We start from the raw sequence: 57,671 nt of genomic DNA, 5'->3' as shown, positions 1-57,671 counted from the left end.
TTTCTTCTGCTCGGCCACGAGGCGCAGCACTTCCGGCAACTGTTCTTCAGATTCCCCGATGAGGAAAAAGTCGATAAATCCGACCAATGGTTCAGGGTTATAAGCACAGGGACCTCCGGCAATGATCCAAGGATCTTCCGGGCCGCGCTCTTCTGTGCGCATGGGAATCCCCGCTAAGTCCAGCATATTCAGGATGTTGGTAAAACTCATTTCATATTGCAGGGTAAACCCGACGACATCAAAGGCTTTAAGCGGTTGAAAGGATTCTAAGGCATACAGCGGAATATCCTTCTCCCGGAGCTCTTTCTCCATATCGATCCAAGGCGCAAAAACTCTTTCACAGAGAAATTCCGGAAACGAATTCACTAGGTGGTAGAGGATTCGGGTTCCCAAATGGGACATTCCGACTTCATAGACATCTGGGAAAGCAAAGACCATTTGGACCTCGGTTTTATCCCAGTCTTTCTTGATTGCATTCCATTCGGATCCGATATAGCGGCTTGGTTTCAAGACTTTTGGTAAAAAGCGTTCGACCTGCCGGCGTATCTCCGCCGCAGTAATTTTACTCATGCTGTCAATGAGGCCTCCTTGTAACTATATAGTGAACTTATATTATATCACAGTTAACTCAAATCCCCTATATTTTTACAGAGATTGCCCTCAGATATCTCGTCTATAGTTTACCCACTGGAAAGTGAATTCCCTCCCGCAACATCCCTTCTACGATATCTGTCTCCGTAAGAATTTTATCCATCCCCATTTTTCCATTCGTTAGGCTGACCATGGCGTAACGATCCGGAGTAAATTCCTCCACGATTCGCACCAGGGGAGTATTGCTCTGTACCGTGACACAAATATTACGCATCAAACCCTTTTTCATGAGTTCTTCTTTCTTACGGGTTAATTGTCTGAGAAAGGTAATATGGGCTGTCGAGATTTCTTTACTACCTGCCAGCCAAAAGAAACCCCCTAAAATCAGAAAAAAAAGCGGTCCTTCTGTAAACTTTCCCTGAACTCCTAAGATTATGCCGTATAGGGCAAAGATGACTCCCAGCCATTTCCCAGCCCACGCCAAAAACTTCGTGGTCCGGACGAATCCAAATCCCCCTACAAAAAGAGCCCGCACGACCCGTCCACCATCCAGTGGTAAAACAGGGATTAGATTAAAGGCCCCAAGCCAGAAATTATAGCGCACAAAATCATCGGAAAATTCCCCCGTCCAGAACCCATTCCAACGCAAGACCTGGGCAGCAAATAAAAGGACGATGTTAAAGGCAGGACCAGCCAGCGCCATGATGCTCTCCTCTAATTTTCTCCCCTCAAAGAGATCATCACAGTAGGCAGCTCCTCCGAAAGGAAATAGCTCCAGCCCTACGACTTTAAAGCCGTAGGCTTTGGCCGTTAGGAGATGCGCTAATTCATGCCCCAAAACAAGAGCAAAGACGAGAAGAGCCTGGGCAGCTAGACCCAGGACTCCGTAGAGTAACAAAACCAAAAGAAATGTGGGATGGATTCGGATGCTCACCCCGAATAGCTTCACAAGCTCCATTTCTCACCCTCCACTTTAGATTTCTAGCCTTAGATTCCTTAGACACCAACTATTTCGTGGTCTCTTTTAGCTAATTCTTGGACTCAGGAGGGATTAGATAAGGTATTGGATTGACTGGCTGGTTGTTCTTTCTCAGCTCAAAATGCAGCCAAGGCTTCTTCAAGGGTGCGGAAAGACCGACCGTTCCGACAACGTATCCCTTGGCAACTCGCTGACCCTGCTGAACGTAAATTCCGCCTAGGTTCCCTAACACCGTAGTCCAACCATCCCCAAAATCCACTTTCACGTACTTCCCTAATTGGGGATCTTCCCCCACAAAAGTTACTACCCCATCCGCGGGAGCTACGACGGAGTTTCCCAAAGCACTCCCCACATCAATTCCATTATGAACTGACCCTTCAGGATTGCTGCCTCCCTTTCCCACTTCTCCAAAGGCAGCCATCACCGGTCCAGAAATAGGAGGCAAAAATTGACCGATCATCTTAGCGTCAACGGGAGTACTCTTGACTCCGACACCCCCTAGAGACAAGGCTTCTTTAGCCATACCCGTCATGACTTGGTAGTAATTTCCTGAATCCATAGCGCTTCGGTAGGTTGAATGAATCCCTCGCGAAAAGGGGTCTGCACTATTAGCGCTAAAGAAAATTAACAGAAAAAGTAACGCTGCTAAAAGGGTTCTTTTTTGGGTTCCATTCCAATGGTTGAGGAAGTTTCCCCATCCCCTCTTCACAGGTCTTCGGAAACGTCCCGTCGTATGGTCAGGGTGTCCAGATCTACCCCGCCCTTGTTCTTTTCCCACTTCTTGGATGGCCCGTTCCCATTCCCAGTCATCCCAGCGTTCAAAAGGATTCATCCCACTCAACCCCCTTCTCGAGGTTCGATGTTCGAGGCACATGCTCGAGGTTCGATGTTCGAGGTTCGATGTTCGAATTGTGATTTCGATTCTACGAATCGAAGAACGGAATTGAACTTAGACTTGGAATTAGTCTGAAGGCTTTAAATACTATGCGAACTTTGTTCGCTTCAAGTTCGAACCTCGAACTTCGAACCTCGAACCTCGAACCTCGATTATGGCTCGTACATCCTCTAATAGTCTACGCGAAAGCAAAAGAAATAGAACTGCGATGCAGTTCTATTTCTTTTGCGAGGTTCGATATTCGAGGTTCGTGGATCGATTTTTGATTCGATTCTACGAATCGAAGAACGGAATTGAACTTTAATTGAGCATCATTGAGAACATTGGGTATTCGATGATCGAATCGAAATTCGGCTTGAAACTGCTATGTTTAAAATTGTCCTGCTAACTCTGTTCGCTTCGATTCGATCCTCGAACTTCGAACCTCGAACCTCGATTAGGCTAAAGACTTTAAATTACTGTGCGAACTTTGTTCGCTTCAAGTTCGAACCACGAACCTCGAACCTCGAACCTCGATTAAAGCCTCGAACCTCGAACCTCGATCAAAACATGCGCCTCTGGTGTCTTAAATTGACACTTAAGAGTAGGCCAATCGAAACCATATTGGCCCACAATGCACTTCCCCCCGCGCTGATCAGCGGGAGTGGAATTCCTGTGACAGGCATAATCCCGGAGGTCATACCTACATTGACTAGAATGTGAAAGGTGAACATGGAAACCACCCCCGAGACAATCAACATTCCGTACATATCCCGTGCTTTCAAAGCAATGTTGATGGCGCGCAATAAGAAGATTAGAAACAGGAAGAGGAGGGTGATCGTTCCGATAAAGCCGAACTCTTCGCCAACCACCGAGAAAATAAAGTCGGTATGGTGCTCAGGTAAGAAATTCAACTGGCCTTGTGTACCCATTCGATAGCCTTTACCCCATAACTCACCCGACCCAATCGCCCACAGGGATTGAAGAATATGAAAACCATCTCCCGACTTATCAGCTGTAGGATTTACAAAAATCGTTAAGCGCTTTAATTGATACTCTTGGAGGGGAAGAGGGAGTCCTTGAGCCCATTGTAACCACTTTGGTAAATTTGTAGCGAAGTGGAGCCAAAGCGCACCTGCCACTGTAATAACCCCTGCTACGATAAGACCCCCGAATTTCCAAGGATTTGCCCCTGCTACAAACATCATTCCGATAAATATTGCCACAAAAACCAAGGTTGTTCCTAGGTCGGGCTGCTTAAAAATCAGCAGCATGGGCATTAAAACAAACAAAAATGGCGCTATGAAATCAGTGAAATTATTGAGTCTGCCTTCTCGCCGGGCCAAAAAGTCTGCAAACGTTAAAATGATAAAAATTTTGGCAAACTCTGAGGGTTGGATTCCGATCGAAGAGGTAAAATAAATCCAACGAGTAGCCCCTTTGGCCGAGTCACCAAAAAAGATAACGCTTAAGAGCAGGGCCAGATTAAAGCCATAAATCCACCAGCGAAAAACTTGCCATTTCTGATAATCAATCACAGCCACGACCACTGCAATGACGAGACCACTCAAAATCCAGACAGTCTGAGTCTGCACATAGTGGAGAGGATTCGACTTCATCACATTGATCGAGGCGGTGCTTAAAATTACCAGACTGGCTGCCAGTAATAACAATGTAAATAGTATAAATAAGAAGTCTAAGTTTCTTAAAGCTCTTCTGTCCACGATATAATCTCCCTATGATTTTTGTGTTGACGGATACTCGTTTATTATAACATAAGGCGAGGCAAGATGCGCGATGCGCGAGGTTCGAGGTTCGAATTGTGATTTCGATTCTGCGAATCGAAGAACGGAATTGAACATAAAAACAAGGGGCGTAACAAACTTCATAGTTTTGTTACTGCCCCAGAAGAATACTTACGCGCTATAGGATGGACTCTACCTCCTTCGCGCGTGTTCCTATCGGGAAAGGCGCTCGACGATAGTCTCCAATTGGAGACTATCGTCACAGCAGCAGAGTACGGGAATCCACTCCCACTTGAAGAAGTGGGAGTCTTACGATTGGACAAAAGTAATTATCCTGCGAACTCTGTTCGCTTCAATTCGAACCTCGAACCCCTTTTTCGAGATTCGATGTTCGAGGATCGAAGTTCGAATTGTGATTTCGATTCTACGAATCGAAGAACGGACTTGCACTTAGACTTGGAATTAGGCTGAATGGCTTTAAATAACTATGCGAACTCTGTTCGCTTCGATTCGATCCTCGAACTTCGAACTTCGAACCTCGCGTAAGCGCTTCGGTTACCCTTTGGCTGCGTAGTCTCGCTTCATCTTCACGACGGGGATGTTGGCGACTAGGGCCACTTCCCGATCGTCTTGACATAGATTGAACTCGAGTGCCGCTTCATCAATCTCCATATAGTTAGAGATTACTTTGACTAGATCTTCCCTTAGTCTGTTCAGCATGGCAGGCGATATGCTAGCGCGGTCATGCACCAAGACGAGCCGAAGGCGTTCTTTTGCTACTGTCTTGCTCGAGGCGCTTTCCCTGCCAAGCATCCGGCTGATAAATTCTAACAAGGACGATTCCTCCTCTCAGTACCGAACGGTTAGCGAATCCCAACAAGTCTTTTTAGTCTATCCATGATTCCAGAGGGTACCTCAAGGTTCATAAGAGGTACGTCCTCTCCCATAATCCGCTTTGTAATGCGACGATAGGCCTCTCCTGCTTTTGACCCCTGATCCATAACTGCGGGTTCTCCGCGGTTTGTGGAGACTACGATACTCTCGTCTTCTGGAACAACTCCGATTAATTCGATTGCCAAAATATCTAAGATGTCTGAGATATCCATCATATCTCCACGTTTTACCATTTCGGGGCGGAGACGGTTGATGATTAACTTCGGATTTCTCAGTTCGGCAGCTTCTAATAAGCCGATAATGCGGTCCGCGTCGCGCACTGCACTGACTTCGGGCGTACAAACGACTACCGCACGGTCTGCGCCAGCTATCGCGTTGCGAAAGCCTTGCTCGATACCTGCCGGGCAGTCAATGATCGCATAATCAAACTCTTCTTTAAGTTCTTTGGCTAATGTCTTCATCTGTTCGGGACTAACTGCTGTTTTATCTTTAGTTTGGGCAGCTGGTAGCAAAAAGAGGTTTGTAAAACGTTTATCTTTAATGAGTGCTTGCTTAAGCCGACAATTCCCACTGGTTACATCCACTAAATCGTATACGATGCGGTTCTCAAGACCCATTACAACATCAAGGTTGCGCAAACCGATATCGGTATCGACTAGGACGACTTTATACCCATTAGCAGCTAAGCCGGTACCAATATTTGCGGATGTTGTCGTCTTACCAACGCCCCCTTTTCCGGAAGTTACAACGATTACCTCACCCATAGTTAGACCTACCTTTCCTTATCGATTTTCGATGTTCGATGTTCGATGTTCGAATCGAAGCGAACAATGTTCGCAGAAGATTTTAAGCCAAAAAGATTAATTCCGTTCTTCGATTCGCAGAATCGAATTCAAAGTTCGAACCACGAACCTCGAACATCGAACATCGCGTTATCGAGCCTTGCTTCGCCAACCATTCATACCAGCCGCTTCAACCGTTAATTGGTCATCTTTGATTTTGGCAATCTCCGGTCCTCGTCCGTCGGCTCCATCATCAGGTGCCCTGGTTACCAGGTCCGCAATCCTTAATTGGGTGGGTGCCAAATGATACGCGCTCACGGAGGCTTTTCGGTCACCGGTTGCTCCTGCGTGGGCAACTCCTCGAAGGGATCCCAGAACAACAATGTTACCCGTGGCAATGATTTCTGCGCCAGGATTAACGTCACCCATTACAACGACATGACCCTCAAATTGTACACTTTTCCCAGAACGCAGTGTTCGTTCTATAAAGAGACAGCGTCCTTCCACCATCCCTTCCTCCCAGAGACGTGCTTCCCTCTCCTGGCTTGCGTAGGACTGCGTTTTGCCAGGGACGTAGACCTCTTCCGTGGTTAACCATCCTGCAAGTTCTAATTGGTTTTGTCTTAAAATTGTTGCCAGACTTGCTTGTTCATCCTCGGAAAATTCCTTTTTCCCAGCATAGCACCGGACGTTCGCGCCTTGGAGGAATTGATCAGAGTTTTTTAAAAGATTTTCCAGTTCGTTCATTAGCAATCTAAAGTCCGCGGCAGGATCGAGGTATAGCACCAATCCTTCGCGGGTTCCTTTAAGTGCCACGTGTTCAGTCCGTGTCAACCTGCCCAATCCCCCATCGCTTTGTCATAATAAATGCTCCTCTATAAATTCTACAAGGTTGTCCCAATTCCCTTTTTACTATCTAAAAAAACGAGGATAAATTTCCTCGTTTTTTAGCCTCCATTCGCGTTCTTCCAACCAAAATACTTCATAAAGGCGGCCTTGGCGACGTAACCTGCCGTATCCCCTCCATGCCCTCCAAATTCAACGATCCCGGCAAAGGCAATTTGTGGATTATCATAAGGGGCAAACGCTACAAACACACCGTTGTATATATCTCCCGAAATCGTGTCCTTGGACCCGATCTGGGCGGTTCCAGTTTTACCTCCCCCAGTAAATTCCTGCACATCAGCGAAGAGAAAGGAGGCCGTCCCTTCCCCTGTTGTAACAGCGCTCATCCCTTTTTTGACCGCATCAAGGACCTCGGGAGAAACCGAGACGGTATTTAGAACCTTAGGTTCATATTGCTGTACCGTGTCCCCAGTAATTGGGTCCATTAGCTTATCGACAACATAAGGCCGAAAGTGTTTTCCACCATTCACCAAGGTAGCAACATAATTGGCTAATTGCAACGGAGTGTAGGAGTTATACCCTTGCCCAATAGAATTAAAGTGACTGTCATAGACCTTCCAGTCCACATGTTCACTGACCATTTGCCTGTACCATACAGCAACCTGTTTAATCTCTGATTCTTTTGCCGTTTGCAGTTTTTGCTTAGCTTTAGCGTCGGTCGCTTCAGTCAGCTTGGTGGCGTAATTACTCTCAATATCGGCCAGTTTTTTATCCCGAGACCTCTCATAGGTAGGGCCAAAATACGCTTTCTTCCATTCGGCAGAAGGTGCTATTCCTTTAGCTTCTCCGGGTAAATCAATACCGCTTTCGACGCCTAATCCGAATTCATGGGCGATCTGACCAATCGTCTCCGGATTAGCCTCAAAGGCGCGGCGGCCCATTATTTGAAAATAAATATTCGAGGATTTGGCTAGGGCTCGAGTAAGATTGATAGAACCAAAATTGTTTCCACCCCATTCAGCGGTACCTTGTTGCTGAGCAGCAAGGTTCCCTAAGGAAGACATGGCACCGTTGACCCGCTCCTCCGGCGTTGTTACTTTGAGTTGTAAAGCAGCCATGGCTGTCACCATTTTGAAGACCGAACCTGGTGCATACACCCCTGACAAGGCCCGGTTAAGTGACGCCGCTTCTGAGGCCCGTTTAGGGTCTTGAGGCCAATACTTATCTGCCATTTGGTCCGAAATTATCCCGATCAAATCATTCGGATCCATTGCAGGCCGAGAAGACATGGCTAGAATCTTGCCTGTGTTGACATCGATGACCACAGCTGCCCCGGCATGAGCCGTTGGGCTTTTTTTCTGTACGTCTTGAATGACTTCATCGAGTTTATCGTCGACGGTTTTTTGTAGGTCAGCGTCAATCGTCAGTTGGACGGTTTTCCCTGCTTGTGGTGGCTTAATAACCTGTTTGGAAATAGGACGGGCTCGATTATCCACTTCAACTTGTTGGATTCCTTCTTGACCCCGCAACCAGAAATCATAGGATTTTTCGACCCCCATCTTGCCCACGATGTCTCCCTGAGCATACTCAAATCCTACCTTTTGCGCATCTGGATTTTTATTTAACTGATCAATTTCCGGTTTTGCAATTTCACGGACATACCCCAGGAGCTGACCAAGCAGAATTTTCTGAGGGTAGTCGCGCACAGGAATTGCTTCCACACTCACTCCCGGAAGCTCCTCTTGATGCTCGGCGATGACCGCTTGGAGCTTCGGAACCACCTTATTCAAGATGATAACGGGGCGATAGCGTTCCCACTGGTGGTTTTGGATATTGGCTAAAATATCTTCCGTGATTGAATCCACCGTCTGATTAGTGTTAGGCCAGTAGGGTTTAATATAACCTGCTAATCCACGCACGACATCTTTCCAAGCACTGCCCTTTGCTTGTTGTAAATCCATCCAATCCAGGTGCAGCACAAACTCCGGAACACTCGTTACCAGGAGCTTGCCGTTTTTATCGACGATATCACCTCTCGTGGGAGGCACCTTAACCTGCTTTACGAAGTTACCCTTGGCCATTGCCGAATAGTAGGACCCTTGGGCAATCTGCAAACGCCAGAGGTTCGAGCCTAGAATTAAGAAGACTAAAAGCACTACGATGCTTAAGCCCCAAAGTCGATAAGTATAGGGTTTTCGCTCTTTGTCATCCAACTTGCAAACCTCCTCTTCGATACGTTTTGCGATGTTCGATGTTCGATGTTCGATGTTCGTGGTACGATTTGTGAATTCGATTCTGCGAATCGAAGACCGGAATTGAACAGGGATACTTAATCGTCCCGCGAACTTGTTCGCCTCCAATTCGAATTTCGAACCTCGAATATCGAACTTCGAGATATGAACGCTAGCGTTCATATCTCGGCCGATAGCGCAACCAGCCGCGAACGAAGGATTGGTGAACCCATGGGTAGGTCACGGGAACCAGGATGGCATTGTACAGGGATACTCCGATGACTAATCGCAGGATATCTGTAAAAGCCCAATGAAGTCCAGCTCCCAAACTTAAAAAAGAAACCAGTATTTGCCCCACTGCGGTTACCAGAAAGACCATAAAGGTGGTTAAGAGGAAATTTTCTCGGTACCAGCGCTCGGCTAGCCAATTGCTCAAAATAGCGACCACTACAAGTGTGAGTGTATACATACCAACGTAGCGCCCTAAATAGAAGTCTTCAAATAAACCCGCCCCAAGTCCCCAGATCCCACTGACGGACATACGATGATGCATGGCGATATAGATCGTCAGTAACATGAGCAAATCCGGTTTAATTCCTGACCAAGACCAAAAGTGGAAGAGTGTTCCCGGTAAAATCAGACTCAAGAGAAACATAACTGCGATCAAAACGTAACGCATTACTTTCCCCCCGCCATTTTAACAATATAAGCCTCTTCCAAGGCATCAAAGTCCATGAGTGGTTGAATGTAGGCCGTTTTGAGTAAGCCTGAGGGATCAAGCTGAATCTCCTTTACTTGACCGATGGGGATATCTTTAGGGTACACTCCTCCGAGCCCTGACGTTAGCACTAGATCTCCTGGATTTACACTGTCCTCTCTGCGAAAGAGCATTTGTAAATTCCCTTCCGGAGTCAGGCGCGAACCACGATTATAATTTCCTTGCACAATTCCGAAGGTACTAACACCCGTGCTTCCGTGTACCAGGGCACTTACTTGTCCTTCCCCGTCAAGGATTAGTAAGACTTCCGAGGTGGTCGGTGTGACCGACACAACCTTCCCCAAAAGCCCTAAATCTCCGATCACTGGGTCATTTGGGGCGAGCCCATCCGCGCTTCCCCGGTTTAGGGTTAAGGTTCGGTACCAATTGGTAGGATTACGATTAATTACACTCGCACCGATCTTTTCAAACTTAGCGAGGGTCGGACTGCGAAACTGACCCTCATCAAGTTCATTATAGCGCATACCGGCCAGTACTTCTGTTTTGAGTTTTAAATTATCCCCGGTTAACTGATCTACCTGCTTGAGAAGAGCCTCATTTTGGAGCTGTACCTCTCGGAAGTTCCATAAGACTCGAAAATTTTCCTTAATGCCATTCCCCAAGTTAAGAATTGGTTGTTCTAACGGGCTTAAGACGCGTTGCATAACCCCCCCAACTGGGTTGGGGAAATGACTACCCAGTCCGGTTAGACGGATGGTTATGAGTACACCTAGCATCAGAAAGAAAACGAGAACCGCAATTCCCGTTACATTTACTCTTTTCCCCACCACAATTCCCCCCCGCTATTTTTAACTCTTTTGCGAGGCGGCAATTTTCCGAAGGATCTCCGCATGTTCCAAGACATGTCCTGTGCCTATAGCGACACATGACAACGGGTCCTCCGCTAAGTGCACCGCGATGCCTGTTTGATCAGAAATCAATCGGTCCAGGTTGCGCAGTAATGAGCCGCCACCTGCCATCATAATACCACGATCCATAATATCCGACGATAATTCCGGGGGAGTTTTTTCCAAGCATGATTTTACAGCATCGACAATAGCCATCACCGGTTCTTGTAGTGCCTCTTGGATTTCCTCTGAGGAGACTTCAATGGTTTTTGGAAGACCTGTTAATAAATCTCGCCCGCGCACTGTATACATACCCTTTTCTGCCATGTACGCGTAACCGATTTCAAACTTGAGTGCTTCCGCGGTTCGATAACCAATCATCAGATTATATCGTCTTTTAATATGAGCGATGATCGCATCATCCATTTCATCACCGGCCACACGGATCGAACGACTTGTCACTATTCCACCTAAGGAAATAACCGCGACTTCCGTTGTACCCCCACCGATGTCAACGATCATGTTCCCCGTCGGTTCACTGACTGGAAGTCCAGCGCCAATAGCTGCTGCCATAGGTTCTTCTAAAATAATCGGATCTTTCGCACCGGCTGCCATAGCAGCTTCTTTCACGGCACGTTCCTCGACCGGAGTGACACCAGAAGGCACGCAAATAACCACACGAGGCCGGATAAAGGGATGTTCGGTTCCCAGGGCACGGCTAATAAAGTATTTCAGCATTTTTTGGGTAACATTAAAATCTGAGATTACCCCATCTTTTAGTGGACGTATCGCCACAATATTACTGGGGGTCCGACCGATCATTTCTTTAGCACTATCCCCTACGGCCATTGGGGTCTTTGTCGTTATATCCATTGCCACCACAGAAGGTTCCCGGACAACAATCCCTCTTCCTTTGACATGAACCACTGTATTTGCTGTACCTAAATCTATCCCTAAATCTCTGCTTAAAAAATTAAAACCAAACATTAAATTTAAACTCCTTCCAAGATCGATGTTCGATGTTCGTGGTACGTGGTTCGAATCGAAGCGAACAACCTTCGCAAATTGATATTTAAGCCAGCTTGAGAGTCTAATCCGTTCTTCGATTCGCAGAATCGAATTCACAACTCGATCCACGAACATCGAACCTCGAACCTCGCTACAGCACGCCCCGCTCTTTCAAACTGATAAACCGATTATCTCCAATAATCACATGATCTAAAACCTCAATCCCCAGAATCTTTCCCCCGTCTGCCAACCGACGCGTGACCTCAATGTCTTCCTGACTGGGAGTCGGATCCCCACTGGGATGATTGTGCAATAAAATAATGGCGTTTGAATTGCGCCGGATCGCTTCTTTAAAACACTCCCTTGGATGGACCATGGATGAATTGAGCGAACCAATCGAGACTGGGCTGATTCCCAAGACATGATTTTTCGTCGACAACGAAACAACTCGAAAATGCTCACGATCCAGGAATCTCATTTCTTCCATTACGATGTGTGCCACATCCTGAGGAGAATTAACCACGGGTCTCGACATCGGATCTACAGAGACTGAACGACGCCCTAATTCTAAGGCGGCTTTCACTTCTGCAGACTTTGCTTTTCCTAAACCGTGTATTTGGGCCAGTTCATGAACTGTTAGCTTGCCTAACCCTGAAAGTCCACCGACACTGACCAAAATCCGTTCAGCTAGCGTTAAAACATTTTCTCCTTTGCTGCCGGTACGCAAAAGAATGGCCAATATTTCCCGATTTGATAATGCTTCGGGACCTAGTTGACAAAGTCTCTCACGGGGCAAAAGTTCCTCCGGTAAATCCTTCAAACGCCGATAATCCATCATCCACCTCGCGTGAAGCGATATTTATCTGCCCAATCCCCCACGCCTTCAACTGTTCCGTAAGATATTCCATCGGTAAGCCAATGACATTTGTCAAAGATCCTTGTATAGATGTGACAAATTTCCCGGCTCCCCCCTGAATTCCATACGCCCCGGCCTTGTCCATCGGTTCTCCACTGGCTACATACGACGTAATTTCATCCGTTTCGAGTGGGCGAAAATGAACAATGGTTTTAACCACGTCCTCGACGAGCCTTCCCGATCCAGAAACTAACGAGACTCCCGTTAAAACTTCATGAGTCCTGCCACTTAGATGTTTCAGTGTTTCAACCGCTTCTTCAGTCGACGTAGGTTTCCCCAATATTCGGCCGTCTAGAACCACCATCGTGTCAGCCCCTAACACCACATCCTGCGCGTTTCCCCCTGATTCCAACCAGTGGGTTAAACCCGCTTGGGCTTTGCGTACTGCCAACTGCCTTACCCCGATTTCCGGAGTAATCTCTTCTGTCAGCACTTCTGAAACGGAAGCCTTAACCGTTTCAAAGGTATACCCTCCCTCGCGAAGCAACATCGCCCTCCGAGGAGATGAAGAAGCAAGCACGAGCATATTACACCTTCCTTGACAACAAATATCCTCCTAAGGCCCCCAAAAGCGTCGCCATAGTAATACTCAAGCGAATACCGAAGGAGAGCGAGAGGAAAAAGAAATCTAAGTAAGTATGGGAGGGTATATCGATAACGGCAGGCCTCAAAAACGGTGCAAAAATACCGTATTTTTCTAAGCCAAGTCCAACTAAAGTCCCAATGGCAGCACCAATCAAAATGAGTAAGACGGTTCTACCTGTGCTCGAAGAATTGCGCCCAACCGCCATAGTTCTTTCCCCTTCCACTAAGTAGTAATATTTTACAACAGTCAACATAGACCCTTGTTTATACTACATTTAAGTGTAGCATCTTCCCCTTTACTAAGCAAGTTCGACAAGTGTGAGAGTAACACAAGTCCTATTAAGATACGCACTGAAACAATGAAAAAAGGGGGTTCAAATCTTAATCCCCTTTTTTCATTGTTTAGTTTTACCTTAACAGCTCCGCACCCGCAATACCTGGCTTGGTCATCTCATAGGGGTTCAAGATCACATCGAGTTCTTCTTTTGTCAGAATTCCCTTTTCCAATACGATATCGCAGACTGGTCGACCACATAGGATTGCTTCTTTGGCCACGCTTGATGCTACCTCATAACCCACATGAGGATTGATGGCTGTCACTAAACCAACGCTATTTTCCACCATCGCTCTGCAACGCTCTACATTGGCTGTGATGCCTATGACACAGCGTTCTCGAAAGATACGAGTCACATTGCGCAGGATGTCTAACGATTGGAGTAAATTAAAGACCATCACTGGCTCCATGACATTAAGTTCTAGTTGGCCAGCTCCACAGGCTAAACCAATGGTAAAATCATTCCCTTGTACCTGAAAGGCCACTTGATTGACCACTTCCGCGATCACTGGATTGACTTTTCCAGGCATAATTGATGAACCTGGTTGCATAGGTGGTAGATTTAGCTCATTTAATCCCGTCCGTGGCCCTGAGGCCATCAAGCGCAAGTCATTGGCGATCTTGGAAAGGTTTACGGCAAGTGTTCTTAATGATCCTGAAACTTCCATGAAGGCATCCGTGTTTTGAGTCCCATCAACTAGATCCTCGGCTAGTCGCATGGGTAAGTGAGTCCAGTCACGCAAATACTCAGTTACTTTTTCAATATATTTAGGATCTGCATTTAATCCTGTGCCCACCGCCGTCGCGCCCATGTTCATGACTTCTAGGGATCGTATCGCTTCTTTAATTCGCTTAATATCTCGCCCTAACATGTGGGCATACGCTGCAAACTCCTGGCCTAAACGAATGGGAACGGCATCTTGCAAATGCGTTCTCCCCATTTTTATAATACCGTCAAACTCTTGAGCCTTATCTGCAAAGGCCTGGCGTAAACTGTCTAAGGATTCGAGCAAATCATTGGCTACATTCAGACAAGCAATCCGGATTGCCGTAGGGAAAACATCGTTGGTGCTTTGAGCCATGTTGACATGAGTGTTGGGATGGACTTTAAAGTATTCACCCTTTTTTCCACCAAGAATCTCAATTGCCCGATTAGCAATGACTTCATTGGCATTCATATTCATGGATGTCCCGGCACCACCCTGGATTACATCCACCACGAATTGCTCGTTAAACTGACCATTGATCAGTTCCCTAGACGCCTGCACAATTGCTTTTCCTATAGAAGGATTCAAACTTCCAATATACATATTCGCCTCAGCTGCTGCACCCTTAACCATACCTAACGCACGAATTAACTCCCCATGGGGAGGATACCCCGTAATAGGGAAGTTCTCTACCGCACGGAGTGTTTGAATCCCATAATACACATCGTCCGGAACTTCATGGACTCCTATTAGATCCTTTTCTTGCCGCATAGTACACGTCTCCCCCAAATAATATTAACTCTGTATATTGTATACATAATATATCAACTCAAGAGGTCTGTCGAGAATTTATGTTTAGAGATTTTCCATTCAGCTGAAGTTATTGTCCGGAACATTATTTACACTGGATTATTATGAATCAAACAAAGCAATTTATGCAGAGCAAGCTACCCGGGGTAGGGTCACCAACAATGTCAAATTATTATTGAAAGAACCGAGGATAAATTCCTCGGCTCTTTTCAATAATGATTTCTGCAACTGATTATATTAATCTTGTCAACGTCAATTTGATAAATTAAACGGTGAACATCTGTAATGCGACGACTCCAATATCCAGATAATTCATGTTTCAATGGTTCAGGCTTACCAATTCCTTCATTCCCATTCCTTTCAATATCTCGTATTAACTCATTGATTTTTTTTAATATTTTCTTATCTTCTGTTTGCCAATACAAGTAATGATTCCATGCAATATCTGAAAATATCTTAATCATCCAGCAATTCCCGTTTCTTTCCTTTACCACTTTTAAGCTGTTCTATGGATTTAAGGAGTTCATTATAATATTTAGGGTTCCTTCTCACGTAAATATTTTCCAGAAGGTTATTGTATTCAGCCTCCGAAATCATAACCACATTTTTTCCACGTTCGCGAGTAATAATAATAGTCTCAAAATCATTTGTAGCCTTTTCGCAATATTCTTTAAAATTTTGTCTTACAGTCGAATAACTTATTGCTATCATATAATCCACCTCGCTTTTATTGTACATTATATTGTACAATAAAGCAAGATGTGCTTGTATGTCATCTAAACAAAATAATTTACTTTTTTTAAGATTTGCGTGTTCCATTCTTTCTAAGCCCAAGAGGGTCGCGTCACACGGCGCGAACGCCTTTGCGTGAGTCGTAGCCAAACTCGGCTTTAATCCGCTTTCATAAAGCAGGGCGGAACACAGGGACGTGTTCCGCCGGCCATGCGACAAGGATGTCGCTTTGGCCGAAACACATGTGTTTCGCCCTGCCTGCTTGCATACGGCTTAAAGCCCTAGTTTGGCACGACGATCGCATGGCTGAGCAAGTGTGACGCGACCCTCCCGCCCTCTCGGCGCCTTCCTATTGATACTTCCAAATCGTCCAATTGATTGCATCAAGTAGAGCCTGAGCGCTAGCCTTGAGGATATTCTTAGAAACACCGATGGTCCCCCAAACTTCATGTTCCAGTCGAGTATCGATGATCACGCGCACAATAGCTTCTGTACCTCGCGAACCATCCAGAACCCTTACCTTGTAATTAACAAGTTGACTTTGCCCCAAAATCGGGAAGAAACTGACGAGAGCCTGTCTCAATGCTGTATCTAAGGCATTAACCGGACCGTTCCCTTCCGAAGCGATCTGTACTGTATCTTGACCCACTTTAACCTTAACGACGGCCACTGAGTCTAGTTCTCCCCGCAAAGGGTCACTCCAAACATGATAATCTAAAACTTCAAAGGCTGGTGTGGGAACCTTGCCGAGGATTTTCAGAAGTAACAGATCAAGGCTTCCTTCAGCTGCTTCGAATTGAAACCCGTTATGTTCCAATTCTTTGATTTCGATCATGGCACTCTCAACCCGTGGATCTTCTTTAGAAATAGTGGGTTCAAATCGACGTAGACGTTCCCATATATTCGCCTTTCCTGCCTGATCAGAAATTAATATCCGACGTTCATTTCCAACCCCAGCAGGATCCATGTGTTCAAAGGTTCGTTGGTTCTTCAGAATCGCATCTACGTGCATACCAGCTTTATGCGCGAAGGCACTGCGGCCCACAAACGGCTGTTTTTCATCAAAAGGCGCATTGGTAAGCTCAGCAACGTAGCGGGAAAAGGAGGTGATCTTTAACAAAGCTTCCTCGGAAACAACCGAGTAATCCCCAGTAAGCTGTAATAAGGGAATGAGAGTACTTAGATTGGCATTTCCGCACCGTTCTCCAAACCCATTCCAAGTCCCTTGAATTTGAGTGACTCCAGCTTCCACCGCAATCATTGAATTGGCGACTGCAAGACCTCTATCATTGTGGACATGGATACCAAGTTCTTGGGGATTAAATTCCTGCATGACAACTCTGACTCCTTTTGCTACTTCAGCCGGCATGCTTCCTCCATTCGTATCACACAAAATAATGGTCTTCGCCCCTCCCTCGAGAGCCGCCCCGATGCACTTCAAAGCATAATCCCGATTCTCCTTAAAACCATCAAAAAAATGCTCGGCATCAAAGAAGACTTCCCGTCCTTGTTGAAGCAAGAAAGACACTGACTCTCGTATCAAACGAAGATTTTCTTCCAGGTTTGCCCGCAAAACATCCCTAACATGCAGATCCCAGGACTTCCCGAAGATCGTAATCGTCTTCGCTCCTGATGCCAAGAGATTTAACAGAATATCGCTTTGCTCCGGAGACTCCTTGACTTTGCACGTACTGCCAAAAGCAACGATGTGCGCCAAAGGGGAATGCAAGTCGCGGGCTTGTTGGAAAAATTCCTGATCCAATGGGTTAGCACCCGGCCAGCCCGCCTCTACATAAAGACTACCCATTTCCGCAATTTTCTTAACGTAACTTAACTTATCTTGCGTTGAAAAATGGATCCCTTCCCCTTGAGCCCCATCTCGCAACGTAGTATCGTACACAGTGATTTTTTTTCCTTGGTTCTGATTCAATATTCTCCCCCTCTTCTTTCAACTCAGCCTATGCCTTCGAAGAGCAAATGCGTCCAGTTGAAGTGCGTTTTGTTCTAATAAGAGCCTGATGGCGATGTTCCAAGAACTTGCCACGGGCCTATTTTCCCACTTAGTGTAGTTGGCACCTACCAACCTGTAGCGCTTTGCCTGACCCTTCCAGCGGAAATCTAAATACAATTCTTATTGTGCTATTATACGACAGGTTCCTATTACTGTACAACAGGTCAACAATTTTTAACAATAAAACTTACCCCCGTAATGTGCCGAATCAGCGTAAAAAGCCCTATGGCAGTTCCTCCCCAAGAACTGCCACAGGGCTCTTTTTCCACACGGTGCATGCAAGTCACGAACCGTCCCGAACTTGCTCTCGTCTTGCATTCGTCTTGCACGACTCGCTACCATCGTCCCTGACATGCAGAGGGTCGCGATCACACGGCGCGAACGCCTTTGCGTGAGTCGTAGCCAAACTCGGCTTTAAGCCGCTTTCATAGCAGGGCGGAACACAAGGATGTGTTCCGCCGGCCATGCGACAGGGACATCGCTTTGGCCCGAAACACATGTGTTTCGCCTGCCTTCCATCAGGGCTTAAAGCCCTAGTTTGGCACGACGAGCGCATGGCTGAGCAAGTGTGACGCGACCCTCCCCAGAACCGTCCCCTACTTACTTACGTGCTTAATAGCACTTTTGTCCACAGACATTGAAGGTCAGCACTTCGAGGTTTACCGCTAGGTCAACGTTCCGGAGCTCGATCTCTGGTGGTACATTCAAAACGACCGGTGCAAAATTCAGGATGGCTTCCACTCCTGCTCTAATCAATTGATCAACAATTTCTTGTGCGACAGCTGCAGGCACAGCTACTATTCCGATCTGTGTTTGGTTTAGTTTCACGATATCTTCTAGTTGCTCGATGGGCAGAACTTCCACGTTACCGATCATGGTTCCCACTTTTTTAGGATCCGCGTCAAATATACTGGTAATGACAAAACCTCGTTCTCTAAAACCTTTATAGGAACTTAAAGCCAAGCCTAAGTTTCCTACTCCGACAAGGGTAACGCTCCAATTAACACTTAATCCTAGGATCCTCAGAATATGTTGACGGAGATCTTTGACATTGTACCCGACACCCCTAGTCCCAAACTCCCCAAAGTAGGCCAAGTCCTTTCGCACTTGAGCAGGACTAACGCCAACTCCATCAGCAATTTCTCCCGAGGAGGTGGTGACAATTCCTTTTCGATCAACTTCAGTCAAATGGCGCGAGTATACTGAAAGTCGAATAATGGTTGCCTCTGGAATTTTTAGCGTCTTCAATTGGTTCCCTCATTTCTTTGCTGGAATTTGCTAGCTAAGATGATATGCTAATTATAGCACTATCGATTAAAAACGCAATTTAATCCTAGCTCTAATTTCCAAAAAGTTTAAAATATGGAATAGTGCTTTTAAGTCTATTATTTACCAGAAAGAAGGTTTATAACCCTCTGTGACTCATAAAATAACGATAATCCTAAAGCTTTTTGCTCTTCTGGAGTCGTTTTGGTGCGTAGTAAATTATAATATTGATGAAGTTCTTCCAAATCTTTAGGAGGAGGATTATCTGCTTGGGCATTCCATAATTGATGTTCCTTGGCGAGAGCTTCGGCCATCATGCCCCCCTTGAGTATATTGTTAACGTTTGTTAACAGTTCTACTGTTAGTTGTGCACCATTCCCAGCGACTCGGAAGGATCGTTCCGGAAGCGTGATTTGTTTGGGAACGGTCGAAATTCCTTTTTCCGCCAAGAATGTTCGTAACCCTTTTAATTCACTTGCTGAATGCCCTAAGCCAATGCCAACCACCCAGGGATTAGAGCTGATTACTTCGGCTTTAATCCCAAGCATTTTGACTTGCTCTTTACTCATTTGCGCATTGGATTCATTTTGAAAGACGCCGACTTGACAAGTCCAGAAAGTCACTTCAGGTAGAACCAGGACGGTATTATTGTCGGGATTAGTGCCTCTTTGGTCAGTTTGGGCCCCCCGGCTTTGACCCACTAGTTCTATGTAAATTTTTCCGATTCCCCAAGTCAGTAAACCTAATGCCATCATCCCTAAAATTAAAACAACGACTACTCGAATCTGCTCCATAACTTTCATGTCTATTCCCCTTCCGCGTTGTTCTGGACAAACTTCTCTACACGGAAGATATGTTAAGAATTGCAGAAATAGACCGAGAAGACTATGTCGAAAGACCTTGATCAGACGAACAAGGTCCAAGGAAATTAGCAGATACTAAATAATGATTTTTGACAAGCCAAAATAAAAAAGCGCAGCGAGTACAGATGTTGTAGGAATAGTCACAAGCCAGGCGACGAGCATTTGTTGAGCCACTCCCCAGCGCACTGCAGAAACCCGCTTGGCGCTCCCGACCCCCATGATCGAACCTGAAACCACATGGGTAGTGGAAACGGGGAGATGGAGACCTGGAAGCGCAGTCGCTGTCCAGATTACGAGGGATGAACTTAAATCTGCGGCAAACCCATTGATGGGCTCCAGTTTGAAGATCTTCCCTCCCATGGTGCGGATGATCTTCCACCCCCCCGCAGCGGTTCCGGCAGCCATCGCCACAGCGCAGGCAACCTTTACCCATATTTGTGGGGCAAGATCGGTCTGTGATTGTAACCCCGCTGCGACAAGAGCCATGGTGATGATCCCCATGGATTTCTGAGCATCATTGGAGCCGTGGTTAAAGGCCAATAATCCCGCAGAAATGATTTGCATCTTCTTGAACCCATGATTGAGGCGCGACGGCGAAAAATTGCCGAAAGAGAAAGCTAACACCTTCATGACAATAAACCCTAGCACCATCCCTATAATCGGGGAAAGAATCAGTGCCGCAAGAATCTTGCCTAAACCTTGCCAGTGTAAAACGCTAAATCCAACTTTCGCAACAGCTGCTCCAGCCATTCCACCAATCAGGGCATGGGAGGAACTACTCGGAATCCCCACGTACCAGGTGAGAAGGTTCCAGACGATTGCACTAAGCAAAGCAGCAATTACGACCTCTTGGGTCGTAAATTTCGGCGAAACAATGTCTTTGGCGATGGTTTGGGCAACTCCGGTACTATAGAGAGCACCAAAAAGATTTAAGAAGGCTGCCAGAATCACCGCCCGTTTGGGGCTCAAGGCCCAGGTCGAAACACTGGTGGCAATCGCATTAGCCGTATCATGGAAGCCGTTGATGTAATCGAAGGCTAACGCTAAAAACACCACAATGACTAACAGCACACCTAGACTAGTCATATTTCAAGACCACACTTTTAAGCAGATCGGCAATAGCTTCACAATGATCTAAGGTTGATTCTATATGTTCCAAAATCTCTTTCCATTTAATGATTTCTATGGGGTCTTTCTCATGTTCAAACAGTCGGGCCACTTCAGAACGGTAGAGTTTATCTCCTGCACTCTCTAGGTGATAAATCTCTTCTGCTGCCGCCAAGATCATCGATTTCTTATAATGTAAATTTCCTAAGCAAGAGAAAGCTGTCTGAATTTGTTCTGCGGCCAATGTCACCAGATGAACAAGTTCTTGCGCTCCCAGTGAGGGTTTGCTGGTTCGATAGAGAAGCATGCGCTCCACTGTACCTTCCGCATAATCGACGATGTCATCCAGGACTTGGGCAAGTTTATAAATGTCTTCACGATCTAAGGGTGTGATAAACGTGCAATTTAATCGCTCCAAGATTTGATTAGTTACACTGTCAGCTTCGTTTTCGAACCGATGCATTTGAGCAGCATCTTCAGCAGAAACACTATCTTGCTGCATGATCCCATAGAGTCTTTTAAGTGACTTAGAAATAATCTCCGTACTTTCGGAAAAGAGTTGATAAAATTTGTCTTCTTTTGGAGTCAACTTAAACATACTATATCCCCCAACCCTGAACTTTCTCTGATTTTACGGATCGGAACCTCTCATTGAAACAGATTCAGCGACGATTATCTAGTCCAGCGAGTATTATATCAAATCTTGGCCGAGTTGTGTTATTTTTTTCGTTTCTGTCGATCAATGGAGGAACTTCCTAATCCTGCTTTAAATCATTGATTAAGGCTTGGCGTGCCTCTGCCAGCATGTAGATTGAACCCGTAACACAGAGCATGTCGTTTTCTCCAAGACGCTTAAGAGCAAAAACCACGGCTTCCTTGGGATTTTCGATACAGGTTACCGGACGACCATGCTGTTCAGCCAATTTCCCAAGCGCCCTCCAGTCCCCTGCTCGCGGTGAATCAGGACGGGTGATAATGAGTTCATCCGCCAAAGGCACGAGCATATTCACGACCTTTTCCCGTTCCTTATCCGTCAGCATCCCCAAACAAAGTATGAGCTTGTTACGTTTATAGAGTGGGAGTGCCTGAGCTAAGGCCTTAGCTCCATCGACATTATGCGCTCCATCCAAGAGGATCTTAGGGTTCAGGGAAAGTAGCTCTAAACGCCCGAACCACTCTACCTCACGCAATCCAGCATAGATCGCTTCTCTAGGTATTCTCACATCATATTGACTTTGCAACACTTCACAGACGGTGATTGCTGTAGCTGCGTTGCGGAGTTGGTGGAGTCCCATCAAATGCAGGCGCAACTTCAAGTAGGTTGAGTGTAAGCCTATGAGGTCAAATTCCTGTTCCAGTTCTCCACTCCATTTGCTTTCCCAGCGAACATCTTCCCCCACTAACCACAAGGGAACACCCATAGCCTTAGCTTGTTCACGCAATACTTCGATCACGTCTAAGTCTTCAGAGGCTGTCACTACCACGGACTGGGGTTTAATAATACCTGCTTTTACCTTGGCGATGGAAACCACATCAGACCCTAAATAGTCCATGTGGTCCATTCCAACATTAGTGATGACTGAAACTAGGGGGGTAACCACATTGGTCGAATCGATGGCTCCACCTAACCCGACTTCTATAACCGCATAATCGACGCTTTCCTCCGCGAAATAGAGGAACGCCAGCGCAGTGCTTACCTCAAACTCGGTGGGATGCTCATAACCTTCCGCAACCATAGCTTCTAAATGTGGGCGCACTCGTGCTATCACCTTAATGACCTTTTCTTTAGGGATCATTTGCCCGTTGATGACCATGCGTTCCCGATAATCGTGCATATGAGGCGAGGTAAAGACTCCGACCTTGTACCCCGCTTCCCGTAAGATACGAGCAATCATGACCGTTGTCGAACCCTTGCCGTTCGTACCTCCTACATGAACTACGCGCAGAACTCTTTCCGGATTTCCCAATCGTTTAAGAAGTTCTTGAATACGCCCCAGCCCAAAATTTATACCAAACGTCGTCAGGTTAGCGAGGTATTGTAAGCTCTCAGAATATTCCTTTTCAAGATCCTTTTCGGACATTCCCTTTCCCTCCTGCACGATTTACGTATACATGAAATACCTTACATTAACTCTTTTAAGCGTTCTTCTAAAGCTACTTTGCGGGCTAAGAGGCCTTCTAGTCTCTCTCTCTCTTTGGCCACGACTGCTGCAGGTGCTTTGTTGGTGAATCCCGGATTATTTAGTTTTAGGTCCAGACTTTGAATATCTTGGCTGGCTGCAATAATCTCTTTTTCGATCCGAGTTATTTCTTTATCAAAATCCATCAATCCTTTTAAGGGCAGATAAATCTCTACACCCTCAAGAACGGCACTGGCTGATTGAGCGGGCTTCTCGGCCAACCTTTCAAAGATGTCTACCCTCGCCCCTCCAGCCAATTTCAGGATATCTGGCTTGCCGTTTTCGAGCACCTTACGTTGAACCCCATCTGGGGCAAGGATTAGGATTTCGACCTTTTGTCCAGGTGAAACTTTCATCTCGGCACGAATATTGCGGATTGCTTTAATGGTGTCCATGAGTAGTGTCATATTACTCTCGGCTTCAGCGTCCTTATACTGTGGTACTTGTGGCCAGAACTGCACCATGATGCTGCCCTCCCCCTCATTCGGGAGGTTCTGCCAGATCTCTTCCGTGAGAAACGGCATGTAAGGATGTAACAGCCGCAGGGTTCCTTCGAGGACTTCAAGCAGGACGGATTGGGCAGTATGCCGAGCTACAGCATCTTCTTTGTTGTAAAGGCGTGGCTTAGTCAGCTCAATATACCAATCACAGAACTCACTCCAGATAAACTCAAAGAGTAATCGTCCACCTTCTCCAAGATCAAAGTTTTCCAGAGCTTCTGTCCCCTTCTCTACGATAGAGGCATAACGGGAGAGGATCCAGCGATCCACCAGCGTTAGTTCTCCACGAGGACCTGGCGCGTAGTCTTCTAAATTCATGATTACATACCTAGAAGCGTTCCAAATCTTATTGGAGAAATTCCGGGTTGCTTCCAGGCGTTCAGGATGAAAACGAAGATCATTGCCGGGGGTATTCCCTGTGATTAACATAAAGCGCAAGGTATCTGCTCCGTACTGCTCAATCACTTCGATGGGGTCCACGCCATTGCCTAAGGATTTACTCATTTTTCGCCCTTGGGCATCCAAGACCAGCCCGTGAATCATGACTTTCGGGAAGGGCACTTCCTTCATAGACTCCAATGACATAAATATCATGCGGGCAACCCAAAAGAAAATGATATCCCTGCCGGTCACTAAGACAGAGGTCGGGTAAAACTGTTTCAACTCAGCTGTTTTCTCCGGCCAACCCAAGGTGGAAAAAGGCCAAAGACCCGAGGAAAACCAGGTATCTAAAACATCGGGATCTTGCTTCAGGTTCTTTGCTCCGCAGCTCGGGCAGCTCAAGGGATCCTCGCCGGCACAGATCTCCTTACCGCAGGCTTCGCAATACCAAACCGGAATGCGGTGTCCCCACCAGAGTTGACGAGAAATACACCAATCCCGGATATTTTCCATCCAACCCAGATAAATCTTATCAAATCGATCCGGCACAAATTCTAAACGTCCATCCCGAACAACATCAATAGCAGGCTCGGCAAGAGGGGCCATTTTTACGAACCACTGTCGACTCACCATCGGTTCGATCACGCTGGAGCAACGATAGCATTCCCCCACCGCATGGGCATGAGCATCGATTTTGACGAGAGCCCCTGCCGCTTTTAAATCTTCCACGACTGCTTTACGCGCTTCGAAACGATCCAGGCCTTGATAGCGACCCGCATTTTCATTCATCTTAGCTTCTTTATCTAAGACCATGATCTGAGGCAATTGATGACGAAGCCCCATTTCAAAGTCATTCGGGTCGTGTGCGGGAGTGATCTTAACAGCACCCGTCCCGAACTCGCGATCGACATAGTCATCCGCTATAATCGGGATTTCTCGATCCATCAGAGGCAGAATCAAGGTTTTTCCTATTAAATGCGCATATCGCTTGTCCTCAGGATGAACCGCCACGGCAGTATCTCCGAGCATAGTTTCCGGTCGAGTCGTTGCCACAACCAGCGCTTCTTGACTGTCTTTGACTGGGTATCTTAGGTGATAAAGATTTCCGTCTCGATCATGGTGCTCTACTTCAATATCCGAAATCGTGGTATGGCATTTCGGACACCAGTTGATAATATAATTTCCGCGATAAATCAGACCTTTTTGATAGAGGTCAACGAAGGCTTCCCGAACCGCCTTCGAGCACCCTTCATCCATCGTAAAGCGCTCACGTTCCCAATCACAAGAAGCACCCAGTCTGCGCAACTGCTGAGTGATTCGCCCACCGTATTGCCGTTTCCAGTCCCAAACCCGTTCTAAGAACTTCTCTCTCCCCAGTTCCTGTCGATTTGTCCCTTCCTCAGCCAACTGCGCCTCTACTTTTGCTTGAGTCGCAATTCCGGCATGATCCGTTCCAGGTACCCAGAGGGTATTGTAGCCCTGCATCCGCTTAAAGCGCGTTAAGATATCTTGAATTGTACTGTCCATGGCATGCCCAAGATGAAGGGCCCCTGTCACGTTCGGCGGCGGCATTACAATACTAAACGCTGGTTTATCCTTTTGCACCTCTTGATGAAAAAAGCCATTTTCCTCCCAATACTGATACCATTTCCCCTCAACTAAGCTCGAATCATAAGTTTTAGCCATTTCGATTGGTTCTGTTTTATCCGATATTTCTTCCATTATATTTCGTAACTCCTTCCACTCACTAAACCAAAAAAAAGCCTTTAATCCTGGTAAAGGACGAAAAGCTTCCGTGGTACCACCTTTATTCTGAGCGACACAGGGTCTCCCAGCACTTATCATGCGCTAACGGGGATTTTCCGTCAGAGAGTACTTCATTCCCCCCTGCCCCTCCTGTACGACCTTAGCGCTTACCGAAAAGGCCTCCCAGCTTAAAGCCTTTCTCTCTGAACAGTTAACCACGCTATTCCTTACATTCTTAGGGTTTATCTCGAATATTCATTTTTTATATTATACTCGGCATGATAAATATTGTCAAAATCTTTGGGAATCCCCTTTACTTAATCTTGCCGAATATCTGCACGTCTTACGCCGGTTACCTTAGCGGTCCATTCATCCACTGCGACAAGATCGTTAGGACCAAGCTCCGACAAAGCAGTTTTCCCCATGGCACGTACTCCCTCTTCCATTTCTAAGACCATTGACTTTAAGACATTGGCTACACTTTTACTGGCCAAAGAAATATCCAGCCGTTGTTTATAGGGGGAATCGTAATACACTAATTGGGTTAACGGTTCCCAGGGGAGAATTTTATGGATTTGGTTATGGATTAATCCGAACAGAGGTACAGTTCCTAGATAGATCGCATCTGCCCCCAGAGCTATAGCTTTTAAACATTGCCCTGGTGTAGCATATCCTCCTCCGACCACCAAGCTCACTTCTTTACGGGCTCCCTGTTCGCGCAAAAAACGTTCTGCGCGCACTAAGGCTAAGAGACTTGGGATTCCCAAATCATCGCAGATCAGGGGTGTTGCCCCAGACGAACCACCTTGACACCCATCGAGCACAATGACATCAAAGTCAGCCTCCAAACAAACGGCTAAGTCCCGCTCTAAACCTCCTGTGGCCATAATTTTGATAGCAATAGGCTTCCCGGCTGCTTCAGAACGCAAATCCGCAACATACTTTGGCCAATCCCAAGGGGAATTAATTCCTGGGATGACAGCAGATGACACGACGGATTCCACAGGGGATACGCCCATGAGCTTTTGTGCTTTTCCCTTTATGGAATTAGGTTCATGTGCTCGGGACCCTACACTTGACCCTTGTCCCATCTGTACTTCCAGCATATCCGCAGTAGCAATCCCTTGAGGACTATGCCCCCAAGTGCTCCGACTAATTTGCCAGATGAATTTGTCGGCTTCATCCCGTTCGCTTTGAAGAAAGGGACCCTCACCAGAATTGGTAGCGGTTCCCATTTGTTTTGCTGCCCTAGCTAAGGCACGTTTAGCCTCTTCGCTCAGCCCGACCCCATAACCCATGCCCGAAATCATTAACGGAATATCGATCTGAAGGGGCTTTTCTGCCTTCGACCCGAGGGTTACCTTCATGTCTACTGGAATACTGACATCTTTAGGAAGACGCGCCATTTGAGCAGCGACGAACATAAGGGTATCATAATGGGGCAGTGTTTTTGGAGAGCCTAGAGGCCGATGGATCAATTTTCCTTCTTCAGCTCGTAAACTGATTTCCAGAATAGTCTGGACTGAAGTACGACGCACAGCACTCCACAATTCCGCCAGGTTTTCATGATACTTATCTTTAAGAAGCCTTTCAATCACTAAACCAAAAAGCCGTTGCACGATTGTTCGGAACAAACGTTTACCGACAATATAAAATACTAACAAAAGAATGATTCCTGCAATGAGTGTCCCCAAAACAGAAAGAGCAACTATGAGTAGGGCGGTCGTAATCAACAAGATAATCCCCCATCTTTGACTTACGCATTTTTTAATGCACAATCTTAATAGGCGTAGTCTACGCTGCTTAGTCAATAATATACAAAAAAGAGGAATTCTCATTGAACGTTTTAAAATGAGGTTCCTCTTCTTTGTATATTCAAGGATCAAATTAGAGTAAGTTCATCTAATCGTGAAACTCCCACTTCAAGTGGGAGTCTTACCCCGTACTCTGCTTTTGTGACGAAGGCCTCCTGTGGAGGGAAGCTGCAGAATAAGCATCGTGTTCGCTAGTGCGCGCAATAGGGGGCGGTTCTTGACTTGCATGCAAGTCAAGAACCGCCCCCTTCTTCCTTTTAGAACCTCACTCTTACACACGATGTCCCCTAGGCCTGACCCCATTTTCCTCCAATTCCATCCTTCAGACGGCGCACATGAAATGTGCCGTCCCCCCAGACGTTCCGCTCCCCGTTCGTTCCCCGTTCTCGGACCCAAGTCAAGGACGCAGTGTGACACGAGCGCGACGTCTTTGCGAAAGCAGAAAAGCAAACTTCCGTGTAAGCGACCCCAGATACGGGGCTGAGCACAGGACGTGCGAAGCCGCCAACTGAGCCAAGGATGGCGAATTTGGCGGGAACCCCGATCCTCATTTAGGAGCTTACACGGTTAGTTTGCTCTGCGTCGCAAGCACCGAGCGCTGTGTCACACAAGTCCTCCCCATTTTCCGTGGAAAACTATCTCTGCCATCGCCTTCCTGGGACGCGGGCGTCGTTCCTCAGCAGCATATCCTAAAGGAGTCATCGCTACTACTCGAACATTTCCGGGAACATCCAAAGCCTCTCTTACTTTCTCCTCACTAAACAGACCCTGCCAGCAGGTCCCCAACCCTTGATCTGTTGCAGCTAACACCAAATGTTCCATGGCAAGTCCTGCATCTAACATCATAAAGTCCTTGCCTTCCCATACTTCCGATTCACTAGGCACTGCACATAAAACAATGACCATAGGGGCTCCCATCAAAGCCTTCCGTCCAGGATTACTCTCACTCATACATTCAGCTAAAGCCTTACGCCCCGCTGTATCTTCGACCAAAACAAATCGCCAGCACTGTAGATTCTTCCAGGACGGAGCTAACCGGGCTGATTCTAAAATATACTCCAATTTTTCCTGTTCGATTGGTTTATCCAGATAGGTGCGCAAACTCCGCCGAGCTTGAGCCAATTCAAGAAAGTTCATTCTCAGTCCTCCAATTTCCTTTGCTTTTTTTCGTATTATGTTCTTACATATTAGTATTATTCTCTCAACCAGTTCCTTTTCCTGCTTTCGTCAACATATCACCATTAATAATCCTATTGCTCCCACCAGGGTCTCAAATCCCTATTTTTCTCCGAAGTAACTTTTCCCGTAACTGCTTTTCTCGTGCTTACCTTTTCCGTTCCCGCTAAATCTTTATCCTCTCTCCCTCTCGCCCAATCAGCAAGATCATTATCTAGCGGCTCGGATTCCCAAATCTCCGAAATTCCAGAATTTTTTGGGCTTGAGAATTTTGATTTATTATTTTTATTTTCCCTGTCCCAAGGCCATTCTATCTCTGAACCTTCATCAGAATTTTTCTTCGCCCCTTGATTCTCTGTAGAATCATCCTTTGATATAGGCTCCGTCTCCCAATCGAACTCGCTGCTGAAGTGGTCATCTGTACCATAACTGGCATACGAGGGAGTAAAAAATGAATGATTCTTTCCTGCGTTCCAAGAACTCCCAGTTTCCCGCTTTGTGCCTGCTCCGAAGGCCCCAGCGACTAAACCGATCAAGGCACCCTCGAGAAGAACTTGCATGAAGCCCCACCCTTGAATAGGAAGGAATAGAGCCAGTAATAGAGTCCCCACTGTAACATAGCCAGCTCCAGTGACCCCGCCCATTAACCAGACACCGCTTTCTTTTGCTGTTCTGTACCCTCCCACTAAACAACTCGCCAGAAGCCCAATATCCAATAACCTAGAGGTACTCAGGCCGCCTAAACCTATGGCACCCCATATAACACCAGCAAAAAGGGTCAAAACTGTAACTAGCAAAGCCGTTGTGATTCCCCTTAAAATAAATAGACCCATCTCTCTCCCGCCCCCCTTTTATATACTTATTATCGATAAGATTTTTACATATTTATCCTAATACTATTACTACGTTGAACTTGTCCAATACATTCCAACTTTATTCCATTATTACCCATTATCATGTCTTCCCCTTTGCGAATATAGTGTGCTATGTCATATGAAAAAGGAGGCGTCGTGATGGATTATGCACGATATACTGTACATGCTGGGGATACTATTTATAAAATTGCCAAGGCCTACAATGTCGAAATGGCTGAGATAATCCAACTGAATCATTTAAAACATCCTGATCGCATATATGCTGGCCAAGTTTTACTTCTCCCCGTCCAGGAATCCCGTGAACCTGCTACCCCCATGCAGATTCCCGAACCTACCCTTACATACGCCACGTGGCTCTACGAGGCTTATGCTGGTAAGGATTCCGAATTAACCGCGATCACAACCTACCTATATCAAGCCGTGCTTTTGGACCACCCAGATTTCGATGCCTTGTTACGCCCCATTGCTTACGACGAAATGCAACATCTCGAAAAATTAGCTCTTGCCTTACGTTATCTGGGGGTTGACCCGAAATACGGAGCATTAAGTAGCGGGCACTGGGTTGAATGGCGAGCGAATTTTGTCAACTATACCAGCGACCTTTGCGCTCTGTTAGACTCTAACATTGCAGACGAGGCCAGAGACCATCAGGAATATCTTGAACTCGCTCAAAAAATACCCATTCCAGAAATCCAGTGTATCCTTATGGAAATGGCCGCTGATGAAGAACGTCACTACCATTTATTCTGTCAAGCGAAGCAACAATATTGCGGCGAATTTGCCCCGTGTCCCCAACCAACGCCATGTTCTCCACCTCCAATCTATACTCCGATAATAAGCCAAGAACCTTTGCAAGAGGCACAATTGCCTATGATAGATCTTCCAGGACCACATCAGGGAGGAAGAGGTTAATAATCCCTCTTTTCAGTTGGCATTTGTTTCTGTATACTAGAAATTGCGTAATCACTGTGGCACTACAGAGGTCGGATGTCAGAGACCAAAGTTCAGAAGAGTCGCTGTCAGTAAGTCTGTTCAAGCTCAGAAAGGCCGTTGCGTAACCTGCGCAACGGCCTTTCTGAGCTTAGTCAGACTTGATAAAGAAGAGGAGGAATTGGATTGAAGTTGAGTAAAAGCCAATGGGCTGATTTTTCCTTACTTATGGTTACCCTAGTTTGGGGTTCAACCTTTGTCATCGTTAAATGGGCAATCGAGGACCTTCCCCCGTTTCCTTTTCTAGCGATTCGCTTTGCTCTGGCATTTATTAGCTTACTTCCGTTTCTCTGGTTACAGAAGGCCCATATCTCCAAAGGCACTGTGCTAAAAGGTGCGGCCTTAGGGGTTTTTCTCTTCTCCGGATACGCTTGGCAAACGGTGGGACTACAATACACCACGGCCTCCAACGCCGGGTTTATCACTGGACTTTCTGTCGTTTTTGTCCCAACCTTAGTTACTATAACAACACGGAAACTTCCAAACCCCAGCCTAATCATCGGTATATTCTGTGCCTTAGTCGGTTTAGCCTTTCTCTCCCTAAGTGATCGTTTTCAGCTTAATAAGGGTGACCTCATGATCCTTGCTTGTGCGGTATGCTTTGCCTTACATATTTTCTTAGTAGGGCGTTATGCCCCTGAGACAAATGCCACAGTTTTAGCCAGCGTGCAGATTCTTACCGTCAGCATTTTAAGCGGCCTTTTCTCCTTCCTATTGCCCCAGCCTTCCATATCCTTTAGCTCCACTGTATGGATAGCCTTATTAGTTACCGCTATTCCGGCAACTTCACTCGCCTTCTTTGTTCAGACTAAAATGCAACAATTCACCACACCGACCCATACCGCTCTCATATTTTCCATGGAACCGGTTTTCGCTGCCATCTCTGCGTTTTTCTTTGCTGGAGAAATATTAACCCAAAGAGGGCTCTTTGGGGCAGGATTGGTCTTAGCAGGTATGCTCATCGCAGAATTTACGGGATCGAAAAACGAACCACCGTCAAAATGAAAAAAAGATAGAATACTCCTCCGATTAGGAGAGTAGTAGGTAAAATAACCCCTTTGTAACGTAGTGAAAGGTAAGGAATCAACGCTGCTCCCACAGCAAGCAGCGCACTCCAGAGTGCCAAGGTATCAAGTTTCCAAGGCGTAAGAGCAATTCCGATAGCCGGTATCACAGAACTTTGAAACACCATGGCTCCGCTTAGATTACCCATAGCTAACGTATCTTTACCCCGCCGGATCCAAAGGACGCTATTAAATTTTTCCGGTAACTCGGTTGCTATTGGAGTAATTATTAAAGCTAGCACAAAGACTGGAATTCCAACGGCTACAGCGATGGGTTGTATAGCATCGACAAAACGATCCGCCCCAAATACGATCGCCACTAATGACAAGAATATTTGTACTAAAATCATGGTCATCGATGGTTGAGGATTGTGTCTGGACACATATAAGGGTGCTAACTTTTCATGTTGGCAATCATCCTTGCAGTCGCGCAGTGTTTGGTATACATAAATTCCATAAGCTGCAACTAACATTAGAGCAGAACCATTCTTAAGTGTTTGAGAGGGTAAAAAGGAAGCTAGAATGGCCATTGAATAGACAATCAGGAAAAATTTTAGATCATGGCTTACAACCTTAGCATCAATACGCAGGGGGAGATTCCTGCGCCGGAATATAAGCGCCGAAATTCCAGTGATAAAGAAAGCCACTGTCGCAAGCATAAAAGGCGCACCAAGAATCGCTCCTATCCCAATGTCTTCCCCTTCCGGCCCTACCCTTCCCCCTAAAAAGGCCATAATCGGAACCATGGTCTCGGGCAAGGCAGTCCCAACCGCTGCGAAAATACTCCCCACCGCTCCAGCCCCAAGCTTGAGCCTTTGCCCCAACCACTCAATCCCATTAGTGAACGCTTCAGCCCCAATCAAAATAATTCCCAGACTTATAATTAAAAACCCGACATCTCTCAACTATTACCCTCCCTTCTTCTTGCTCACTCCCTGAGGGTTCTAACAATGTTACCGTTAAACTCAAGTACCTAACATGGTGAATAAGTAGGGTTCTTAGGTTCTTAGGTTCTTAGGTTCTTACATCTCCTTAAGCGTCAATAATTCTCACTCTATAACTATACGAGAGTGGGGTTTTTTTATGATAAAACAATCCGCTTAAGAGTCTTCTTCGTGTACTTTCTTAAAACCAAACTGACAAATTGAACACAAAAAAGCCGGAGTCCATTATTCGGATTGAATGGAACTCAGGCTTTTCTGTGTTCATATGCTTCAGTAATTTAACTATCCTATTTCTTTATACCCGACTAACAATGCATTCCCTTGATTGTCACGAAATGTTGAAATGCTTAATAAATAGTGCTAAACTGTATATACAACTGAACTGTGAAAGGTGGTGGAAATCGCATGGCTATCGTTCAACAAATTCAAAAAAGGATGATCGTCAGCCTAGCTCAAATTGCTAAGGATCTTAATTTACATGAGGGAGACCATGTCATAATTGAGGAGAAAGACGGTGGAATTTTCTTGAGACCAGTTGACTGGGTAGATAAGAATCAAAAATACTTTTGGACTAAAGTGTGGCAAGAAAAAATGAACCTAAGCCAAGAAGCCCTGGAAAAGGGCGAATATAAAACATTTAGCAACATGGAGGAGGCTATTAAAGATCTGGAGGAGCTTGCCCATGCCAATAATAATAAGAACCAACCCATTTGATGCAGACTTTCTCTTGCTATCGCAAAAGGAGCAAAAACAGGTTTTAAAGGCACTCCACTTCCTTGCCGATAACCCAAGGCATCCATCTTTGCAAACACATAAGATCGAAGACACCGACTTTATTGAAGCTTATGCAAGTATGGATATTCGAATCATCTTTGAACGGACAAGTGATACTATTGTTTTGCGTGCCGTAGGACATCATGACATACTAAAAAGCCTCTAACCACTTAAAAAGTCAATACTAATAATGATTTTAGAATATAACAGGATAAAACCGGAGTCCATACTAATGGAACTCCGGTTTTATCATTGACCCGATCCAGACGGTGCATATGAAATGTGCCGTCTCCCCATCACTCGTTCTTCGTTCCACGACCCAAGCCAGGGACGCAGTGTGACACGAGCGCGACGTCTTTACGTAAGCAGACTAGCAAACTTCCGTTCAAGCGACCGACCCCAGATACGGGACAGTGCACAAGGATGTGCACTGCCGCCAACCGAGCCCGAAGACACTGTCTTCGCACGAATTAGGCCTTCTTGCAGGACGGCGAGTTTGGTGGGTATCCCGCTCCCCATAGTAGGCGCTTGAACGGTTAGTTTGCTCTGCGTCGTAAGACCGAGGGCTGTGTCACACAAGTCCCTCACACAAGTCCCAGTATCTCTTCCAACGCTTCATTCAATTCTTCCTTACCGACTCCAGTCTGAGCCGAAAAGGGAAGAATCAGCGAAACATCTTGAATATCTAAGGCTTTAGCGATGACTTTTAAGTGTTTCTGCCATTGTCCGCGAGCGATTTTATCAACTTTTGTTGCTACGACCATGGTTGGAACCTGCATTGTTCGTAACCACTGTTGCATTTCAATATCTTCTACACTTGGAGCATGGCGAATATCTACGATATGAATAACTGCGCGTAACGGTTCTCGCTTTTTCAGATAGGCCTCCATCATTGGACCCCATTGGGCATTAACTGTCTTAGCGACCTTTGCATAACCATAGCCCGGTAAATCTACAAGGAACCAAGCGTCATTGACCCGATAAAAATTCAGGGTTTGGGTCTTGCCAGGTGTATTCCCAGTACGCGCAAGGTTACGCCGCCCCAGAAAACTATTGATCAACGAAGACTTGCCCACATTTGACCGCCCAGCCATCGCGATCTCTGGCAACCCGCCTACTGGATACTGCTCATATTTCACAGCAGAGGCAACATATTCGGCATTTTTAATGACTATCAAGGTATCCTCTTCCTTTTCGTATATTTAGGGGAAGGAAGTGTCTTGGCACGTTCGCACATCCTACGCCAATAAGTATTTCTTTTGGGGATCGCGGCTTCGGCGATACTCTATCCTTCGCCGCGAAGTGTTCCTTTTGGGATCAGCGGCTTCGGCGATACTCTCCACCGGAGACTATCGTGATCCATTGCTATTCGCTTGTCGCTCAGGCTAAACCGCAAAACTTCTGGGCTTTCTGGTCGAATGCTATGCCGTCCATGGCGGCGCTCTAATCTCGAACGTCCTGTTCGAGTCTTGGCGCATTCGACACTTGGCACGTCCTGTGCCGGCGCATGTGAACAGTTGCGGTTCTTCACGCCTGATCGACTGCGCTCATTGACGCAATTCCACTAATCGTGCTCTCTAAGCCAAGAAACTTCCTCTGGACTTGGGTCGACGGGGGTTTAGAACGATGTCGATGTTGGGTGCGCTTTTTATGTCACCAAAGATGGAGTTAAGAATCGTCCCTCGTTCCCCGACACGACCCTCGCCTTAGCCGGTAGGTGGTCGTTCTTCTAGGCTTCGTTCTGCGGTTAAATGGAACTAAGAACTAACTCTCGTGCCCCTTCCGTCCTCCCAACCCCAGAGGGTCGCGATCACGCGGCGTGATGCCTCTGCGTGAGTCGTAGCCAAACTCAGCTATAATCCGCTTTCATAGCAGGGCGGAACACAAGGATGTGTTCCGCCGGCCATGCGACAGGGACGACGGCACAGGACGTGCCTAGTGCAGGGTGCGCCATGACTCGAACAGGATGTTCGAGATTAGAGCGCCGTGATGGCATAGCGCGCTGCGGTCGCTTTGGCCGAAACACATGTGTTTCGCCCAGCTACATGCATAACGGATTAAAGCCCTAGTTTGGCACGACGAGCGCATGGCTGAGCAAGTGTGACGCGATCCTCCCGAGAACGTGTGTCGCGAACCCTCCACTTTAGCAGGTAGGTGGCCATTCTTCTGGGCTTCGTTCTGTGCTCGGAATTCCGCTTGGAGAGTATATCGAATTTAGGGGAACATCTCCAGGCGCTTGGTCCGAATGAGCCAGCGGCAAGAGAGCGAGGGTTAGGACTTCCTCAATACGGCTGACAAAGTGAAATTCTAGTAACTTACGAATGTTTTCGGGAATTTCTTCAAGGTCCTTGCGGTTTTCTTCTGGGAGAAGCACGACTTTAATACCTGCTCGATGGGCTGCCAGGACCTTTTCTTTGACGCCTCCGATGGGTAAAACATTTCCACGTAAGGTTATTTCCCCAGTCATAGCGAGATCCGCTCTAACAGCCCGTTTCGCCAAGGCTGACGCCATTGCAGTGGCCATTGTAATACCAGCAGAGGGTCCGTCTTTAGGTGTAGCACCTTCCGGAACGTGAATATGAAGGTCTGTTCGATCATAAAAGTCTTCTTCTATGCCAAGTTGACGAGCATAAGCTCGGACAAAGGTCCAGGCCGCTTGGGCAGATTCCTTCATGACATCCCCTAATTTTCCAGTTAAGGTTAGTCTTCCTTTTCCAGGCAAGGGGGTAACTTCAATCGTTAACACAACCCCTCCGACTTCCGTGAAGGCCAGTCCTGTTACCGCTCCTATTTCAGGAGCCTTTGCCGCTACTTGGAAATGATAACGTGGTGCACCTAAGGCAGATTCCAGATCTTCCACGGTCGCGGTATGTGGTTCCCATTCTTTTTTCACCCAGCGAATAGCAATTTTCCGACAGAAATTTGCGACCTGACGTTCGAGACCCCGTACTCCAGATTCTCGTGTATACCCTTGGACTAATTTAAGCAGGACATCCTCCTCCATGGATAAAATGTCGCTGTTCAGTCCATGCGCTTCCATCTGCTTTGGCACGAGGTAGCGCTTGGCGATATTGACCTTTTCATCTTCTGTATAGCCGCTGAGGGTGATGACCTCCATGCGGTCTAAGAGTGGACGTGGAATGGTGTGCAGGGTATTAGCCGTCAGGACGAAAAGGGTTTGAGATAAGTCAAAGGGGAGTTCTAAGTAATGATCTGTGAAGGTACTGTTTTGCTCTGGATCTAGAACCTCCAAGAGAGCTGAGGCCGGGTCACCACGAAAATCCGAGGTCATTTTATCAATCTCATCAAGGAGGAAAACTGAATTACGAGTTCCAGCTGTCCGAACCCCCTGAATAATTCGTCCGGGTAATGCTCCAATATAAGTGCGTCGGTGTCCTCTAATTTCAGCCTCATCCCGCAAACCACCTAAAGACATACGTACGAATTTTCGATTTAAGGCTCTGGAAATTGATTTGGCTAACGATGTTTTTCCGACTCCCGGAGGACCTACTAAGCAGAGAATAGGACTTTTCATTTTAGGCGTTAATTTCCGAATCGCCAAGAACTCTAGAATCCGCTCCTTGATTTTCTCGAGTCCGTAGTGATCCTCATTTAAGATTTCTTCAGCTTTGACTAAATCAATCTTATCGCGAGATGTCTTAACCCAAGGAAGCGCGAGAATCCAATCGAGATAAGTACGTACCACGGTGCCCTCAGCAGAGGACGGAGGCATTTTTTCTAAGCGTTCAATTTCTTTGAGTGCTTTTTGTTCAACCTCTTTGGGACACTTAGCCTTGGCAAACTTTTCGCGGTATTCATCCGCCTCCACTTGACGCTCGTCCTTATCTCCCAGTTCCTTTTGGATGGCTTTCATCTGTTCACGCAAATAATATTCTTTTTGGGCTTTATCCATTTGCTTTCGCACACGCTGACCAATGCGTCGTTCTAATTCTAGGATCTCAATCTCGCGCATGATCAGTTCCGTTAAACGTTCTAAGCGTAATTCAACCGACATTGCTTCCAGAATTGTTTGCTTATCTGGAACTTTAAGATTGAGGTGAGACGCGACAATATCAGCTAATTGCCCCGGTTCTTCCACAGCCAATACCGTTCCTAAGGTTTCTAAGGGTACGCGTTTACCGAGTTTGGCGTATTCCTCAAACTGATGCGTCATGCTTCGAATTAATGTTTCAATTTCAGGGTTTAGGGATTTCTTTTCCTCGACCATTTCCTCGACTCTTACCTTGTAAAACAGGTCCTCCTCTAAAAATTCGAGGACACGACCTCGTGATATTCCTTCCACTAAGACACGCATGGTGCCTCCAGGAAGCTTTAAGAGTTGCTTGATTTCGGCGACGGTACCCATATCATACAAATCATCCGGATTCGGCGAATCAATCTCCGTTTCTTTCTGAGATACTAAGAGTATAATTCGATCTTCGAGCATGGCCTTCTCAATGGCCACCATAGAACGTTCCCTACCTACATCGAGGTGAATAACCATATACGGAAAAACAAGAATCCCACGTAAAGGGAGCAAGGGTAATTCGCGTTCTTTAATCATAGATATCCCCCCTGTAAAAAATATACCAGTAACGAAGTTACTCAAAATGCAGCCCAGAATGAACACTAGTACAGAAAAAGACACACTAGAGCTAGTGTGCCAAACTTATCATTATCTATTCTAACATGTTTTGCCCTGTTCAGGCAAATTGGCAACTGCCTTCGTTACCACTTTATTAACGGCAAAATCCAATCTGCTCAAGACTTCTTCAAGAGGAGGCCGCAACTCATGTTTTTCAAGTTTTATGCCTGGTACCAAGGCAATTTCTAAAACTTGAGTGAGATCTTCCACTGAAATGATTTCGATCTCACCCTGTAACTCGGCAAAGCGTTCTTGCCAATTCTCTAGAGGAATGAGCACCCTCTTGCATCCAGCTTGCTTTGCTGCTTCGATCTTTGCTGAAACACCACCAATGGGTTTGACTCGCCCACGGATGGAAAGTTCTCCCGTCATGGCTAGATAATTGTCCACCTTTTGCTGACGAATGGCCGAAATTGTGGCTGTAGCAATGGCTATCCCGGCCGAGGGGCCATCAACTGGTCCGCCGCCTGGAAAATTGACGTGAATATCAAAATTTCGGGGTTCGATGCTCATTTGCCGCCTTAAAACAGTCAGGACATTTTCTACTGAGCTTCGAGCCATGCTCTTGCGTCGATATTTCTTTCCTTCGTCCCCTTGTTCTTCTTCCTCGACAATTCCTGTTACCAAAAGTTGTCCTGTACCCGCTGCTACAGGAAGAGCCGTCACTTCTAGTTCTAAGAGCCTACCCATATTGGGTCCGTGTACAGCAAGACCGTTGACCACTCCAATGCTGGCTTCGGTGGGCACTTTTTTATCGGGGCGAGGTGCATATTGACCCGTGGTCACCACCCATTCCACGATTTCAACGTCCACCTGTGGCAACCGATCGGTTAAAGCGACCCCTGCCGCAAGCTGGACCATATTGACAGCCTCACGGCCATTGGCGGCAAATTGTTTGATAACATCAACCGCTGCTTGGGTAATTGGCATTTCCATTTTAGCTGCAGCAACCCTGGCGATTTCAGAGATTTCATCCGGAAGCAAACCCCGGAAATAAACCTCCATACATCTGGATCGAATCGCAGGGGGAATTTGTTCTGGGCTACGAGTCGTTGCTCCCACAAGGCGAAAATCTGCGGGTAGGCCGTTTTGAAAAATATCATGGATATGTTGAGGAATATTGGAGTCCTCGGAGCTATAGTAGGCACTTTCCAGCGTCACTTTGCGATCTTCTAAGACCTTTAACAGTTTGTTAATCTGAATGGGATGAAGCTCCCCAATCTCATCAATAAATAGTATCCCGCCGTGAGCTTTGGTGACTGCCCCTTGTTTAGGCTGTGGAATCCCCGCTAGTCCCATGGCTCCTGCCCCTTGGTAAATTGGATCATGTACTGAACCGATTAGAGGATCGGCGATTCCACGCTCATCAAAACGTGCCGTCGCTCCATCGATTTCTGTGAAGTGAGCATTTGATTTAAAGGGTGAAAAGGGATTTTTCTTGGCTTCCTCTAAGATCAACCTTGCTGCAGCGGTTTTCCCCACGCCAGGACTTCCATAAATCAAGACATGTTGTGGGTTGGGACCACATAAAGCAGCTCGCAGTGCTTTGATCCCCTCTTTTTGCCCGATGATCTCATCGAAGTGAACTGGACGAGTTCGTTCGGACAAGGGAGTGGTTAACGCAATCTTGCGCATTGTTTGTAATTTTTCAAGTTCTTTACGTGACTCTCGTTCAACGGAGACTTTATTTCCTTGTTGAGACTTTAGCATCCCCCAAAAATATAGCCCAATAATAACAGCAAAAACCAACTGAACAACCATAACAATTCCACTGAGTCCATTCATGCTCATATTCCCCTTCCTAGCAGTCTACTAGTTTAGTATTACCACTAAGTGGGAATTAAACCCTTTCTATAAAAAACACCGGTGCAGCTTATTTTTAAGCTACTCCGGTGTTTTATTATTGATCGATTTTAAGAAAAGCTACGTTTTGATGAAGTATGATAAAACTTCATCTTCAGAGCTCGTGTATCGTCTTCGTGTATCGAACCTTATGCCTTGAGTATAGAGCAAAGAGCCTTGCGCCTCGCCTAAGCTGACTCTTCTTTCTTGCCTTTTTTGACTTTATCCGTCATAACAAGAAGAGGTTCTTCTTTCTTTAAGACAACATCTTGGGTGACAACGCATTTCATGACATCATTGCGGGAGGGCAGATCATACATCACATTAAGCATGAGTTCCTCCACAATAGCCCTTAAGCCCCTTGCCCCGGTATTCCTCCGAATCGCTTCAGTCGCTATCGAAGATAGTGCCGCGTCTTTGAATTCAAGGGTTACCCCGTCTAGTTCCATGAGCTTTTGGTATTGCTTAACCAAAGCATTCTTAGGTTCGGTGAGTATGCGAACTAAAGCTGCTTCATCCAATGCCTCAAGGGTTACTATTACGGGTAAACGTCCTACAAACTCAGGAATTAAGCCAAACTTCTGAAGGTCTATCGGTAAAATATCCTTCAGGACTTCGCCAACATTTCTTTCAGATTTGTTCTGAATATTAGCACCAAAGCCCATAGTCTTTTGTCCAGACCTATTTTGAATAATTTTCTCAATTCCGTCAAACGCTCCGCCGACAATAAAGAGAATATTCGTGGTATCCAACTGGATGAATTCTTGGTGAGGATGTTTGCGACCACCTTGAGGAGGTACACTGGCAACCGTGCCTTCGAGGATCTTCAGCAAGGCTTGTTGAACCCCTTCTCCCGATACATCCCTTGTAATAGAAGGGTTTTCCGACTTACGGGCAATCTTATCAATTTCGTCGATGTACACAATACCTTTTTCCGCTTTCTCTACATCATAGTCAGCGGCCTGAATTAATTTGAGGAGAATATTTTCTACGTCCTCACCCACGTACCCCGCTTCAGTGAGTGAAGTGGCATCCGCGATTGCAAAAGGAACATTAAGGACCTTAGCCAGCGTCGAGGCCAGCAAAGTCTTTCCTGAACCAGTGGGTCCCAGCATAACGATGTTCGATTTTTGCAATTCAACATCATCGATTTTCATGCCTAGGTTGATCCGTTTATAATGATTATAGACTGCTACGGAAAGTGCTTTTTTGGCTTGTTCCTGACCAATAACATACTGATCGATCACTGACCGGATTTCCTTAGGTTTTAAAATATCTCCGATTTCAACGCCTAAGTCATCCGTCAACTCTTCCTCTATGATCTCATTACAGAGTTCTATGCACTCGTCACAAATGTAAACGCCTGGACCCGCAACCAATTTTTTCACTTGCTCTTGGGTTTTGCCGCAAAAAGAACACTTTAGTTGATTTTTGTCTTCGGTGTACTTTGCCATCCTCTCACCTCTATACCTCAGAATTTTCCCCCAAGGCGTAGGTCTTAGGTGTTCTGTTCTACTAAATAGCTAACTGTCTTTTCGCTGATTAAACTATTTCTGTAGAACTGAAGATCTCCACGCGCCATGAGGGCCTTTTTGAGCGCTACAGCGTCCTGTCCATGACGCTCACCAAGTTTTTTGATCTCTTCGTCTAGTTCGTCTTCAGAGACCTCAATTCCTTCTACCTTAGCAATAGTTTCTAAAACTAAATCCATTTTGACGCTTTCCGCAGCTTGAGGACGTAAACGTTCCTTCATGACTTCTTCAGTAGTGTTGGTGTACTGGTAATACTGCTCAATTGTCATGCCTTGCTGTGCAAGATTACGATTTAGGTCCTCCACCATAACCTTGATTCGCTCCGTAATCATAACTTCCGGAATTTCGACGCTGGCATTGTCTACGACCTTAGCTAGGATTTTCTTGAGATGTTCATCTTTGATTCTTAATTCGGTACTCTTCATTAATTTATTCTGTAAGTCGGTTTTCAATTCATCAAGAGTCTCAAATTCACTGACATCTTTTGCAAATTCATCATCTAGAGCAGAAAGTTCTTTACGCTGGATTTTTTTAACACTAGTTTTGAAAACAGCGGGCTTTCCAGCAAGCTCTGTACTATGATATTCAGCTGGGAAGGTAACGTTGACATCAACCGGTTGTCCGATTTCAGTTCCAATCAGGCCTTCCTCAAAGCCAGGAATAAAGGTACCTGAACCAATAACTAGCTCATAGTCCTCCGCTTTACCACCTACAAAGGGAACTTCATCAACAAAGCCTTCAAAGTCAATGCTGACGGTATCATCATTTTCTACCTTGCCCTCTTCAAGAGTAACTAGGCGGGCATGTTGTTGCTGTTTGCTTACTAACGCTTCCATGACTTGCTCTTCTGTGATGCTTGCTGCATCTTGTTCAATTTGTAACCCTGTGTAAACTCCCAGCTCAACCTCAGGCTTAACCATGACTTTAGCCTTAAAGATTAGGTCTTTCCCTTCTTCGATCTGTACTAAGTCCACTTCAGGACGATCGACAGGGTCAATTCCACTTTCCATAACGGCTGATGCATAGGCCGGTCCGATCAAATGATCCAGAGCTTCGTCGTATAGGGCTTCCTTCCCGACATGTGCCTCAACCATGCGGCGTGGAGCTTTACCTTTTCTAAACCCTGGAACATTGACTTTCTTTGCCAAATTCTTGGCTGCTTGGCTGACCGCGCTAACAAACTTTTCGGAGTCTACAGTTACTTCTAAAGCAACAAAATTCTTTTCTAGTTTCTCGACTGAGACTGACATATATTCTCCCCCTTAAAACACTAATTACTCTATGTGCAAGGCAATTGTGGGATACTTCGATAGTCTTACCGTTTTTCAAGACTACAAACCCCCGCTCAGGCCAAATACATCAAAAGAAATAAAAGTTAACCTGAAACTCTATAAATATAGCACAAAAAATTTACTAATCAATTATAACAGACTTATAACATGTAATCAAATTGCGAAAAACTAGTTCAAACGCCCTTGTGACAAAGGATCTCTGATCGGTAAATGCGCAGAAGTTAAGTAAAGAAATGTTTCCACATATGAGTTGGATGCAGAAAACCGCAAATCTAATTCTGTGAGGTGTGTACCGACAATTCTGTTTGGATAACTCTCTTCTTTCAGGGCAAAATAACTCACGTGAGTATCAAAAGTGCTTTGATCGAGTTAGTCTTTTTAATATGAAAAAGGAGATCAAGTATGATCGTAGTTGTGCTCAGAACCTTAATTCTTTACGCACTGGTCATCGTCGCCCTTCGCATGATGGGAAAACGGGAAATCGGTCAATTGCAGCCTTTTGAGCTGGTCGTTATTCTCATGATTTCCGATCTGGCTGTCGTCCCCAGTGAGAATGTGGGCATTCCACTCCTCAGCGGCATCATTCCGATCTTAGTCCTTCTCTCGGCAAGTATGACCTTGGCCTGGATTTCATTAAAAAGCGAAAGAGCTAGAGATATTATCTGCGGCAAACCTAGTATTCTCATTGAACGTGGAAAAATCCTTGAAGACGAATTGAAAAAGAATTGTTATAACCTTACTGACCTACTCGAAGAACTCCGCCTTAAAAACGTCCCCAACATTGCTGATGTGGAATATGCCATACTGGAAAACAATGGCCAAGTGAGTGTCATTCCCAAATCTCAGAAAAGGCCAGCCATTCCTGAAGACTTTCAGATCACGCCCCCATTCGAAGGGTTACCATTAGCTCTTATCTTGGACGGAAAACTCAATCAAAGGAACTTAGACAAAAGCAATAAAGACTTAGACTGGTTAAGAAGCGAACTCCAAAAACAAACGATTTTGAGAATCGAGGATGTCCTCTTAGCAAGCATTGACTCTTCTGGTAAGCTCTTCGCACAAGCTAAGCTGCGTGGTTCTAAAAACAATCACAGATAGAGAGGTGAACCCCGTGCGCACGCTCTTGCCGATTATAGTAATTACTCTATTGTTATTGGGTGGCTCATATACTTCACATCGCTTTATTCAAACCACGACCCAGATGATTGGGGATCAGCTTGATACGGTCGAAGGATCCCTTGCGCAGCAAAAATGGGAGGCAGCTAAAAATGAATTGACCACTGCTGAACAAAGTTGGGAAAAGAGTGACATCTGGTGGACTGTTCTCCTTGATCATCAAGAAATTGAAGCCATTGACCTTAGCCTGAAGCGGTTAGAAAAAAACATTGAAGCACAGGACTTTTCACATTCCATCGGAGAAGTATCGACTTTAAAACTCCGATTTAAAAGCATTTACGAATCTGTGAAGTTGACTGTGAAGAACATTTTCTGAGAAACTAAAGAAAAGATACGCTGAGACGTTGCCCCAGCGTACCTAAGTTTTCTTATTGGTGCGGGAAACAGGACTTGAACCTGCACGGTTTACCCGCTGGAACCTAAATCCAGTGCGTCTGCCAGTTCCGCCATTCCCGCAAATTGGAGTACTTGCTCCAGAAGAAATAATACCATAGTTCTAGTAATATGACAAGTGTTTGATATATTTACCAGCAATCTGGCATTGTTAGCCTACACTCTGCATTAGCCAAAAATATTCAAAGATTAAGATAAACAAATTGATGCCCACCAAAACCATTAAATTCCTTAACCAATTTACTGGGTATCTCCAATAATAAAACAGCATATTGAAGACTACTAAGAAAGCCGAACAGATACCCCAGCGCACGTAAAGTCCCGAGTCTTGTGAGATCAAATGTATAAACCATACAATGGGGATAAACAAAAATACGCCCATAAAGGTAATCATGGTGTACCCGATCATACGACGGAGATCGTCCGGATTCGGCTTAAGCTTGGACTCAGGTTTTGGTTTGTCCATTTGTCGTTTTCACCGTCTTTCTCGGTCCTCATCTAACCACTTTAGATTTAGTATACCACGTTTTATCACGAACGTGGAGAATCCAAGGCCCACTCACCTTAGTTTTACTAATCCTCATGGCAACGGGGGATGTAAGTCCTCTCTAGTTAGAAAACCCCTGTTCACGATAAAACGACTGTCTCTAGCACAGAAACAAAGCGACTCATCAATCGAGCCGCTTTGTTAATAATTATTATCTTGTGATTATAAATAACCCTTTTATTAATCCCGTTTGTCTGATTTAGCCTTTTTATCCCCGCCGTTATCCCGACTCTTTTCTTTGCTTGGTTCATCCCGTTTGGTTTGCTTCTTGTTATCTCGTACAGACGATTGATTACTCGTTGTTGATGCCTTCTCAAGTTGTGCTGGAGCGACGGTCACAGAAGTTGGCTGTCTGTTAGAAGGTTCTTGAGAAACTGGGGCAGTCTCCTCTAAAGTTATATTGTCTGTATCGTTATCCTCTGCATCATTATCCTCATCGTCTGACTGTTCAACCTCTTCTAGTTGAATAGTTCCATTTTCTTTGAGAGATTTCTTAAAATCTTTCAATACAATTTTAGCTTGCTTTTCCAAGGATTTATCCTTGGTTGCTGGCATTACTGTTGTTACCGATTCCGTCGCTGGAGCTGTCGTTGCTGGGACCGTTTCTGAAATTGTTTCTTCAGAAGGGATCGTTAGGGCGACTTTGGCCTCTTGCTTCTCTATCTTTTTGACAGCCTTCTCCATGGAGCGTACAACATTAAGTGCTAATTTTTGAGCGGCCTGCGGGGGAAGCTTTTCTAATAAATTGCTTAAAACATTAATATTGTTAGAATTAACATTTGTAAGGGCGATGTTGAGTTTTATAGCTTTTTCAGAGTCTGGATCTTCGACTTGCTCTAGGAATTCCTGGGCCTTGGTGATCTTATCGCTGTATTCGATTAATGCGATCTCTGCAGCTTCTATCTTCCCTTCTGACATTAGTTTCTGAGCTCTTGCCAACTTTGCGAGTGCTTGCCTTTCACTTAACTCACTCTTGCGCACCGGGTCAAAGGTCAGAGCGAGTTGGAGTTTTCCAATCAAATTAGTAAACCAGTTAGAAGGAGCCACTTCAGTGCCATCGGCATCGGTAACTTGCGTATCGTCTGTGGTTGTGTCGTCTGTCGTTGCATCATCTGTAGTAGTGTCATCCGTGGTTGCGTCTGTAGTAGTGTCATCCGTGGTTATACCGTCTGTCGTTGTATCATCTGTCGTTGAGCCGTCTGCTGTTGCATCGTCTGCTGTCGTGTCTGTAGTAGCAACGTCAGTGGTTGTCGTCTCCGAAGTTGTCGTGTTTGAGATAGCAACGTCAGTCGTTGTTGTCTCGGAAGTTGTTGTTGTCGTCGTCAATGGATTGTCCGTTTCAGCCAATACCATGGATGTACCAAACGGGAGTGTTAGTAATGCTACTGTCACGGCAACTGCGAGTTGTTTTTTCATCTTTTTCATTTTCTGTCCTCTTTTCTTTTGTTGTACTGGTCTAATAAGTATTGCGACCTTAATTTCTTGTTTTATGGCTTTTATGCTTGTTATGCTTAACCCTTACATAATTATTTACGAACCTAAGGCTCTATTTAGGGGGGTGAAGAAATAAGTAGGCCGAAAATCGAATTAAATTTTCGGCCTACTTATTTCTTTGTAACCTTATATAAAGCACATCGAACAAAAGAAAGACAGACTCCATGACTCATACAGGAAATTAATGAGGATACCCTGATGAAATAATTTCGAAAGTTTGGCTGAGAAAGAGCCTTCATATCTTTTCGACAGAAAAATACATCAAGGTTTATAATGATATCGGTTTAATGAACAGAAAACACCGAGAATAAATTCTCGGTGTTACTTTTGTTTTATGGGGTGGGTGATGGGGCTTGAACCCACGAATGCCGGAACCACAACCCGGTGCGTTAACCACTTCGCCACACCCACCATAAGAGTGTAATTATTGGTGCGCCTGGAGAGATTCGAACCCCCGACAACCTGCTTAGAAGGCAGATGCTCTATCCAACTGAGCTACAGGCGCATCTTAATGGGCCAACTCAAACTCCCAGGTCTACAACTTCAGCTTAACAAGCCAATCGCTTGCCAAACGGGACAATAAACCTCCGACTAAACTGCAAATTCGAACTTCGTGCCTCGAACTTCGAACCTCGATAATATGGTCGGGGCAGAGGGATTCGAACCCCCGGCCTCCTGCTCCCAAGGCAGGCGCGCTACCAAGCTGCGCTATACCCCGATTTGGTGACTTGATCAGTATAGCTCATCTTGAGCAATTCGTCAAGAACCGGAACGAACTTTTTCGATTATTTTTTTATATCTTTTTTTCTTAGATTTTTTCAGATTTCTAGCTACTAATATTTCCCCTAAGTGTTTGGAGTATCGGAATCACTTTGCGAAATGCCTGAGCTCTGTGGCTCAATTTGTTTTTCTCAGTCAACGTCAATTCTGCCATCGTTCGCGCATACTCAGGAACATAAAAGAGAGGGTCATAGCCAAATCCATCCGTACCGCGACGTTGTCTCAAAATTTGACCTTCAACACTACCCTCAGTAAGAAATTCTTCCCCTTCAGGGGTCACTACCACTAATGCACAGCGAAAACGGGCCGTCCGTTTGTCATCACTGGTGGACTCTAACTGTTGTAAAAGTTTGTCATTGTTACGTTCATCGTCTTTTGGCTCACCGGCATAACGCGCAGAATAGACTCCTGGCGCACCATTTAAAGCGTCAACTTCTAAACCAGAATCGTCCGCTAGGGCAATCAGTCCTGTTTTCTGAGCGGCAACTCTAGCTTTTAGGGCGGCATTGTCTGCAAAGGTCACCCCATTTTCCTCTACGTCTTCCCAGTCTGCAAGATCTCGTAAAGAAAGGACTTCGATCGTTTCATCCACCAGCAGTTCTTGAAGTTCTCTGATTTTCCCCTGGTTTTGAGTGGCAAGTATAATCTTCATGAGCTCGTTTCCACTGCCGACTTCTGAACATCTATCAGAGATCGGATTCCTTTTTCTGCTAGTTGTAAAAAATTATCTAGATCAGCTCGATCAAAGGGAATATCTTCTGCTGTTCCTTGAATTTCCACGAACTTTCCAGAGCCTGTCATGACCACATTCATGTCTACTTCTGCATGGGAATCTTCCTCATAAGCTAAATCCAAAACTGCATGTCCCTGAACCTTTCCCACAGAAACTGCTGCCAGAGAATCTATGATTGGGTTCGTTCTAATAAGCTTTTTTTCCATTAAAAATTGAACTGCATCAACTAAGGCTACGTAAGCACCCGTAATGGCTGCCGTTCGGGTTCCACCATCTGCTTGAAGCACATCACAGTCCAGCCAAATTGTACGTTCACCGAGCTTTTTTAAATCCACGACAGAGCGAAGCGCCCGACCAATTAAGCGTTGAATTTCCATCGTTCGACCAGTAAGTTTACCTTTGCTTGCCTCACGTTGCGTTCGAGTCTGAGTCGCCCGCGGAATCATGGCGTACTCAGCTGTGACCCATCCCTTACCTGATCCTTTTTGAAAGTAAGGCACTTTTTCCTCAACACTGGCTGTGCACAAAACTCGAGTATCTCCGATCTCGATAAGAACTGAACCCTCAGGTATGTTTGTAAACTGTCGTGAAATTTTCACGGTTCGTAATTCATCATAAGCTCGACCATTTGAACGTTGCATATAAATAACCCCTAGCCTTTCTTTGCACGAGTCAATTTCGCTGTTTGTCATTTTTTAGTTTATCAGAATAGAAAGAGAAATGCTAATCCGCTGGCCCGAAGACACTGTCTTCGCACGTATTAACCTTCTTGCAGATGGCCGAGTGTCCCTGAAGCCAAGACTCGAACAGGACGTTCGAGATTAGAGCGCCGCCATGACGATAAGCGGACGAGCTTATCGCCACACTGCAACTCATTACGCATACTCCTGCAGTGTGGATTGGCAAGGCGCCGTGATGGCAAGAAGGGACCCGGCTTGTGCGGCAGCTAAATATTGCGATTATACCCTCCGAACAAATCAACCGCTCGGGTAGGCGACGTTTCTTCTCCCACAATACCAGCAATAGTATAGAGCTGCGCGATCGGATCAAATCTGAATTCCTTCAGCAAGTGAAACCCTTTAATCTCACTGGATCGCCGAATATGAATTCGAGGACCCGTGCACGGATAAAGTATTTCTCCTACTCGAATATGACCGTCATTGGCAAAAGAAATGGGCAGATCCGCTTTGATTAAGTCCAACACACGTTGCTCTACCAAATCTAAATCAATATCTGGTTTTTCCGGCAATTCTAACACAAAGCCATGTTTGATGTCACTGTGTACTTCGGGTTTTTCCAATCCCATTTCTTCCAAGATCATCGAGGTAATGTCCTCAGCACTATGGGCCATGCGCCGATACTTGATTGAATCGAAGACAATCGATGCTATACTGTGAGGTTCTGGTCCGAACACCGTCGGCCGAGTTACAATCACTTCTTCTCCTACCCCTATCAATACTTCGGCATTAATCCCGAGCTGAGTATAGACAAGGTCGAAGTGTTCAACCACGACGCGATGCCCAGTAGAAATGGCTTTCTGAATGGCTTCAGCAATTTTCCAAGGTTGGGTAAACGCAGACTCGAAGCGAACATCTAAATGGTAGGTATGATAGCGAAAATGTCCACGGTCAGCATCCTCCATTAAGGGTAACGGTCGAATGTTAATACCGTCGTCATCATTGGTAAGTTCAAGGCCAGGAAACATTCCCCGGATCAGCAATGATTTGCCGGCACCTGCATCTCCCACAAACCCAATCAGCTTATCCTCTGGGCTTAAATATCGCTGTTGGATATTGGTTCCCAAAAAAAGAAGCCGCTTCTTTCCACGCGGAGCAAAATAAACCGCCTGCATCAAATGTTCGTGCACAAACATGGCCAAACGATAGTCCTCCATTTCATTTCCTGGCTTTTGGCTTAAATCTATTATCTCACAGGATCGCTTACAATAATACCCAAACTTCATATTATCCGAAGCGTTTTATGACGAAAAGGATGGTGAAAATTGAGAGAAGAATTAGGGGTTGATGAACTAAATAGATAGCCAAGGAATTTCGGCTCAACCAGCGAATCCGTTCAGATTTTAGCTGGAACGAAAATCTCGGGACTGATCTATGCTTATAAAAATGCCGGTAAGCCAAAATACCTAAGAGTGTCATCCCTATGTACGGAAAAAGAGGATAATAATCCATGGATCCGAAGCCTTTATTCATAAGACCGAAGGGAAGAAAGAGACTCGTCTCTAATAGCTGTTCCTTAACCCAAAAGCCGAGCAGGGCGGAAAAGGCCGAGAGAACCAAGAGTATCGGCGATGACAACTTAGATAAGAACGGGGATAAGATCATCGTCACCCCTAAAAAGTGTAAAATACCGAAGCGGACATACTGATCTTTCATGACTAAATAGGTCACGATCGTGATTCCCATTCCATACAACAAAACCTTGAAGCCACGTTTGACTGGGGATCTGCTAAACCCACTCGCAAGCCCTGCTATAAAGATAAAGAGCAGAGCGGAGGTTTTTCCGATCCAAAACCAAAATGGATCCTGATAATTAAGATTGATCCCGGCAAACTCCTTCAAGTCATAGACAAGATGAAACAAGACCATCAGCACAATCGCCAGCGCCCTAAGTAATTCGATCTCCCCATGACGCTGGTCAGAAATTCTCTCATTTGAATTCAAATTCAAATCCATTTTCATCTCCATTTCCGATTTTTCCGCCTCATTCTTCTTGCTTCTTTTTTCACTCTACCTTTTCTGTTCCTGTTTCCTTCTTTTAATTTATTGATTGATAATTTGCTGCACAAAGCACTATTACTAAAAGAGCACATCAAAGGGATTTGTCTATAACCTATAATAAGAGAAATCAATTTCCATTCAACCAACCGTGAGACTCCCACTCGATGCTCAGCTTTAGTTAAACGAGTTCACTTGTGCTAACTCGCCGACTTACTGATACCCCATCACCAAACGGCAAGACCGTGGTGGAGAAATCCGAATTCTGGCAAAGATCCTGAAGAAACTGACGCAAACCACCTACCATTCGGTCATATTTGGGCACAAAATCACTTCCCGGCACTACCCAACCCCGAAATAGCACGTTATCTACGACAAGCAAGCCCTCTGGAGCAATTAAAGGGTAAATATGACTCAAATACTCCAAATACTCTCCTTTAGCAGCGTCAATAAAGACAAAATCAAATTTAGAATCCAAGGTCGGCAGTATTTTTCGTGCATCTCCCTCTAAAGTTGTAATGCGCTCTTGCAGTCCCGCCCGTTCAAAGTATTTAATTGAGCGTCTCAGACGATCCTTGTTCAGATCGATTGTAGTGACATGCCCGCCAGTCCTTTCTGCGGCTCTCGCTAACCAAATCGTAGAATATCCAATCGCTGTCCCTATTTCCAATATTGACTGGGCCTTAGTCATATGTACTAATAAATTGAGGAAATTTCCAACTGTCGGCATCACCACTGGGATCGTTTCCTTTAGGGCCTGCTCTTCCATCTCCTGCAGTAATGGGTCCCGTTCACCCAATAAGGTTTCCAGATACCGCTCCATTTCAAAAGGGTAAAACAACTCAATCTCCCTTTCTGCTCTATCGATCGAATTAGCTGCTTATTTTCTTCCACTTTACCACAAATGATTTTGGAACGCACACAAAACAAAAGTATGCACCTTAAGTGATATTGCTTAATCGCCAAACCAAACAATCCACAGAAAGAAGCATACTTTTTTGATTTTATGACCGAGGAGCAGATACTATTGCTTGTCGATGTGCCAGCCGTCGTAATCCGAATCAAGTCAGGAACCGTCCCCGACTTACACGACTTGTATAGACGGTGCACATGAAATGTGCCGTCTCCCAAACCGTTCATTCTTTCGTTTTTTCGTTTTTTCGTTTTTTTCCGTTCTTCCGTTCCCCGACCCAAGCCCGGGACACAGTGTGACACGAGCGCGACGTCTTTACGAAAGCAGAATAGCAAACTTCCGTTCAAGCGACCGACCCCAGACACGGGGCAGTGCACAAGGTCCCTTCTCGCCATCCTTGGCTACAGGGACACTCGGCCATCCTTGGCCAGCGGATGTGCACTGCCGCCAACCGAGCCAAGGTCCCTTCTCGCCGTCCTGCAAGAAGGCTAATCCGTGCGAAGACAGTGTCTTCGGGCTACAGGGACACTTGTCCAATCCACACTGCAGGAGTATGCGTAATGAGTTGCAGTGTGGCGATAAGCTCGTCCGCTTATCGTCATGGACGGCGGATGGCGAGTTTGCACGATAGTCTCCAGTGGAGAGTATCGCCGAAGCCGCTGATCCCAAAAGGAACACTTCGCGGCGTAGGATAGATTATCGCCGTAGGCGGGTTCTTTCATACATACTATCGCCGAAGGATGTACCCCGCTCCCCATAGTAAGAGCTTAAACGGTTAGTTTGCTCTGCGTCGTAAGCACCGAGCGCTGTGTCACACAAGTCCTCTATAGGACCCTTCTTGCTAACTCCACTAAAGACCCGTCCACCATCGTGCCTGCCCCACGCTGAATCAAATTAAGAGCTTCACCTGAACCCATCGCTAGCCGATAGGGTCGATTTTCCGTGAGGGCTGCATAGATATCAGCAATCGCCATCAGCCGGGCTCCCACATCGATATCCTTCTCTGCCAGCGCGAAAGGATAACCTTTGCCATCGAGTCGCTCGTGGTGATGCGACGCCCATTCCACTATCCGAGTTGGGAAGCCCGCCTCCGTCAACAAACGGTGTGTATAATAAGTATGAGTTCGGATTACTTCAATCTCAAAAGAATCAAGTGCGCCTGGTTTATCGAGAATCTTCTTCGGTATTGCGAGCTTTCCTAGGTCATGAAGCAAACCAGCTATGTAGATTTCATGAAGCTGTTCCTTTTCCCAACCAAATCCTCTAGCCAATTGCTTCACAGTTTCCGCTACTGATCGGGAATGACGAGCCGTAAACTTACTTTTTTGGTCGATCAGATCAGCAAACGTGTCCGCTAAGTCGTCAGTAAATCCAAGTTCTAATTCCCGCGTCGCCGGAAGTTGCCACTGACCGAATAAGAGCCCTAAAGCAATCTGGAGTAGATCATCTTGTTCAATGTCTAGCCAAAACGCCTCTTTTCGTGCAACCTCTTCAAATGCAGCGGCTACCTCGGGATAAAACAACGACCCAGTCTCCATGGAGACCCATTCTAGGATCTCCTCCCGCTCTCGACGCTTAGATAGTCTCCGCTTTAATCGAAGATCAATCTGATCCGCTAAAGACAAAATTCGAGCCATCAACGGGACTTCTTCGGGTGATACACGCAAGGCACTGAACTCAGGATTTGGAGTCTCATGGTGGTATTTGATCGCTGGTACAAGAATCTCTCCCGATGGAAAGCGCTCTACCATTGCCGCTCCCATAAGGCAATGTTCTTGTAAGATACGAGAATCCCCATTATAGTCTCGGAAGCAACCGAGAGCGCCAATATCGTGTACTAACCCAGCTACCGTAACATGGACCAATGCTTTTTTACTAAGTTTAAGGCTCCTGCCCAAGCGCATCGCAATATAGGCAACACGTTCTCCGTGCCGTCGCCCTAAGGCAAACTGTAAACCGCTTTCGATTTCTTCGTCCACCAAACCGAGATCAAGCGCACGGGAGAAGCTCCACATCCGACGGATGTAAAAGGCATCTTCAGTCATAATACGCTCCTTTAATTTTAGATACTCCTTAAATCTCTCTATGCTTTGTTTGTTCCAAGTTTACCAGTTTATTCTTAAGTGCAATTCATATTTGCCCCGATTACGTCATCCATAGACGGTGCACATGCAATGTGCCGTCAGCCCAAGCCCTTCGTTCTTTCGTTCTTATTCCCTCGTTCTTCGTCCATCCGTTCCGCTGCCCAAGCCTGGAACGCAGTATGACACGAGCGCGACGTCTTTACGTAAGCAGACTAGCAAACTTCCGTTCAAGCGACCGACCCCAGACACGGGGCAGTGCACACATGCAAGTCAAGAACCATCCCCAACTTGCACGACTATCGACTTCCATAGACGGTGCACATAAAATGTGCCGTCTCCCAAGCCTTTCGTTCTTCGTTCCGCGTTTTTTATTCTTCGTTCTTCCGTTCTTCGTTCTTCCGTTCCTCGTCCTTCCGTTCCTCGACCCTAAGCCCGGGACGCAGTATGACACGAGCGCGACGTCTTTACGTAAGCAGACTAGCAAACTTCCGTTCAAGCGACCGACCCCAGATACGGGGCAGTGCACAAGGATGTGCACTGCCGCCAACCGAGCCAAGGATGGCGAGTTTGGCGGGGACCCCGCTCTACATAGTAGGAGCTCGAACGGTTAGTTTGCTCTGCGTCGTAAGACCGAGCGCTGTGTCATACAAGTCTCTCTTAATTTCGTAACCCCATTTGCGCTAAAGAGGTTGCTGAGTTGGCTACATCCTCAGATGCCGCTCCAATCTGACTTGCGGTCAAGGATAAGGCATCGATCTGTTGGGCGATTCCTTGAACTTGCTTGATACTCGCATCAATCGCGGACATGATTTCTCCAAAGCGGCTGACTACTTCCCCGGCCTCCGCTGCAGCGCCGTGCATGGCCTCTGTTGTTTGAGCAATCGATTGGTTCACCGCGACGGTATTCTGTTTTGTAATTGTAATCAGAGCGCTGATCTCTTTGACGGACTGTTCGGAATGGTTAGCGAGCTTCTTGACTTCCTCTGCGACAACTCCAAAGCCTCGACCGCTGTCTCCAGCTCGTGCCGCTTCAATAGCAGCATTTAACGCTAAGAGATTGGTTTGAGAAGCGATTTCCTTGATCACATCGGTGACAGACGCAATGCGCGCAGAGCTTTTATCAAGTTCGGTCATTTTGCCCTGCATCTCAGACGTCATGGTTGCTAAACGCAAAATTGTATCTGATATCATTTGAATCTTCCGAACACCTTCTTGCGCCAAAGTATCCACTTGCTGAGAGAATTCGGCTGCTTCAGAGGCATTACCTGAAATCTGTGCAGTCGCCTCATTCATCTCCGCCGCAGAAGCTGCCGTTTCCTCAGAAGTTGCTGCTAGCGCTTGACTAGCTTCGCTCACACTTCGTTGCAAACTATCTATTTCGCTTAGGGCGTTCTCTAATTCGGCCTTCTTGTCTATTTCAATCATATAGGACTGGATATAGCTTGCCATAACAACTTGCTGATCGAAATTCAAGATTTTCTGAATAGCTGAACTGGCATAGATAGCTAGGTCAACTTTTTTACGATAGTGTTTGAAAATTCTTGGCACAATCTCGTCATTAAGAAACTGATTGGCACTCAAATAGTAAAACGGTGGTAGATTAATCCGATTATGTACCTCTCCGATGGTGATGCGCCACTGCATGAATTCCTCATTGATCTTATCCGGGAAGAGTGACAGTAAATATTTCTTCATGGTAATTTTCAAATTCTCCACTGAGGAAAATCGGTCAATAATAGCCTTAAGATCTGGGAAAGTCGTCACATGGGCATAGAAGTTCCGGATTATTTCATCTGAATCGCGCTCAATAATAAATCTAATCTCTTTAAGTACGGCCAATTGCTCCGTATCCATCCTCAATAATCGAACAGACTCGTCTAAGCTAAACTGATGTAATCGACTCAAAACACTCATCCTCTCTCAGCAAATCTAACTCTAAACAACTATCTTAATTTGCAAGTTCCTGATCTTTATCTGAGACATAGTCTTTGCCCTCCAGCAGAATCCCTAAAGCAGTCAGCACCACATTGACTGTACAATAGGAATCGTGCTCATCCGTTGCACAATTATCACAAATGCTTTGTACCTCGAAGTAAGCTTCTTGAAGTTCCATGCTTTTATATCGTTCTGATATAAGCGGTACACTCCGGAACATATCGAGAATATCCTCCGGAATTTTATCTGTAAATTTCTCGCCCGTCTGCGCAGACAAACTGAGAAATTCCTTGGCCATGAACAATTGACACAGGGCAGAACATTTACACCCCTGTGCACAAGCTTTATCCATTTTTGAGAATGCCTTATAGGCACTAAGTTTACTGAATCCTTGTGCTGCCATTTCTCTACCTCTTTCTAACGGTTTTTAATATAGGTTCTATTTATCTATCGGATAAACTTCTCTTTCTACTTAGCGGAAGTATTGTCCAAGAGTTCCTCTACAGCCTGCTTGAAACGCTCAAATCCTGTTTTTTCTATGACATGATAAAGTCGGGCCCTCGTGCCTAGGTCTTCTCCTAATTCCTCCGCACTTGCTACATAGGTCTCTAGAATCCGCTTCACAACAGGAACTACTTGATCTCTGGGGATCCCCTTACGCACTAATGCTCCATGTTTTGGATTCATTCCCGACTCTGTCCCACCTATCCAAAGGGAATATTTACCACGTGGTTCTGCCATTAGTCCAAGATCATGGCACTGTACACCCGTACAATTGCGCGGACAACCTGAAATTCCGATTTTAAAATCCCACGGCAGTATTGTAGCGTAAAAAGCTTCATCGATTATTTTGGCCAGTTCTAAAGTATCTCCACGAGAGTTGGGGGAAAATCCCTTCCCTGGGCAGGCTGCGATATTTCGAACACTTTTGTGTAAGTTTGCCACACGGAGTCCGACCGTTTGAAGTTGATCCAAGGCGGCCTCGACTTTCTCTTTAGGGATAAGCAGTAGAGATGTCATGCGACGGGTGTTCTTCAGGACCCCATCCTCGCCAATAATCTGAGCAAGAACACTCACCTGTTTACCCGTCAAAATTCCGCCAGGGGAGTTTACGATTATTGCTACCATTCCATTGGCTTGTTCTGCAATGCCCCAATGGATCCCGCTCTCACATTCTACAGCTTCACCCGTCCATTGAAAGTTAAGATCTCGCTGAAGTTCAGTCATGATACTTCTCCCCCCACTATTTGAAAACTTTCTTAATATGATATTTCTCTATATATCGTGGGAATCCTGCAAAACTATCGAATATCTGATATTAAACTCATATAAGCACTAAAGAGAGCCATTATTCTGCTCTCTTTAGTGCTTATCCATATAGCTAAACTATTGAATATTCTGTCAATCCATACTTACCCGGCGCGTCGACGGGCAACCCGCTGAGGTGACGAAACTGATCGAGGCTCGGCTGATGTTTCTAATCGTTCCACCGACCCATCCGACAAGACTTCATATATGTTTACCACTCCGTCTCCCTTTGTCCACTCATGACAACATTCTCTGCAATAATAACGTTCACGGCCAATACGGCCGACCTCACGCGCTTTACATAATGGGCAATTCATGATTTAGCCAACTCCTATCAGAGATCCAACATTATTTTTATTATACAGTAAAAACAAGGAGTCTTCCTTAAGAATTTGTGAAACTTTTGTGTTCTTTCTCTTAGAAAAGATTTTTTTGCACTATCAGAAAGTACAAACTTGCGTTATATACTTTCTAAGCATAAGTGCAACTAAGGCGGCCGCCTCGCCAAGGCTTGGCGCCAGCCAAGTTTTCTTACGAAAATGAATCTACGCGCTGTCATTTCAAACTGTTATTTCAGTGAACATTAAAACCCTCAAAACCCTCTAAATCTTTGTTTCCAAATCACCTACCCCTAAAAAGACAATAACATGCCCGAGAACACTGTTATAGCTACGCACGGAGGTTATGATGCTTTAACTATTTGGTATCCTTTTGATTCTAGTGCCTTAATCAAACGTTGTTCTTTCTTCTTCTCCTGATTTTCGATAAACTGTGTACCAAGTTCTTGATATGGGGTTTTAGTTTGTAAAATTTGATAGGCTATTCTAAGAATTAAGTGAGCTACAGCTACTATGGCTTTGTTTTTGCCTAAACGTTTTACCAAACGCCAATAGGTTGCTGATAATCGTGTATTTCTTGTAACAGATGCAGCC

The 57,671-nt window shown here is 45.7% G+C and carries 55 protein-coding genes, 4 tRNA genes, 1 pseudogene and 1 other annotated feature (1 of these 61 running past the window's edge); of the genes and pseudogenes, 7 read left to right on the top strand and 53 right to left on the bottom strand.

Annotated features, from left to right (window positions below; translation table 11 throughout):
• From JL57_RS11415 to JL57_RS34210, 28 genes are all read right to left on the bottom strand, one after another.
• Positions 1–570, bottom strand: partial view of a TIGR03960 family B12-binding radical SAM protein gene (locus JL57_RS11415; protein WP_034142169.1) — the beginning only. 1,287 nt of this gene lie to the left of the window's left edge; 570 of the gene's 1,857 nt are visible here — the first part of the coding sequence; its start codon is at positions 568–570; its stop codon lies off the left edge, out of view.
• 103 nt (positions 571–673) lie between these two features.
• The gene (locus JL57_RS11410; protein ID WP_034142168.1) at positions 674–1,549 is read right to left on the bottom strand and encodes a M50 family metallopeptidase; all 876 of its coding nucleotides are present in this window, start codon (positions 1,547–1,549) and stop codon (positions 674–676) included.
• A gap of 70 nt (positions 1,550–1,619) precedes the next feature.
• Complete coding sequence (locus tag JL57_RS11405) at positions 1,620–2,402, bottom strand: murein hydrolase activator EnvC (RefSeq protein ID WP_034142167.1); 783 nt, start codon at positions 2,400–2,402, stop codon at positions 1,620–1,622.
• Between the two features lie 605 nt (positions 2,403–3,007).
• Positions 3,008–4,171, bottom strand: coding sequence for a rod shape-determining protein RodA (gene rodA, locus JL57_RS11400; protein WP_034142166.1), 1,164 nt, complete (start codon positions 4,169–4,171; stop codon positions 3,008–3,010).
• Between the two features lie 573 nt (positions 4,172–4,744).
• Positions 4,745–5,023, bottom strand: coding sequence for a cell division topological specificity factor MinE (minE, locus tag JL57_RS11395; protein ID WP_034142165.1), 279 nt, complete (start codon positions 5,021–5,023; stop codon positions 4,745–4,747).
• 29 nt (positions 5,024–5,052) lie between these two features.
• The gene (minD, locus tag JL57_RS11390; RefSeq protein WP_034142164.1) at positions 5,053–5,847 is read right to left on the bottom strand and encodes a septum site-determining protein MinD; all 795 of its coding nucleotides are present in this window, start codon (positions 5,845–5,847) and stop codon (positions 5,053–5,055) included.
• Positions 5,848–6,015: 168 nt separating this feature from the next.
• A complete protein-coding gene (minC, locus tag JL57_RS11385; protein WP_034142163.1) occupies positions 6,016–6,699 on the bottom strand; it encodes a septum site-determining protein MinC in 684 nt (227 codons plus the stop codon).
• Positions 6,700–6,812: 113 nt separating this feature from the next.
• Entirely contained in the window at positions 6,813–8,924 is a 2,112-nt protein-coding gene (mrdA, locus tag JL57_RS11380; RefSeq protein WP_034142162.1) for a penicillin-binding protein 2, read from the bottom strand.
• Positions 8,925–9,114: 190 nt separating this feature from the next.
• Positions 9,115–9,621 (bottom strand): rod shape-determining protein MreD, encoded by a 507-nt coding sequence (gene mreD, locus JL57_RS11375; protein WP_034142161.1) that lies wholly within the window; start codon positions 9,619–9,621, stop codon positions 9,115–9,117.
• Positions 9,621–10,487: a rod shape-determining protein MreC gene (gene mreC / locus JL57_RS11370; RefSeq protein ID WP_034142160.1), complete on the bottom strand. Its 867-nt coding sequence runs from the start codon at positions 10,485–10,487 to the stop codon at positions 9,621–9,623. The genes mreD and mreC overlap by 1 nt, the downstream gene beginning before the upstream one ends.
• 21 nt (positions 10,488–10,508) lie before the next feature.
• A complete protein-coding gene (locus tag JL57_RS11365; RefSeq protein ID WP_034142159.1) occupies positions 10,509–11,534 on the bottom strand; it encodes a rod shape-determining protein in 1,026 nt (341 codons plus the stop codon).
• A 172-nt stretch (positions 11,535–11,706) separates the two neighbouring features.
• Entirely contained in the window at positions 11,707–12,390 is a 684-nt protein-coding gene (radC, locus tag JL57_RS11360) for a DNA repair protein RadC (protein WP_034142158.1), read from the bottom strand.
• Complete coding sequence (locus tag JL57_RS11355; RefSeq protein WP_034142157.1) at positions 12,341–12,997, bottom strand: nucleoside triphosphate pyrophosphatase; 657 nt, start codon at positions 12,995–12,997, stop codon at positions 12,341–12,343. Before JL57_RS11355 ends, radC begins: the two co-directional genes overlap by 50 nt.
• A gap of 1 nt (position 12,998) precedes the next feature.
• On the bottom strand, positions 12,999–13,262 hold the full coding sequence (locus tag JL57_RS11350) for a DUF4321 domain-containing protein (RefSeq protein WP_034142156.1): 264 nt from the start codon (positions 13,260–13,262) through the stop codon (positions 12,999–13,001).
• A gap of 202 nt (positions 13,263–13,464) precedes the next feature.
• The gene (aspA, locus tag JL57_RS11345) at positions 13,465–14,868 is read right to left on the bottom strand and encodes an aspartate ammonia-lyase (protein ID WP_034142155.1); all 1,404 of its coding nucleotides are present in this window, start codon (positions 14,866–14,868) and stop codon (positions 13,465–13,467) included.
• Positions 14,869–15,116: 248 nt separating this feature from the next.
• Complete coding sequence (locus JL57_RS11340) at positions 15,117–15,371, bottom strand: Txe/YoeB family addiction module toxin (RefSeq protein ID WP_034142154.1); 255 nt, start codon at positions 15,369–15,371, stop codon at positions 15,117–15,119.
• The gene (locus JL57_RS11335; RefSeq protein ID WP_366557011.1) at positions 15,364–15,726 is read right to left on the bottom strand and encodes a type II toxin-antitoxin system Phd/YefM family antitoxin; all 363 of its coding nucleotides are present in this window, start codon (positions 15,724–15,726) and stop codon (positions 15,364–15,366) included. Before JL57_RS11335 ends, JL57_RS11340 begins: the two co-directional genes overlap by 8 nt.
• A gap of 262 nt (positions 15,727–15,988) precedes the next feature.
• Complete coding sequence (gene cimA / locus JL57_RS11330; RefSeq protein WP_034142153.1) at positions 15,989–17,569, bottom strand: citramalate synthase; 1,581 nt, start codon at positions 17,567–17,569, stop codon at positions 15,989–15,991.
• 693 nt (positions 17,570–18,262) lie between these two features.
• Positions 18,263–18,898 carry a redox-sensing transcriptional repressor Rex gene (locus JL57_RS11325; protein ID WP_034142152.1) on the bottom strand — a complete coding sequence of 212 codons (636 nt, stop codon included), beginning with the start codon at positions 18,896–18,898 and terminating at the stop codon, positions 18,263–18,265.
• A gap of 137 nt (positions 18,899–19,035) precedes the next feature.
• Complete coding sequence (locus JL57_RS11320; protein WP_034142151.1) at positions 19,036–19,719, bottom strand: SPOR domain-containing protein; 684 nt, start codon at positions 19,717–19,719, stop codon at positions 19,036–19,038.
• Between the two features lie 135 nt (positions 19,720–19,854).
• Positions 19,855–20,865: an inorganic phosphate transporter gene (locus JL57_RS11315; RefSeq protein ID WP_034142150.1), complete on the bottom strand. Its 1,011-nt coding sequence runs from the start codon at positions 20,863–20,865 to the stop codon at positions 19,855–19,857.
• Positions 20,858–21,484, bottom strand: a complete 627-nt coding sequence (locus JL57_RS11310) for a DUF47 domain-containing protein (protein WP_034142149.1) — start codon at positions 21,482–21,484, stop codon at positions 20,858–20,860. Before JL57_RS11310 ends, JL57_RS11315 begins: the two co-directional genes overlap by 8 nt.
• Before the next feature lie 157 nt (positions 21,485–21,641).
• Positions 21,642–22,967 carry a folylpolyglutamate synthase/dihydrofolate synthase family protein gene (locus JL57_RS11305; protein WP_034142148.1) on the bottom strand — a complete coding sequence of 442 codons (1,326 nt, stop codon included), beginning with the start codon at positions 22,965–22,967 and terminating at the stop codon, positions 21,642–21,644.
• Between the two features lie 41 nt (positions 22,968–23,008).
• Positions 23,009–25,669 (bottom strand): valine--tRNA ligase, encoded by a 2,661-nt coding sequence (locus JL57_RS11300; protein WP_034142147.1) that lies wholly within the window; start codon positions 25,667–25,669, stop codon positions 23,009–23,011.
• A 53-nt stretch (positions 25,670–25,722) separates the two neighbouring features.
• Positions 25,723–25,939: a binding site (T-box leader), on the bottom strand.
• Positions 25,940–26,010: 71 nt separating this feature from the next.
• The gene (locus JL57_RS11295; RefSeq protein ID WP_291299978.1) at positions 26,011–27,429 is read right to left on the bottom strand and encodes an FMN-binding glutamate synthase family protein; all 1,419 of its coding nucleotides are present in this window, start codon (positions 27,427–27,429) and stop codon (positions 26,011–26,013) included.
• 365 nt (positions 27,430–27,794) lie between these two features.
• Positions 27,795–28,058: a hypothetical protein gene (locus JL57_RS34215; protein WP_291299977.1), complete on the bottom strand. Its 264-nt coding sequence runs from the start codon at positions 28,056–28,058 to the stop codon at positions 27,795–27,797.
• Between the two features lie 52 nt (positions 28,059–28,110).
• Entirely contained in the window at positions 28,111–28,644 is a 534-nt protein-coding gene (locus JL57_RS11290; RefSeq protein ID WP_034142146.1) for a nitroreductase family protein, read from the bottom strand.
• 113 nt (positions 28,645–28,757) lie between these two features.
• Complete coding sequence (locus JL57_RS34210) at positions 28,758–29,516, bottom strand: hypothetical protein (protein ID WP_291299976.1); 759 nt, start codon at positions 29,514–29,516, stop codon at positions 28,758–28,760.
• A 180-nt stretch (positions 29,517–29,696) separates the two neighbouring features.
• Here JL57_RS34210 and JL57_RS11280 point away from each other — a divergent pair, with 180 nt between their 5' ends.
• Together JL57_RS11280 and JL57_RS11275 are read left to right on the top strand one after the other, a co-directional pair.
• Positions 29,697–30,470, top strand: a complete 774-nt coding sequence (locus JL57_RS11280; RefSeq protein WP_034142145.1) for a LysM peptidoglycan-binding domain-containing protein — start codon at positions 29,697–29,699, stop codon at positions 30,468–30,470.
• A 204-nt stretch (positions 30,471–30,674) separates the two neighbouring features.
• Positions 30,675–31,553 (top strand): DMT family transporter, encoded by an 879-nt coding sequence (locus JL57_RS11275; protein WP_034142144.1) that lies wholly within the window; start codon positions 30,675–30,677, stop codon positions 31,551–31,553.
• Here JL57_RS11275 and JL57_RS11270 read toward each other — a convergent pair.
• Positions 31,519–32,517, bottom strand: coding sequence for a sodium:calcium antiporter (locus tag JL57_RS11270; RefSeq protein WP_034142143.1), 999 nt, complete (start codon positions 32,515–32,517; stop codon positions 31,519–31,521). The two genes, JL57_RS11275 and JL57_RS11270, sit on opposite strands and share 35 nt — an antisense overlap.
• A 444-nt stretch (positions 32,518–32,961) precedes the next feature.
• Here JL57_RS11270 and JL57_RS11265 point away from each other — a divergent pair, with 444 nt between their 5' ends.
• Positions 32,962–33,270 carry an AbrB/MazE/SpoVT family DNA-binding domain-containing protein gene (locus JL57_RS11265; RefSeq protein ID WP_034142142.1) on the top strand — a complete coding sequence of 103 codons (309 nt, stop codon included), beginning with the start codon at positions 32,962–32,964 and terminating at the stop codon, positions 33,268–33,270.
• Complete coding sequence (locus tag JL57_RS11260) at positions 33,239–33,496, top strand: hypothetical protein (protein WP_034142141.1); 258 nt, start codon at positions 33,239–33,241, stop codon at positions 33,494–33,496. Before JL57_RS11265 ends, JL57_RS11260 begins: the two co-directional genes overlap by 32 nt.
• A gap of 191 nt (positions 33,497–33,687) precedes the next feature.
• Here the strand turns inward: JL57_RS11260 and JL57_RS34205 are convergent, their stop codons facing one another.
• The 6 genes from JL57_RS34205 to tig all read right to left on the bottom strand — a co-directional run bounded on the left by JL57_RS34205 (position 33,688) and on the right by tig (position 42,599).
• Positions 33,688–33,918 carry a hypothetical protein gene (locus JL57_RS34205; RefSeq protein WP_291299975.1) on the bottom strand — a complete coding sequence of 77 codons (231 nt, stop codon included), beginning with the start codon at positions 33,916–33,918 and terminating at the stop codon, positions 33,688–33,690.
• On the bottom strand, positions 33,915–34,508 hold the full coding sequence (gene yihA, locus JL57_RS11255; protein ID WP_034142140.1) for a ribosome biogenesis GTP-binding protein YihA/YsxC: 594 nt from the start codon (positions 34,506–34,508) through the stop codon (positions 33,915–33,917). The genes JL57_RS34205 and yihA overlap by 4 nt, the downstream gene beginning before the upstream one ends.
• A gap of 965 nt (positions 34,509–35,473) precedes the next feature.
• Complete coding sequence (gene lon / locus JL57_RS11250) at positions 35,474–37,894, bottom strand: endopeptidase La (RefSeq protein WP_034142139.1); 2,421 nt, start codon at positions 37,892–37,894, stop codon at positions 35,474–35,476.
• A gap of 120 nt (positions 37,895–38,014) precedes the next feature.
• On the bottom strand, positions 38,015–39,760 hold the full coding sequence (lonB, locus tag JL57_RS11245) for an ATP-dependent protease LonB (RefSeq protein WP_034142138.1): 1,746 nt from the start codon (positions 39,758–39,760) through the stop codon (positions 38,015–38,017).
• A 245-nt stretch (positions 39,761–40,005) separates the two neighbouring features.
• Positions 40,006–41,271: an ATP-dependent Clp protease ATP-binding subunit ClpX gene (gene clpX, locus JL57_RS11240; RefSeq protein ID WP_034142137.1), complete on the bottom strand. Its 1,266-nt coding sequence runs from the start codon at positions 41,269–41,271 to the stop codon at positions 40,006–40,008.
• Positions 41,272–41,315: 44 nt separating this feature from the next.
• The gene (gene tig / locus JL57_RS11235; RefSeq protein WP_034142136.1) at positions 41,316–42,599 is read right to left on the bottom strand and encodes a trigger factor; all 1,284 of its coding nucleotides are present in this window, start codon (positions 42,597–42,599) and stop codon (positions 41,316–41,318) included.
• 444 nt (positions 42,600–43,043) lie between these two features.
• Here tig and JL57_RS11230 point away from each other — a divergent pair, with 444 nt between their 5' ends.
• Both JL57_RS11230 and JL57_RS11225 read left to right on the top strand, forming a co-directional pair.
• The gene (locus tag JL57_RS11230; RefSeq protein ID WP_034142135.1) at positions 43,044–43,739 is read left to right on the top strand and encodes a DUF421 domain-containing protein; all 696 of its coding nucleotides are present in this window, start codon (positions 43,044–43,046) and stop codon (positions 43,737–43,739) included.
• Between the two features lie 13 nt (positions 43,740–43,752).
• The gene (locus JL57_RS11225; protein ID WP_034142134.1) at positions 43,753–44,133 is read left to right on the top strand and encodes a DUF4363 family protein; all 381 of its coding nucleotides are present in this window, start codon (positions 43,753–43,755) and stop codon (positions 44,131–44,133) included.
• Between the two features lie 56 nt (positions 44,134–44,189).
• Here JL57_RS11225 and JL57_RS11220 read toward each other — a convergent pair.
• The 12 genes from JL57_RS11220 to JL57_RS11170 form a co-directional block, all read right to left on the bottom strand.
• Positions 44,190–44,273, bottom strand: a tRNA-Leu gene (locus JL57_RS11220).
• Between the two features lie 88 nt (positions 44,274–44,361).
• Positions 44,362–44,676 (bottom strand): hypothetical protein, encoded by a 315-nt coding sequence (locus JL57_RS11215; RefSeq protein WP_034142133.1) that lies wholly within the window; start codon positions 44,674–44,676, stop codon positions 44,362–44,364.
• A gap of 261 nt (positions 44,677–44,937) precedes the next feature.
• The gene (locus tag JL57_RS11210) at positions 44,938–46,182 is read right to left on the bottom strand and encodes a DUF5667 domain-containing protein (protein WP_034142132.1); all 1,245 of its coding nucleotides are present in this window, start codon (positions 46,180–46,182) and stop codon (positions 44,938–44,940) included.
• Positions 46,183–46,586: 404 nt separating this feature from the next.
• Positions 46,587–46,662: transfer RNA gene (locus JL57_RS11205), tRNA-His, on the bottom strand.
• Positions 46,663–46,679: 17 nt separating this feature from the next.
• Positions 46,680–46,756 (bottom strand) — tRNA-Arg (locus tag JL57_RS11200).
• 136 nt (positions 46,757–46,892) lie between these two features.
• Positions 46,893–46,969 (bottom strand) — tRNA-Pro (locus JL57_RS11195).
• A gap of 108 nt (positions 46,970–47,077) precedes the next feature.
• Entirely contained in the window at positions 47,078–47,683 is a 606-nt protein-coding gene (locus JL57_RS11190; RefSeq protein ID WP_034142131.1) for an XTP/dITP diphosphatase, read from the bottom strand.
• Positions 47,680–48,405 (bottom strand): ribonuclease PH, encoded by a 726-nt coding sequence (gene rph, locus JL57_RS11185; RefSeq protein WP_034142130.1) that lies wholly within the window; start codon positions 48,403–48,405, stop codon positions 47,680–47,682. Before rph ends, JL57_RS11190 begins: the two co-directional genes overlap by 4 nt.
• Positions 48,406–48,524: 119 nt before the next feature.
• A complete protein-coding gene (locus JL57_RS34200) occupies positions 48,525–48,647 on the bottom strand; it encodes a hypothetical protein (RefSeq protein WP_291299974.1) in 123 nt (40 codons plus the stop codon).
• A gap of 63 nt (positions 48,648–48,710) precedes the next feature.
• On the bottom strand, positions 48,711–49,637 hold the full coding sequence (locus JL57_RS11180; RefSeq protein ID WP_034142177.1) for a hypothetical protein: 927 nt from the start codon (positions 49,635–49,637) through the stop codon (positions 48,711–48,713).
• A gap of 91 nt (positions 49,638–49,728) precedes the next feature.
• A complete protein-coding gene (locus JL57_RS11175; protein WP_366557010.1) occupies positions 49,729–50,469 on the bottom strand; it encodes a heparan-alpha-glucosaminide N-acetyltransferase in 741 nt (246 codons plus the stop codon).
• Positions 50,470–50,680: 211 nt separating this feature from the next.
• Positions 50,681–51,340, bottom strand: coding sequence for an O-methyltransferase (locus tag JL57_RS11170; protein ID WP_034142129.1), 660 nt, complete (start codon positions 51,338–51,340; stop codon positions 50,681–50,683).
• A gap of 632 nt (positions 51,341–51,972) precedes the next feature.
• Here JL57_RS11170 and JL57_RS34195 point away from each other — a divergent pair.
• Positions 51,973–52,107 carry a hypothetical protein gene (locus tag JL57_RS34195; protein WP_291299973.1) on the top strand — a complete coding sequence of 45 codons (135 nt, stop codon included), beginning with the start codon at positions 51,973–51,975 and terminating at the stop codon, positions 52,105–52,107.
• A 129-nt stretch (positions 52,108–52,236) separates the two neighbouring features.
• On the opposite strand, the gene JL57_RS11165 is transcribed toward JL57_RS34195, so the two are convergent.
• The 6 genes and pseudogenes from JL57_RS11165 to JL57_RS11140 all read right to left on the bottom strand — a co-directional run.
• Positions 52,237–53,457, bottom strand: coding sequence for an HD domain-containing phosphohydrolase (locus JL57_RS11165; RefSeq protein ID WP_034142128.1), 1,221 nt, complete (start codon positions 53,455–53,457; stop codon positions 52,237–52,239).
• A gap of 696 nt (positions 53,458–54,153) precedes the next feature.
• A complete protein-coding gene (locus tag JL57_RS11155; RefSeq protein ID WP_291299972.1) occupies positions 54,154–55,401 on the bottom strand; it encodes a globin-coupled sensor protein in 1,248 nt (415 codons plus the stop codon).
• Between the two features lie 43 nt (positions 55,402–55,444).
• Positions 55,445–55,834: a hypothetical protein gene (locus JL57_RS11150; RefSeq protein WP_034142125.1), complete on the bottom strand. Its 390-nt coding sequence runs from the start codon at positions 55,832–55,834 to the stop codon at positions 55,445–55,447.
• 65 nt (positions 55,835–55,899) lie between these two features.
• Positions 55,900–56,658, bottom strand: a complete 759-nt coding sequence (locus tag JL57_RS11145; RefSeq protein ID WP_034142124.1) for a nitrite reductase — start codon at positions 56,656–56,658, stop codon at positions 55,900–55,902.
• Between the two features lie 185 nt (positions 56,659–56,843).
• Complete coding sequence (locus JL57_RS34190; protein ID WP_291299971.1) at positions 56,844–57,056, bottom strand: hypothetical protein; 213 nt, start codon at positions 57,054–57,056, stop codon at positions 56,844–56,846.
• Positions 57,057–57,421: 365 nt separating this feature from the next.
• Positions 57,422–57,671, bottom strand: a pseudogene (locus JL57_RS11140) (IS110 family transposase); the annotation flags it as partial.

This window comes from Desulfosporosinus sp. BICA1-9 (assembly GCF_000802135.1).
This window is presented reverse-complemented; position numbering and strand designations above follow the sequence as displayed.

Bases quoted from the DNA above. Each gene is read 5' to 3' on its own strand.
- JL57_RS11355 (WP_034142157.1), bottom strand. From the start codon at position 12,997: ATGCTCGTGCTTGCTTCTTCATCTCCTCGGAGGGCGATGTTGCTTCGC.
- rph (WP_034142130.1), bottom strand. From the start codon at position 48,405: ATGCAACGTTCAAATGGTCGAGCTTATGATGAATTACGAACCGTGAAA.
- JL57_RS11300 (WP_034142147.1), bottom strand. From the start codon at position 25,669: ATGGAAGAAATATCGGATAAAACAGAACCAATCGAAATGGCTAAAACT.
- JL57_RS11215 (WP_034142133.1), bottom strand. From the start codon at position 44,676: ATGGACAAACCAAAACCTGAGTCCAAGCTTAAGCCGAATCCGGACGAT.
- JL57_RS11340 (WP_034142154.1), bottom strand. From the start codon at position 15,371: ATGATTAAGATATTTTCAGATATTGCATGGAATCATTACTTGTATTGG.
- JL57_RS11405 (WP_034142167.1), bottom strand. From the start codon at position 2,402: ATGAATCCTTTTGAACGCTGGGATGACTGGGAATGGGAACGGGCCATC.
- JL57_RS11145 (WP_034142124.1), bottom strand. From the start codon at position 56,658: ATGACTGAACTTCAGCGAGATCTTAACTTTCAATGGACGGGTGAAGCT.
- JL57_RS11410 (WP_034142168.1), bottom strand. From the start codon at position 1,549: ATGGAGCTTGTGAAGCTATTCGGGGTGAGCATCCGAATCCATCCCACA.
- tig (WP_034142136.1), bottom strand. From the start codon at position 42,599: ATGTCAGTCTCAGTCGAGAAACTAGAAAAGAATTTTGTTGCTTTAGAA.
- JL57_RS11280 (WP_034142145.1), top strand. From the start codon at position 29,697: ATGGATTATGCACGATATACTGTACATGCTGGGGATACTATTTATAAA.
- JL57_RS11150 (WP_034142125.1), bottom strand. From the start codon at position 55,834: ATGGCAGCACAAGGATTCAGTAAACTTAGTGCCTATAAGGCATTCTCA.
- JL57_RS34195 (WP_291299973.1), top strand. From the start codon at position 51,973: ATGAGTTGCAGTGTGGCGATAAGCTCGTCCGCTTATCGTCATGGACGG.
- JL57_RS11315 (WP_034142150.1), bottom strand. From the start codon at position 20,865: ATGACTAGTCTAGGTGTGCTGTTAGTCATTGTGGTGTTTTTAGCGTTA.
- aspA (WP_034142155.1), bottom strand. From the start codon at position 14,868: ATGCGGCAAGAAAAGGATCTAATAGGAGTCCATGAAGTTCCGGACGAT.
- JL57_RS11265 (WP_034142142.1), top strand. From the start codon at position 32,962: ATGGCTATCGTTCAACAAATTCAAAAAAGGATGATCGTCAGCCTAGCT.
- JL57_RS34210 (WP_291299976.1), bottom strand. From the start codon at position 29,516: ATGGGTCTATTTATTTTAAGGGGAATCACAACGGCTTTGCTAGTTACA.
- JL57_RS11365 (WP_034142159.1), bottom strand. From the start codon at position 11,534: ATGTTTGGTTTTAATTTTTTAAGCAGAGATTTAGGGATAGATTTAGGT.
- JL57_RS11290 (WP_034142146.1), bottom strand. From the start codon at position 28,644: ATGAACTTTCTTGAATTGGCTCAAGCTCGGCGGAGTTTGCGCACCTAT.
- clpX (WP_034142137.1), bottom strand. From the start codon at position 41,271: ATGGCAAAGTACACCGAAGACAAAAATCAACTAAAGTGTTCTTTTTGC.
- JL57_RS34200 (WP_291299974.1), bottom strand. From the start codon at position 48,647: ATGCGTAATGAGTTGCAGTGTGGCGATAAGCTCGTCCGCTTATCGTCA.
- JL57_RS11335 (WP_366557011.1), bottom strand. From the start codon at position 15,726: ATGGAACACGCAAATCTTAAAAAAAGTAAATTATTTTGTTTAGATGAC.
- JL57_RS11165 (WP_034142128.1), bottom strand. From the start codon at position 53,457: ATGACTGAAGATGCCTTTTACATCCGTCGGATGTGGAGCTTCTCCCGT.
- lonB (WP_034142138.1), bottom strand. From the start codon at position 39,760: ATGAATGGACTCAGTGGAATTGTTATGGTTGTTCAGTTGGTTTTTGCT.
- JL57_RS11320 (WP_034142151.1), bottom strand. From the start codon at position 19,719: ATGAAAGTTATGGAGCAGATTCGAGTAGTCGTTGTTTTAATTTTAGGG.
- JL57_RS11190 (WP_034142131.1), bottom strand. From the start codon at position 47,683: ATGAAGATTATACTTGCCACTCAAAACCAGGGGAAAATCAGAGAACTT.
- JL57_RS34190 (WP_291299971.1), bottom strand. From the start codon at position 57,056: ATGAATTGCCCATTATGTAAAGCGCGTGAGGTCGGCCGTATTGGCCGT.
- JL57_RS11350 (WP_034142156.1), bottom strand. From the start codon at position 13,262: ATGGCGGTTGGGCGCAATTCTTCGAGCACAGGTAGAACCGTCTTACTC.
- mreD (WP_034142161.1), bottom strand. From the start codon at position 9,621: ATGCGTTACGTTTTGATCGCAGTTATGTTTCTCTTGAGTCTGATTTTA.
- JL57_RS11260 (WP_034142141.1), top strand. From the start codon at position 33,239: ATGCCAATAATAATAAGAACCAACCCATTTGATGCAGACTTTCTCTTG.
- JL57_RS11180 (WP_034142177.1), bottom strand. From the start codon at position 49,637: ATGTTTGTGCACGAACATTTGATGCAGGCGGTTTATTTTGCTCCGCGT.
- JL57_RS11210 (WP_034142132.1), bottom strand. From the start codon at position 46,182: ATGAAAAAGATGAAAAAACAACTCGCAGTTGCCGTGACAGTAGCATTA.
- JL57_RS11175 (WP_366557010.1), bottom strand. From the start codon at position 50,469: ATGGAGATGAAAATGGATTTGAATTTGAATTCAAATGAGAGAATTTCT.
- lon (WP_034142139.1), bottom strand. From the start codon at position 37,894: ATGATTAAAGAACGCGAATTACCCTTGCTCCCTTTACGTGGGATTCTT.
- JL57_RS11230 (WP_034142135.1), top strand. From the start codon at position 43,044: ATGATCGTAGTTGTGCTCAGAACCTTAATTCTTTACGCACTGGTCATC.
- radC (WP_034142158.1), bottom strand. From the start codon at position 12,390: ATGGATTATCGGCGTTTGAAGGATTTACCGGAGGAACTTTTGCCCCGT.
- JL57_RS11310 (WP_034142149.1), bottom strand. From the start codon at position 21,484: ATGTTTAAGTTGACTCCAAAAGAAGACAAATTTTATCAACTCTTTTCC.
- minD (WP_034142164.1), bottom strand. From the start codon at position 5,847: ATGGGTGAGGTAATCGTTGTAACTTCCGGAAAAGGGGGCGTTGGTAAG.
- JL57_RS11305 (WP_034142148.1), bottom strand. From the start codon at position 22,967: ATGTCCGAAAAGGATCTTGAAAAGGAATATTCTGAGAGCTTACAATAC.
- JL57_RS34215 (WP_291299977.1), bottom strand. From the start codon at position 28,058: ATGAGGATCGGGGTTCCCGCCAAATTCGCCATCCTTGGCTCAGTTGGC.